This window comes from Xanthomonas nasturtii, assembly GCF_001660815.1.
Taxonomy (GTDB): domain Bacteria; phylum Pseudomonadota; class Gammaproteobacteria; order Xanthomonadales; family Xanthomonadaceae; genus Xanthomonas; species Xanthomonas nasturtii.
The window spans coordinates 1-50,041 of sequence record NZ_LYMI01000029.1; the positions used below are offsets into that span (position 1 = coordinate 1).

The following is a 50,041-nucleotide window of genomic DNA, read 5'->3' on the forward strand; positions in this document are numbered from 1 at the left end:
CAAAGACCTCGATAAGAAGCTCATGCGCTACATCCGCCAGTACAACAAAAACCCAAAACCGCTGAAATGGACCTTCGCTGATCCAACTCGACGCATCACATCCGATTCCTCGGATTCAGTGCACTAGCGGCGCTCAGAGATAGGCAAAAGCCGAATGAGTCGAGCGTGCGGTGCCCTCACCAGAATGTTGGTCGGCAGCTCACCGAAAGCGGTCACACCACATGCCACGTGGGCGTGTTGCTACGTCGCTGGTGTAGGACAACGAAAGCAATCGAATTAATCTGATTAGCAGCGCGCTACAAGCATTGCTCTCACTTGCACACCGACCAACTCGACTGGTCCTTGCCCGCTCACCGTCGCGGGACCTTGAGCGGCATGGATACCGCGCCAGAGCCTACAGGGACGTACTTGCAGCGTGTCACGCGATGGTGGGCGGGCAAGGGCCCTGCAACCAAGTTGCAGTGTTCTCGGGAGATCACCGTGTCGAAACAATCAACGCGGCCCAAACAAGCGCTGGTCGATCCGCAGCATCACAAAACGCAACGGCGTCCACGCCAGGCACAGCCCGGCAAGAATGCCCAAGGTGTCGGCCAACGCATCGTAGGGATCTGCGCTGCGATTGGTAGTCAACGCACCTTGTGCGATCTCGATCCCGATCCCCAGCAGCACCAACCCGAGTGCAGCGAACACCAGCGCGCGGCGCGTGGCGAACAACTGCACCGCTCCCCAGCACAACAACGCGAACGTCAGGAAATGCTCGGCCTTGTCGCTGTTGGACGGCAACTCCGGGAACTCCGGCGGTGGCCCCATGCACACGGCAATGACTACAACGATTGCCGCGATCCACAAGCCGACCCACAACCGCGGCCGCCGAAACGGCCGTAACGCCGAAGTCACAGCCGCCACGTGAGATCGCCAGCCAGGAACGCTGGTGCAAAATCCACATCGCGCGAGAAACCCATCACCTGGAAGCGCTCGCCCATCTCGCTGGGCAAGGTCAGTCGCTTGATCTGCTCGCGCAAGCGCATGCGCCCGACTTCATCGGTGCGCGTGTCGGCCTGCGCCAACAATGCGTCCATCCCGTTACCGAGTAGAAAGCTCGCCTGTGTGCAATAACCGGCCAGCTCGAAGCCCGCGCCGGTGCCGGCCTCGGCCAATGCAGTGAAGTCCACCGATGCGGTCAGATCCTGCAGGCCCGGCCAGCGATACAGATCTTCATGCACGCGATGCCGATAGAACGCCCGCAAGGTGCCGTCTTCGCGCTGCGCACGATAGAACTCGCCACGCGGGTAACCGTAATCGACGAACAGCATCGCACCGCGCTTCAGACCGCCGGCGACCGCCTGGATCCAGTACGGCAGCTGCGGCAACAACTCGGAGCGATAACCATCGGCGAACGGCTGCTCCAGGTAGCGCTCCAGATGCCGCACCGCTGCACTGAGCAACGCATCGGCCGGCTGCTCGCCGCGTGCGAACTGCTGCTGCGCATCCAGCACCACGGTTTCTTCATACACCTGCCCATCGCGCACTGCGAAGCGCGGCGTGGGCAAGGCGTCGATGACTTCGTTGGCGAACACCACGCCATCCCAATCGTCCGGGAACGGCGCATCCAGCCATTCCACCAGATCGAACACCGGCGGGATCAGACTGCGCCCCAGCCGCTCGCGCTGGCGCTCGCGCAGGTCCGCGCTGGGCTCCAGAATCGCGTAACGCTCGGGCAGCGCATCCAGCTCCAGCAGGCGCTTGAGCGTGACTTCGGCAAACGCGCCGCTGCCGCCGCCCACTTCCAGCACCCGCGCCTGCGGGCCGAGTTGCTGCAGCACCGGTGCCAGTGCACCGGAGACGGTCGCTGCGAACAGTGGCCCAAGTTCCGGCGAGGTGACGAAATCGCCGGCTTCGCCGAACTTGCTCGCACCGGCGCTGTAATACCCCAGACCTGGCGCATACAGCGCCAGCTCCATGAAGCGCGAAAATGGAATCGCACCGCCGGCGGCCTGGATTTCGGCGCGCAGATGCGCAACCAGCCGGTCGCTGTGCGCCAGCGCGTCCGGATCGGGTGTGGGAAGGTCGGCGTGCATGCGGGCACCGGTTGCGGGGACAATGCACAGGATAGCCGAGCCCCCTGCAACGCCGAGCGAGTACGCCATGACAGACAGTTCCAAGGTGGTATTGATCACCGGTGCAGCCCGCCGCATCGGCGCGCAGATCGCCACCACGCTGCACGCCGCCGGCTACCGCGTTGCCTTGCACGCACATCGCTCCGGCGAGGCATTGGACGCGCGCGTGGCCGAGCTGTGCGCACAGCGTGCCGGCAGCGCGCAGGCCCTGCACGCCGATCTGCGGCTGCCGCACGCGCCTGCGCAATTGGTGGCCGACTGCATTGCCGGCTTCGGCCGCCTGGACGGCGTGGTCAACAACGCCTCGGCGTTCTATCCCACCGCCGTGGGCGAGGCCACGCCTGGGCAATGGGACGAATTGTTTGCGGTCAACGCGCGCGCACCGTTCTTCATCGCTCAGGCAGCGGCCGCACAGTTGCGCCAGCGTCGCGGCGCCATCGTCAATCTCACCGACCTGCACGCGCAGCAACCGATGCGCAACCACCCGCTGTACGGTGCCTCCAAGAGCGCCCTGGAAATGCTCACGCGCTCGCTCGCACTGGAACTGGCGCCGCACGTGCGCGTCAACGCGGTCGCGCCTGGCGCCATCCTGTGGCCGGAACAAGGCAAGCCCTCCGAGGCCAAGCAGGCGCTGCTCGCACGCACGCCGCTGGCGCGCATCGGCATGCCGGAAGAAATTGCCGAAGCAGTGCGATGGCTGCTGGACGACGCCAGTTTCGTCACCGGCCACACCCTGCATGCGGACGGTGGCCGCCAGCTCAGTTGAGCGGCGCGTGTCGGCCACGCGCACTCCGCTGCGAAGCGTGGAGCTCTGGGCAACGCGCGTTGGCTTGTTCGCCACCGTGGCCCAGCGCGTCGCTGCCAGGCAGTGCCTGCGCATCTAGCGTAGTTGCGCGCAGCCCCGCTCCACCGCACAGCCACACCGCGCTACTGCGTGGCGCTCAACTCCGCCACAATGGCATCCAGCTCCACTGCCGTAAACGCGCTGCCGTACTGCGGATGCGCCTGCCACAGCGCGGCCAGTGTCTGCCCGCTCAGCGGGTCGATGAAGTCCGGCGCGATATCGGCCAGCGGCTTGAGCACGAATGCGTGCTTGAGCTCGGGCCGCGGGATGCGCAGATGCCCGGGACCTTCGATGATGCAATCGCCGAAGAACACCACATCCACATCCAGGGTGCGGTCGCTGAAACGCGGGCCGCTGCGGTCACGCCCATGCGCATCTTCCAGCGCATGCAGCCAGTGATCCAGCGCATCCAGGTCCAGATCGGTCTGCAGCACCACCGCGTTGTTGACGAAGTCCGGCCCATCGAAGCCCACCGCCGGCGTGCGATACGCAGGGGAGACGGCAAGCTGGCCAAAGCGCGCACGCAAGGCGTCAACGGCCAAGCGCAGGTAATGGGTCGGCTGGACGTTGCTGCCGAGGCTGAGAAGCACGGTGGTCATGCGTTATTCGCGCATGCGGCCGGCGTGGGCGTCAACTGTTGCCATCGCGCCGCACCTGCAGATGCCTGTGCGGCGCGCGCTAAAACCTGGGGTCAGGCCACTTCCAGCGCGTGCGCCACAGCGCGGAACACCCGGCGCATTTCCAGCGGTTTGCGCAGCACATGCACCGGCAGATCCGGCGGAAAGTGCGCACGTTGCAGCGGCGCGCCGACGTCTTCCAGCACGATCGCCGGGCCCTGATATCCCAGCTCCTGCATGCTCAGCAGCACGCTGACCGCCGAGAGCAGGATGATGTCGCTGTCGATGATCACCAGGTCCGGCATCGCGTGCTGCTGCACCAGCTGCAGCGCCGCGGCACCATCGCTGGCCAACTGCGGCTGGTAGCCCTGGCTGGAGAGCGCATTGCCCAGCAGCGACAGGCGCGTGGCCTCGCCATCCACCAGCAGAATGCGTTGCCCATGGCCCAGCGCGAGCGGCAGTTCGGTTTCGGTCACTGCCACCGACGCCGCGCGCATCGGCACGATCATGTCGAAGCGCGTGCCTTCGCCCAGGCGGCTGTCGACCACGATGCTGCCGCCGTAGCTTTCCACGATGCGCTTGCACGAGATCAGCCCCAGCCCGGTGCCATCGACCTTGGTGGTAAAGAACGGGCTGAACAAGCGTGCGCGGGTGTCCTCGCTCATGCCCACGCCGGTGTCGGCCACGCTCATGCGCACGCGTGTGCCGTCGTGACGGTCGGCCGACAGGATCAGGGTGCCGCCCGCAGGCATCGCCTGGATCGCGTTCAAGCCCAGATTGAGCAGGCACTGTTGCAACTCGGTGTAGTTGGCCTCGATGGTCAGGTCCAACGCGATCGTGTCCACCTGCAGGCGCACGCCATCGGGAAGGCTGCTTCTGAGCAGCATCTGCACCGCCTGGAACAGATTGGCGATGGACACCTGCTCGCGTGGCTTGTTGGACCCGCGCACGAACGAAAGCATCGACTCGGCCATTTCATGCCCGCGCCGGCCGCACTCGGCCACCACGTTGGCCAGCTGGCGCAGCTGCGGGTCGTCGCTGCGCCCGGCCAGCAGGTCGGGCACGATCAGCAACGGCTGCAGGATGTTGCGCAGGTCGTGGCTCAGGCCGGCAGCCAGCATCGCCAGGCTTTCCAGGCGTTGCGCCCGCATCAGCTCGTTTTCCACGCGCTGCCGTTCCAGGTCCGCACGCGCCTCGCGCACCGCGCGAATCACAGCACTCGGCAAGCGCTTGGGGTTGTGTTTGATGATGTAGTCGTTGGCGCCGTCCTGCAGTGCCTTGACTGCGGTCTCCTCGCCCATGGTGCCGGAGACGAAAATGAAGGGCGTGGCGCCACTCTGGCGCACCAGGCGCAGCGCCTGATGGCCGGAAAACCCGGGCATGCTCAGATCCGACAACACGATGTCCGGCTGGAACGTCTCCAGTGCGCCGCGCAGCGAGGGCGCGCTGTCCACGCGCTCGAACGCCGCATCGATGCCGGCATCCAGCAACTGATCGGACAACAGCTCGGCGTCTTCTGGCGAATCTTCCACCAGAAGGATCTTCAGCTGCTCCAGTTTGCCCCCCTCATGCGGCATGATTCAGTCCAGCTCCGGTGCCTGATTGATGACCGCCCAGAAGGTGCCGAGCGTCTTGACTGCGTTGAAGAACTGATCGACATCCACCGGCTTGACCACATAGGCGTTCACGCCCAGGTCCCAGCTGCGGGCCAGGTCGCTCTCTTCGCGCGAGGACGACAGGATCACCACCGGCAGGCGCTTGAGCGTCTCGTCGCTGCGCACCTGCTTGAGCACTTCCAGCCCGTCCAGGCGCGGCATCTTGATGTCCAGCAGCAATACTGCCGGCAAGCCCTCCTCGCGGTCGACGAACGCGCCGCGACGCAGCAGGTAATCCATGGTTTCCACGCCGTCCTCGACGTGCACGATGGGATTGGCCAGACGGGCTTCGCGCAAGGCGTCGACCGCCATCTCCGCATCGGCCGGGCTGTCTTCTGCCAGAAGAATGGTACGGATGGCGGTCATACGCTGAACTCTTGATTGGGCGCTTCAAGCGCAGGAGGTAACACGAAATAAAACGTGGCGCCTTCGTCGACGACGCCTTCGGCCCAGACCCGGCCACCGTGACGCGTCAACACGCGCCGCACGCTGGCCAGCCCGATGCCGGTACCAGCGTATTCGCTGGCCTTGTGCAAACGTTGGAACACACCGAACAATTTGGCGCTGTATTCCATGTCGAAACCGGCTCCGTTGTCGCGCACGCTGAACTGATGGCCGCCGTCGGCCATCGGCGTGTAAGTGACCTCCACTCTGGCCACCTCGCGCTTGGCGCTGTACTTGACCGCATTGCCGAGCAGGTTCATCCACAGCTGGCGCATCATGTTTTCGTCGGCCACCAGCACCGGCAGCGGCGCGATATGCCAGTCCACACGGTGGCCGGTGTTCTCGCTCTGCACGTTGGAATCCAGAATCGCGCGCGTTTCGGCCACCAGCGATTGCATGTCCACCGCCTGCAGGCGCAGCGCACTGCGGCCCAGGCGCGAATACACCAGCAGGTCGTCGATCAGCGAGGCCATGCGCCGCGCCGAGCTGCTGATCACTTCCATGTAATGGCGCGATTTCTCGTCGGCCGCATCGCCCAGATGGCGGGCCAGCTTGTCGGAGAATCCGGCCACGTGCCGCAACGGCGCGCGCAGATCGTGCGAGACCGAATAACTGAAGGCTTCCAGTTCGCGGTTGACCTCCGACACCTGCTCCACCTTGCCTTCCATCTGCCGGTTGAGCTCCTGGATGCGCAGCTGCGCGGCTTTCTGCAGGCTGATGTCGCTGACCGTCATCAGCACCACGTCTTCGTCGGTGGTGTCGGGCAGCGGCATGCGGCGTGCGTTGATCAACATGGTGCGCAGCACGCCATCGGCAGCGCGCTGCTCGTGTTCGTAATCCCACAGCTCGCGGCCACGCAACAACACATCGGCCAGCCGCTGATGGATCTGCGTATCGCGCCAGACGCCCTCGCCCACATCCTCCAGCGCCATCAATTCGTTGCCGCGCTCGTCCAGGCCATACAGCTCGGCGAAGGCGGGGTTATGCAACATGATGCGCTGGGTGGCATCCAGCAGCACGATCGGCTCGCGCACGGTCTGCAGCACCGAGCTGGCACGGCCATTGGCGCGCAGGTATTCCTGCTCGGCCGCCAGCCTGCGCCGGATCTGCCGCTGCAGCAGCCAGATCACCGTGCCCAGCAGCAACAGCTGCACCGCCAGCGCCGCCCAGCTCAGCACCGCGTAATGCATGCGCTCGGTCTCGGCGCGCGCATTGCGCAGCGCCAGCAGGCGGCCTTCGGCACCCTGCAGGTCGTCGATCAACACGCGGATCGGGTTGTTCAAGGTCATGTCGTTGATCAACGCACGGATCTGTTCCGGCGCAGTGGTCACCGCGATGCGCTCGGCCAGCAGCAGCCGGCGCTCGATGGTGCTCTGGATCCGCCCGATGCGCACCAGTTGCGCGGGGTTGTCCTTGGTCAGTTCGATCAACCGCTGCACCGCCGCCAGCGCCTCGCGCCGCCCGCGGCGCATGCGCTCATGCAGCGCCTCGCGTTCCACACCGTGCGAGCGCATCAGCGCCGCCGATTCGGTGTCGCGCATCGCCGCTTCCAGCCGCTGCGCGGTTTCCTGCACTTCCTGGCTATGCGACACCCACACTGCAGCCTGGTTGGCGTTGCGCGCCATCTGCTGCAGCAGCAACGCCGGCACCACCACAATCAGGAACACGGCAACCGCCAACAGAGGCAGGCGCCAGCGATCCCACTTGTCTGCTTGGACCGTTGTTTGCATTGCTAGATCGGTTTCCGCTCGCGGCAAGGGCCAAGGACAGATCGGCATTGTCTCCGATCATGCCCCGTACCAGATTAATGATTCAGACAAATCACGTCGAGTCGTGACATAGCTGAATGGGCATAGCATACGTGCAGTAAACGTGAAATCCGCGCGAGAAGAAAGTCCGTTCATCGGCCAGATCGCCTGCTATCCGTGTTTGCGTCGAAACGCTGGCCGCCTCAACGGACGCAGCCAAACAGGCCCGAAGGCTTGTCGCGACAGCCATCCTTTCTGGCCAAGACTGCCTCTTTTTTATCGCTATCGAAATCGCCCTAGGAATTTCGGCGAGAACAGCGCTGGCCATGCCACATCGCGATGCGACGCGGCTAAACACGGCTCGGCTGTCGCGCGCGTCTTCTTGCCTGAGCCACCTGCCTCGTTGCGCAGGAAAGGCAGCCATAAAAAAGGCGCACTCCGTGGAGTGCGCCTGGTGCCCGGGTCCCCCGCCTCGCCTCGGCGGCCCCGGCATTTACCGCGGCTGCGCTTACTTCTTCGCAGCGGTGACCTTCAGGCCGGTCGACTTGACGCTCTTGACGCCTTCGATGCCCTTGGCAACTGCCACGGCCTTGTCGTGTTCGGCCTGGGTGGCGACGGCGCCGGTCAGCGTCACGATGCCGTTCTTGGTCTCGACCTTCACGTCGGTACCGGAGACATTGTCGGTGGCCAGCAGGTCGGCTTTGACCTTGGTGGTGATCCAGGTGTCGGTGACCGGCTTCTTGGACTCGTTCATGCCGGCAGCGTGGTCCTTGTGATCGGCATGTTCCTGCGGTGCCGCAAATGCCTGCGACGCGCCAAGGGTCAGACCGAGCGACAGCGACAGAGCCAGCAACTTACGTGCATGCGTCATGGTGTTCATACCAAGCACCTCCTGTTGAATGTGGGCGCAGCTTGCAGTGGCGCTCGTAGAGCAGGCGTGACCGCCGCATGCAGGGGTTGTGAACCCTGCACACACGGGTATGTGCAATACCATGCGGGCTCCCTTCGTCGTTGCGATGAACCGTTTTCAATGCCTAAACCGTTCAATCTGGCTGTCGTCGGCTACGGCTATGTCGGCCGCACCTTCCATGCACCGCTGATCGCAAGCACCCCCGGCCTGCACTTGCACAGCGTGGTGTCGTCCAAGCCGCAGCAGCCGCATGCCGACGTCCCCGGTGCGAACGTGGTTGCCGACCTCGAGAGCGCGCTGGCAGACCCGGCACTGGATGCAGTGGTGCTCGCCACGCCGAACCAGACCCATGCGCCGTTTGCGCTGCGGGCGCTGGCTGCCGGCAAGCATGTGCTGGTGGACAAGCCGTTTGCGCTGGATGCGACGCAGGCCCAGCAGATGGTGGATGCCGCCAACGCGGCCGGACGCATCATCAGCGTGTTCCAGAACCGCCGTTGGGATGCGGACTTTCTCACCGTGCGCCGGCTGATCGAAGAAGGCCAGTTGGGCGAGGTGGTGGAGTTCCACTCGCACTTCGACCGTTATCGCCCGCAGGTGCGTGACCGTTGGCGCGAGAGCGATGTTCCCGGCGCCGGGCTCTGGTACGACCTGGGCCCGCATCTGCTCGATCAGGCGGTGCAGCTGTTCGGTCTGCCTCAGGCAATCGGCGCGGATCTGCAACGTCAGCGCGAGCAGGCACGCAGCGTCGATTATTTCCACGTCACCCTGCAGTACCCGCGCCTGCGCGTGATTCTGCATGCGGGGTCGCTGGTGGCCGACAGCAGCCTGCGCTTCGTCGTGCACGGCACGCGTGGCAGTTACCTCAAGCACGGCCTGGATACGCAGGAAGACCAGCTGCGCGCCGGCCGTCGCCCCGGCACGGTCGGCTGGGGCGTCGATCCATTACCGGGCACGCTCACTCGCGTTGATGACGAAGGCCGTGTCCACACCCATCAACCCGACAATCTGCCGGGCGACTATCGGCAGTGTTATGCCGCCTTCCGCGACGCGCTGGCCGGCACCGGCCCGGCGCCGGTCGGTGGCAGCGACGCGGTGCAGCTGATGCAGCTGCTGGACCTTGCGCAACGCAGCGCTGCGGACGGCCAGGTGCTGTGGCTGGACGCTGCACACAGGCGATAGCACCTCTGTGCAGGCACGTGCCTGGATACACGCACGCGTCTGGATACACATGATCGGTGTTGCGCGTCTGCTGTATATCGAAAGAAAACACCAATGCGCGCCGCAACAAAGACGCGCATTGGATTACTAGCGCATCGACGCGCTTATGCGTCCTTGCTGCCGATCGTCGGCGCTACCGAGGTCGTGGCCATCACTGCGTGGCCACCGAACTGGTTGCGCATCGCCGCCAGCAATTTGTCGGTGAACGAATCCTTGTCGCGCGAGCGCAACCGCTCCATCAGCGACAAGGTGATGACCGGCGCCGAGACTTCCAGGTCGATCGCTTCGGCCACCGTCCAGCGGCCTTCGCCCGAATCGGCCACGAACGGCGCGATGCCGGCCATGGTCGGGTTGTGCGTCAATGCATCGGCAGTCAGATCCAGCAACCACGAACGCACCACGCTGCCATCGCGCCAGATTTCGGCAACCTGGTGCAGGTCCAGCGCAAAATCGGTCTTGTGCTGCATCAGCGCGAAGCCTTCGGCATAGGCCTGCATCATTCCGTATTCGATGCCGTTGTGGACCATTTTGGTGAAGTGGCCGGCACCGCTCGGCCCCACCCGTCCCCAGCCTTTGTCCGGCGCCGGCGCGAGCGTTGCCAGCACCGGATGCAACGCGGTCACCGCCGCTTCGTCGCCACCCACCATCAAGCTATAGCCTTCCTGCAGACCCCAGATGCCGCCGCTGGTGCCGCAATCGACAAACGCAATGCCGCTGGCCTGCAGCAGCGCTGCGCGACGCTGCGAATCCTTGTAATACGAATTGCCGCCATCGATGACGATGTCGCCGGCCTGCAGCAACGGCAGCAGCTGCGCCAGGGTGTCATCGACGATCTTGCCGGCCGGCACCATCAACCACACCACGCGCGGGCTCGGCAGCGCCGATACCAGTGCCGCCAGCGCATCGGCGGTGACAATGCCCTTGGCCTGCGCGCTGCTGCGCGCGCTCGCGCCCGGATCGTAGCCATGCACACGATGCCCGCCGTTGACCAGGCGCTCGGCCATGTTGGCGCCCATGCGGCCCAGTCCCACCATACCCAGTTCCATAATCGCTCCTCATGATCTGATCAGTGCAGGGTGCCACGCTCGACGTACGCTGGCGTGGCGGAATTCTCAATGGATCGTTCCGCGGCGGTGCCGGCGCTGCACTGCTGCAGCTGCCAATCGATCCACCGCCAGTACAAGGTGGTGCGCAGATTGTGCAAGGTCAGGTCGATGGCATACGGCGTGCGCGGGTTACGGTCGAGCAGGCGCGCCACGTGATAGCCGATCGGCTTGGTGCCCTTGGGATGCACATAGACCAGAAACCCGCGATAGAACGGGTCGTCCAGCAACGTCTGCAATTGCTGCAGCTGGGTCTGCTGCTGCGGGTCGAGCGTGGCGCGTAGCATCGCATCGCCTTGGTAGAGCAGGCGCTCGAAGCGGCGCTTGCCGGGCCCTCTTAGTTGTTTGGCCAGCTCCCAGATCTGCCGGTTGCGCGCGTCGTAATACGCAAACCCACCGTGCCGGGCCAGCGCCCGCGCAGCTGCGTCGCTGACGTCCACCACCACGAAATTTTCGGCCTGGTTATGGATGTCATCCAGATAGGCCTTGTCGAACACGTGCGCAATGAAACCCGGTGCGCCCACAAACGCCTGCCGCCCAAGCTGCGAGGTCTTCACCGCCTTACCATCGGCGAAAAATTCGCCGGCATGCGCACCGAGCAGAATGCTGTCGGTGTGGTGCAAAGTCAGAAACGTGCCAATCGACACTTCGCCCGGCGTAAACGCCTGGTCGAAGCCGGCATCGCCGAACAATTCGCGCTGGGTGGCGAGCTGGGCCACCTGTCGGCCCACCCCGCACTCCGAACGCACCTGGCCGCGATAGAACGCATCCAGTGCCTGCGCATTGCTGCCGCGCGGCTGGTAGCCGCGCCCGAAACTGCGAAAACCGCTCCAGCCCTGCGCCGCTGCACCACGCCAGCCAAACCCGATCCACCCCAGCTGCAGCGCGGAAAACCGGTAGCGCGGGTTGTTCTGCAACTGCGTCACCGCACGGCGTGTGGCTGCGCCGACTTCGAAGGCATACGCGCATTGCGTGGCCGCATCGTCCAGCAAGGCGGCCAGCGCTGCGCCACGCTGTTGCGTCGTCCACTGCGCCGGAAGCGTCAGCTGCAGATCCCCGGCGGCCTGCGCCTGCGCGAGCGTACCGCGCGTGCATGGCGCACCGCGCTGGATCACCGGCGCATTTATCGGTGCGTCCACCGCAGCGCGATGGATGGTCCAGCCCAGCCGTCGCAGCAGCGCTTCCACGCAGTCTGCGCTGGCGGCCTTGGTCGTTTCGCTCGGCGCAGCAACCGCCACCTGCAGTAGCTGCGCGGCAAGCAGTGCGCTGGCACATACCAGCGCGCTCAATCGGCACCGCCCCGCGTGGCGCAGCATCGGCATCAACGTAAAGGTCGATCGCGGTGACGACGAACGGTCGTGCGCGTGGACAGAACTCATCGGTGACATGCGCAACGAACGGTTAGCACAACGCCGCATCCTCAGACGTAGAAAGCCCCGGCATGACCGGGGCTCGCTGGAATCAATTCGAACAAAGCACTCGCCAGACTCAGCGACGCTCGCAGACGCGCTCGACCTGCCGATTGCCGTTGGCCTGCTGACGATTGCCCTGGATGGTACGGCCAGCTGCACCGCCAGCCACTGCACCGGCCACGGTCGCCAGCTTCTTGCCGTTGCCGCCGCCGACCTGGTTTCCCAGCAGGCCACCGATCGCAGCACCCGCCAGGGTGCCGCCGATGCGGTTCGGGTCGGTCGAATTCTTCTGCACTTCGACATTGCGGCAGCGGACGCGGGTGCCATCGTTGAACCTGCGGCCTTCGTCTGCTTCCGAATAGCGCTGCTGGTGCGAATAGTTTTGGGCCTGGGCAAAGGTGCTCGTCGCCATCAAGCCGATCAGGGACATACCCAGCAGGGATGTGCGCATTTTCATCGTTGGTCTCCACGTTTCTCGCCCGCTCGGCGAGCCATGGGCGCACTCTGGCCGCCGGGTCGAGAACACAACGTGAAGCGCGCAACCGGCTATTCAGGTTTCGGGGCGGAGTGTGAACCGCGCCGTCACGGCTGCGTGGCGGGCTCGCTTTGCGGCAGCTTGGCCGGCGCTGGCGGCGGATCCTGCGCTTCGACCGGCAATGGGGCCACTGGCGGCTGTGCATCGGGTGCAGGCGCCGTCGTTGCAGCGGGTGCAGGCACTGCCGAGGTCGGGGGACTCGCTGCAGGGGTGGCAGGGGCAACAGCAGCCGGCACGGGTGCCGCTGCGTGTGCCGGTGCTGCACTCGCGGCAGCAGGCACTGCTTCGGTCACATTGGGCAGATACGAGTTCAGGCGTTCGAAGAAGCGCTTGTAGAAGGCCGCATCCTGCACCGTGGTGCTGGACACGCGCACCAGCGAATCGCCGCTGCTGCCGACCGGCAACGACAACGAGCCCAGCACGCCAACGCCCACACTGGCCGAGGTCGAGCTCTTCTTCAGCGCGTAGCGGTCCTGCAGCGCGCTGACGAACACCTGCGCCTTGCCGCCATCCTGGGTGGCGCAGGAAATGCGCAGGTTGAGCTGTTCGCTCTGGTCGGCTTCCTTGAGCTGGAAGTTCTTGCTGCCTTCCACCGCGGCGGCATCCGCACGCGTCACGGCGTAGCCCTGGCTCAACAGCACGCGCCGCGCCGCTTCGCAGGCTTGCGGCGAACTGGCGGCCACACTGCGCGAATAGGTGTCATCGGAGTTGAACGACTCGCGCATCAGCATGGTGTCGCCCTTGCTGCCGCCACAGCCAGCCAGGGTTGCCAGCGCGCCAAGCAATGCGCCGCGCGCAATCAGGGAATAACAAGACATAGGGAAATTCCGGCATCCAAAACCGGCACAGAGCATAGCGGCAACCCATGTGCGCGCGGCGTCGCGTTACCGGATCAGGGCAACGGCGGTTCATCCGCTGGCAGTTGCAGGTCCACCTGCAGGCGGCCGCCATCGGCGCCGATGCACCCGGCGCGCAGGTAGTGGTGCGCACGCACCGCCGCCAGCGCCACCGGGGCACGGCATGGCTCGCCCCACAGGCTCAATGCGAAGCCCTGCTGCTGCAGCCAGTGGGTGAGGCGGTCCCATCGCGGTTGTTCGGCGCGCAGCATCAGGTCCAGATCGGCCGGGCCCAGGGGCACCAGCGTCGGCGACGCCAGTCAGCGCGCGTAGCTGCCATGCACCATCACCGGCAAGCCCTGCGCGTGGACCGCCTGCAGCAACTGCGCGGCCTGCTGCAGATCCAGCTGGGCACGGCACTGCTGGAAGATCAGCGCGTATTCGTGGCTGCGGTCGCCGATGCGTAAGGCATGCCAGCGACCGGCCTCGTCCTGCAGCGGCACGCGCCGCTGCAGGCTGGGCGCTGCGGCGCGCAGACGCGCCAACAGCGGTGAAACAGGCAACAACGCGATGTCGTCGATGGATGTGTGCATGGTGAGCCCTGCGCGCCGCGTGTCAGCGTCGCGCGGCGTCGGCACGCGCGCGCACCTGTTCCAACGTCCACTCCTGTTGCGACACGCCGTTTTCCCACACCGTCACCAGCGCATCTTCGCTGTCGGCATGCATGCCCACCTCATCGAGCAAGGCGCTGCGATAACTGCCATCGTTGCGGTCACGCAGCAGGGTGAGCCGGCCACGCTTGCTCTGCTTGCCCTGGTCGGTGATCGGGTCCTTGTAGACATCGATCCACTGCCCGTCCACACGCACCGCCGAGCACTTCAACGCAAACTTCTGCGTGTCGCGGTCCACCTTCTGCAGCAACGCACCGCCCATGCCGAAGGCCACATTGTCGGCGGCATAGCCGGCAGCGGTGATGCGTTCCAGAATCGCGCGCAACGAGGTGGGGTTGATGCCGTCGCCCTGGATCACCCGCACATGATTGAGCACCTTGTACCCCTTGCCGTTGACCTGATGGCCGAACGCCTCGTCCAGCAGCACAAGGCATTGTTCGACCACATCCACCGGATCGCCGGAGTCCGGACGGATCACCACCGTTGCACCGGAGGCGATCACTTCTTCGCGCAAGGTGGTGCCCCAATGCTCGGCAATGGCGCGGTAGATGTCGTAGCTGTCCGACACCACCGCCACGATCGATCCCGGGCGCGCGAACTGCGTCAGCATGTTGCGATACGCATCCACTTCGCGCTCGCGGCCCCAGCTGGTGATGGTGCTGTGCTCGGCAGCGGGGATCGAATACCCGGCCACCGGCGTGTGGTAATGCGCACGGGCCAGCAGCAAGGCCGACAAAGTGTCGGTACCAAGAAAATTCACCAGATGCGCGGCACCGCCCAAGGCAGCCGAGCCAAGACTGGACACACCACGCGCGCCAAAATCGTGCAGCTTGAATGGCAGCTGCCCTGCCGGATCGTCGCTGGTGCGCTCCAGGGAGTCGCGCACGATCTGCTTCACCTGCCAGCTCACCGTGGCCACCGTCACCGGGTACCACACGCGCAGCAACAAGGTTTCCAGATACGACGGCACCCAGAACGCCTTGGCGTCGGTGGACTCGATCGTCATCAGCACGTTGTGGGTGGGAACCACCGCACCTTCGGGCACCGCGCGGATGCGAATCGGCAACTGCCCGCCCAGCCGGTCGACGATATCGCGCCAGCCGGCTTCGTTGAACGGCTCGCCGTGCGCGGCCAGCAGCGCCTTCGCATCGTCGATGTCGGCGTGCGTCACCGGCCGGCTGATCGCTTCTTTCAGGATCGATTGCAGGCCGAAGAACACGGTCTGCTCGTACACGCCACCGCGCGATTCGACGTAGAAAAACGAGGCATCGGTGCCGGGCGGATATTGCAGCCAGTGGCTGGCCTTGTAGCTATCGGTATCGAGCAGCAGGTTATCGAGGTAATGCATGACGGAAGCTCCTTCGCGTCGAATGAACCAGCGGTCTGTCCGCCGGCGGGAGGTCACGGTTCAAGCGGTTGCCGCGCGAGCTGCCTGTTGCATCACGGCAGCACGCAGCCGGTGCACTCTCAGCCGCGGCCCAGGAAAAATTCAAGAATATGCAGATGGTCTTCGTACAGCCGCGGGCCCATCGCCATCACTTCGGCGATCGGAATCCAGCGCGCTTTATCGGCATCGTCGCCACCGCGCACCGCAGGCAATGCGCCGGCAGGGAACTCGAAATGAAACGCATGGGTAATGGTGCGCCCGCGCTGGCTGCGCTCGGGGTGATCGAAGACCTGTTTGCCACGCAACGAGCCCTTCAGCACCGGCAGCGGCAGCTTGAGGCGGGTTTCCTCGCGCAGCTCGCGCAGGCAGCAATCCAGCAGGCCTTCCTCCTGGCCGACAAAACCGCCCGGCAGCGCCCACAAGCCCTTGCCCGGCTCGGCACGACGCCGCACCAGCAACACATGGCCCGAATGCACCACCACCGCATCGGTAGTGACGAAGGTGGGCCGATACGGCGCGTCTTTCCACGCGGCGCGGTACTGCTCGATGAAACGGTATTCGGCCACCAGCTGCGCATAGCTCGGCGAATTGCGCCGGAACGCTTCCAGCATGTCGTACACCGGCGCCGGCACATTGCCGCGCAACATCAACAGCCCGCCATGGAACCCGATATCGCCGGCCTCGAACAGATAACGGCGCAACTCGGTGGCAGACAGCGTGGCCGTGTGTTGCACATCTTCCAGCGGCCACTGCGGAAACTCACGCAGGTAGTCGCCGCTGGCATCCTTGTCCATGCCGATTAAGCCAATATTCGCATCCAGCGTGCCGCCATCGGCGTGCACCGCTTCGGCAACCTGGCGCTGCACCTCGGCGATCCACAGGCTTTCATTGTAGAGGTGGTCGCGCAGCGGCCGCACGAGCAGCCGCGCGGTTTCGTCCGGCAACGCAGACTCGATCATCACCGCGCGTTCGGCCACGGTCCAAGGATTACGAATGGTGCGGGGCGTGTCGGCCGAGCCGATCAGCACGATGAGCTTTTTCGCCTTGCCCAGCGCGTGGCGGGCGACGGCGGCGTGGCCGTTATGAAAGGGCTCGAAACGCCCGATAAACACGAGATAGTCGTACGGTGTTGCCATGAGAATCCCTCACGGTTGGCTAGCAGCCAGCGGTCTATCCGCTGGCTTGGTGCAAACGCTACGCCGATGCGCGATAACGTCAAGCCGGCGCCATGTCGCAATGACATTTCGGTCATGCAGTCCAATTAGACTCGTCGACTGGTCCCTGAGGAATCCGCCTGCATGCCACGCCTGTCCTTTCGCGCTGTGTCACGTTCCTTGCTCGCGGCACTCGCGCTGCTGTGCATCGCCCTGCCTGCATGGGCTGCACCCGCGCCTGCGCCCTTGCGGGTGATGTCGTTCAATGTGCGCGTGCCGGTGGACACCGACGGCGACAAGCGCTGGAGCGTGCGCCGCACGGCGATGGTGGCATCGATCGAACACGCACACCCGGACGTGTTCGGAACGCAGGAGTTGGTGCAGGAACAGGCGCAGTATCTGGCTGCACAGCTGCCTGATTACCGTTGGTTCGGCAAAGGCCGCGACGCCGACGGCAACGGCGAACACGTGGGCGTGTTCTACGACAGCCGCACGTTGTCGGTGGTGGAATCGGGCGACTTCTGGCTATCGGAAACGCCACAGGTGCCGGGCAGCAGCAGCTGGAACACCGACCTGCCGCGCATGGTCACCTGGGCCTTGTTCGAACGCCGCAGCGACAAGCGCCGCTTTTACCTGTTGAACACCCACTTGCCGCATCGCGATCAAGACGAAGCCGCACGCGAACAGGGCGCACGCCTGATCCTGTCGCGCATCGCAACGCTTCCTGCCGATGTTCCGGTGGTACTGACTGGCGACTTCAACAGCGATCCCGATCAGGGCACCTATCGCACATTGACCGCCGCGCTCGACGATGCGCGCACGCATGCCACAAAGCCGCAGGGCCCGGAAAAAACCTTCCAGGATTTCACCACGCAGCCAACCCGACGCATCGACTGGATCCTGTTCCGTGGCCTGACGCCTACGCGCTTCACCACCCTGGAGACGCGCCCGGGCGGCGTGCTTCCTTCCGATCATTATCCGGTGCTGGCCGAGTTTTCCTGGCCGCACTGACATCGCTACGGCTTTGTTCTGCCGGTCTGAAGCAGCGCCCCTGCGTGCGATTGTGATGGCGGGAAGGCCAGGACCCTGCAGCCAAGCCGCAGGTCATCCGCTCTGGGGAGTACCAAAAGAAAAAGCCACCGCATGCGGTGGCTTTTCTACGGGACGAACATCCCGATGCGATCAATCCGCCCAACGCCCCGGCGCGGTCGACTGCGGCAACACTTGCGCCGACAGAGGCTGGTCCTGCGCCAGCAGGCCCAGTGCGTCGGCCAGGATCGCCGCCGATTCATGCAGCAACGGATCCGGACGCTTTTCCGCGGCCTTTTCGCGGGCGGTGTCCTTGACGATATCGCGCTCGTTACCGGTCAGGCCGTCATCGCTGTCTTCGGCAAGCGGATCCAGCGGCAGACCGAGTTGCTTGCGCACCTGCTGGCGGTCCTTGCGCTGCTGGTCCTGCTTCTGGCGCTCGGCAACGCGCTCGGCTTCGTTCAGCGAGATGTACTTCTTGGCCTTTTCATCGCGGAACTGCTTGACGTCTTCTTCCCACCACTGGAATTCCTTGTCGGTAGCAATGCGTGCGGTGTGCAGCGCCTGCAACTTGGGTAGCAACGGCGCGAAGTTGCCGTATTGGGTGTGCGGCGCGGCGGCAATACGTGTCCACGGCAGCGCATTGTCGTAAGTGCTCTCGCCGAATTCGGTGGCATCCACGCTGGCCGGGAATGCAATATCCGGCACCACGCCCTTGTGCTGGGTACTGGAGCCGCTGACACGGAAGAACTGCGCGATCGTCAGCTTGACCTGCCCATAGCGCTGACCTTCTGCGGCCGGCCAGCGGTCCAGGTCGACGATGTTCTGCACGGTGCCCTTGCCGAAGCTGGTTTCACCGATCACCAGGCCGCGACCGTAGTCCTGGATCGCACCGGCAAAGATCTCCGATGCCGACGCCGAACCGCGGTTGATCAACACGCCCAGTGGACCGTCCCACGCCACCTTGGGATTGCTGTCGCCATTGACGGTGACACGGCCGCCGGATTCGCGCACCTGCACCACCGGCCCCTGCTCGATGAACAGCCCGGTGAGTTCGATCGCCTCATCCAGCGAACCACCACCGTTGTTGCGCAGGTCCAGCACCACGCCGTCGACCTTGTCGGTCTTGAAGCCGGCCAGCAGCTTGGCAACGTCGCGGGTCGCGGAGGCGTAATCGGTCGCGTTGCGACGACGGCCTTCGAAATCCTGGTAGAAGCCCGGCAGCTTGATGATGCCGATGCGACGTTCCGGCTCGCTGCCCTTGGCAGGCAGGGTGATGGTCTCGCCCTTGGCAGCCTGTTCGGCCAGACGCACCTTTTGCCGGGTCAGCGTCACCGTGCGATGCTTGCCATCGATGCCCGATTCGGCCGGGATGTACTCCAGGCGCACCTGGGTGTCCTTGCTGCCGCGGATCTTTGCCACCACATCGTCGATGCGCCAGCCGATCACATCTTCAATCGCGCCGTTCTTGGCCTGGCCTACGCCGACGATACGGTCACCCGGCTTGAGCGTGCCATCCACCGCTGCCGGACCGCCCGGGATCACCTCGCGGATCACCACCATGTCGTCCTGCTTCTGCAACTGCGCGCCGATGCCTTCCAGCGACAGCGACATCTGCTGGTTGAACGTCTCGGCAGTGCGCGGAGTGAAGTAATCGGTATGCGGGTCGACGGCGTTGGTATAGGCATTGACGAAGAACTGGAACACGTCCTCGCCCTTGAGCTGCTTGACCGAATCGGCCAGTGCCACGTACCGCTTGTCCAGCGTCTTGCGGATGTCTTCGGGCTTCTTGCCAGCCAGTTGCAGGCGCAGCCAGTCGTTCATCACCGACTGGCGCCACAACACATCCAACTGCTTGTCGTCTGCCGCCCACGGCACGTCCTTGCGGTCGTACTCGAACTTGTCGCTGCCGCTGAAATCGAAGTCCTGCTTGAGCAGGTCGCGTGCGTATTTGACGCGCTGGTCGACACGCTTCTTGTAGACCGAAAACACCTGGAACGCCGGCTCCAGATTGCCGCCGCGCAGTGCATCGCCCACGCCGGCCTGCAGTGGCGCAAAGCCGTCGATGTCGGCCTGGGTGAAGAACTGTTTGCCGCCATCCAGCGTTTCCAGATAGCGCTTGAACACGTCCTTGGACATCGCCTCGTCCAGCGTGCGCGGACGGTAGGCGTAGCGGCTATCGGACAGCAGGCCGTAGACGAGCTTGGTGGCCGTCGCCTGGTCGGGCGTGGCAGCGGCAGGCAACGCGGTATCGGCGCGCGCCAGCAATCCCATCGGAGTGGTCAACACCAGCGCCAACAGGCCGGCCTTCATGGACGCAGAAACGTTGTAGGTCATCGAATGGCTCTCGGCACAGGGCCGATGAAAGGAAAGCGGTGAACGGATCAGACAGCATGACAGTGCCGAAAGTTGCTGGCGTTGTCATCCGCTGGCTGAATCAGCCTAGCGCCGGGCCTGTATCGGATTGTGAACGAGACCGCACCCTGCCACCTGGCGCCTGACGGGCCAGAGACGACGCGGCCCCGCGCAATGCACGGGGCCGACTGGATTGTTCGACCTGGAACAGATCTGGAATGGCGGACGCAGCGTCATCCGTGTTCGACGAATTGGCTACTGACGGCACACGCAAACCGCTGCTCCGGCGTGCCAGCCAAGCAACCGGCGAGCGGGAATCGAACCAACCGCCACTCACGAACGCACCGTGGCGGCCATCCGACCGCCAACCGATCACTCAGGCAGCGACGCCAGCGCCGGCCGCCTGACGATCGGCGTGATACGACGAGCGCACCATCGGCCCGGAGGCGACATGGCTGAAGCCCAGCGCGTTGCCGTACTCCTCCAGCGCCTTGTATTCCTCCGGCGTCCAGTAGCGCATGACCGGATGATGGTGCGGGGTCGGCTGCAGGTATTGGCCGATGGTGATCATGTCCACATCGTGCGCACGCAGGTCGCGCAAGGTGGCCTGCACCTGCTCCATCGTCTCGCCCAGGCCCAGCATGATGCCGGACTTGGTGGCGATCGACGAGTGCTGCGCCTTGAAGCGCTGCAGCAGCGTCAGCGACCACTGGTAGTCGGCACCGGGGCGCACGTTCGGGTACAGGTCCGGCACGGTTTCGATATTGTGGTTGAACACGTCCGGCGGGCTCAGCGCCAGGATTTCCAGCGCGCGGTCCATACGGCCCTTGCCGCGGAAATCCGGGGTCAGGATCTCGATCCGGGTCTTGGGCGAACTGACCCGGATCGCCGAGATGCAGTCGACGAAATGCTGCGCACCACCGTCGCGCAGATCGTCGCGATCCACGCTGGTCACCACCACGTATTTCAGGCCCATGTCGGCCACCGTGGCGGCCAGGCTGGCCGGCTCGCTGGCATCGGGCGGCTTGGGCCGGCCGTGCGCCACATCGCAGAACGAACAGCGCCGCGTGCACACCTCGCCCAGGATCATGAAGGTCGCGGTGCCGTGGCTGAAGCACTCGTGGATGTTCGGGCAGCTGGCCTCTTCGCACACCGTGACCAGGCGGTTTTCGCGCAGTTTGGCCTTGAGGTTCTGCACCGCATTGCCGGAGGGAATCCGCACCCGGATCCACGACGGCTTGCGCAGCACCGGTGCATCGACGAACTGCACCGGCGAGCGATTGATCTTGTCGCCACCGATCTGCTTGACGCCGGTCTGCAGCGGCGCAGGCGCGGCGGTGTCGCCGGAGACGACCTGCAAGGGGATGGAACGGGCGATAGGTTGGGTCATGTCGGTACGGGCGCTCAGGCCGGAAGCGAAAGGTCGGGCAACGCGGAAACAGGCTGCAATACGAGACCGAACTGGCGCGCCAGCTGTTCGAGCAGCACCGCCTTGACGGCGTCCATCCCGGAGGGGCCGCCCAAGTCTAGCACCGAGGTCACCTGCAGGCCCTGGTAGCCGCACGGGTTGATGCGGTGGAACGGCTCCAGATCCATCGCCACATTGAACGAGAGCCCGTGGAAGGTGCAGCCGCGCCGCACCCGGATGCCCAGCGCGGCGATCTTGGCATCGCCCACATACACGCCGGGCGCACCATCGCGGCGCTCGGCCACGATATTCCATTCGTCCAGGGTATCGATCAGCGCCTGCTCGATCTTGCACACGTAGTCGCGCACACCGATCTTGAGCCGACGCAGATCCAGCAGCGGGTAGATCACCAGCTGGCCTGGGCCGTGGTAGGTCACCTGACCGCCGCGATCGACCTGCAGCACCGGAATCTCGCCCGGCGCCAGCACGTGCTCGGGTTTGCCTGCCTGGCCGAGCGTAAACACCGGGGCATGCTCGACCACCCAGACTTCGTCTGCGGTGTGCTCATCGCGCGCATCGGTGAAACGCTGCATTGCGCGCCACACCGGGCTGTAGTCCTGCCGGCCGAGATCGCGCACGTGCGCCGGCAAGCCAAGCTGCGATGTGACCACCGGCTCGGCCGCTACAGCGTCCACTTCACTTCCGGATGGTCGCGCAGCGCCTGATGCGCAGCGTCGAACTGCTCCCGGCTCTCGGCGCGAAAGCCGATCTTGACCGAGACATATTTGCCGCTGGAAGAATGCTTCCAGCTAACGGCTTCCTGCAGCAGCTCCACGCCAGTGGCGGCAAGCAGACGCGGAAGTTCGGTTTCCAGCCCGCGTTCGGCCGTGCCCATGGCGCTAAGCTCGAAGGTGCCGGGAAACTGAAAGCCGTGATCGGGGTTGTCGGTGCTGATGTCCATCGCCCCATTATCGGGCCGGAGATAGGCAAACCCAAGCCTTGCCACCGATCAGACCGCCCAGCATCCGCGCCAGCACCACCACACTTTCCGCAATGCGATGCGATTACCGTGATGGACCGAACACAGCTACGCGCGCGCGGCAATGCTGTAGCGAACCGAAGCGGCAGAGAACGCGCTCGCTGGCACGCACTTCACACGGCGCAGCAGCGCACGCAGGCACCTTTCTGAGCTCAGCCCTTCTTCCACTGCCCAGGCCCTCCATGCTTAGACCGCGCGCGTTGTCTGCTGCCCTGCTGCTTTCTCTTTCCGGGCTGTCGCTGCCGGCCCTGGCGGTGGATCAGTGCGATTCCAGCCGGCTGGGACGTACGCCGCCCGCGGTGAATTTCCGGGTCGATAACGACCTGTTCGGCGGCGAAGATCAGGATCAGGGCTATTCCAACGGTGCGGTGCTGACCCTGGTGTCGCCGAACCTGGTTGATTACACCGACGACCCGTGCCTGCCGCGCACCGCGCGCTGGGTCAACAGCTACCTGGAGCGACTGCATCCGGGCGAGTTCGACCAGCAGAACATGGTGTTCTCGATCGGCCAGGCCATCTTTACCCCGACCGATTACACCCGCCGCGACGTGATCCCGGACGACCGCCCGTATGCGGGCATCCTGCTGGCGAGCTTCGGCTACAACGCGCGCAACGACGCGCACCTGCGGACCACCCAGCTGCAGATCGGCGTGGTCGGCCCGTGGGCCTTTGCGCAGGAGGCGCAGGATGCGATCCACGATGCGCTCGGCGACGAGAAGTTCCAGGGTTGGGACAACCAGTTGCACAACGAGCCGCTGATCAATCTGGTGCACGAGCGCATGCGCCGCTGGCCGGCCGACGCCAGCGGCAATGCCGGCGGTTTCGGCTGGGACTTCATTTCGCACTGGGGCGGCGCGGTCGGCAACATGGCTACGCATCTGAATGCCGGCGGCGAAGCGCGCTTCGGCTGGAAACTGCCGGACGACTTCGGCAGCACGCCCACCCGCCCGGCAGGCGAAAACACTGCGCCAAGCCGCTTGGGACGCGCCAGCGGCTGGTCGGGGCATGTGTTTCTGACCACCGATGCGCGCTGGGTGATCCGCGACATCACCCTGGACGGCAACACCTTCCGCAGCAGCCACAGCGTGGACAAGCGCCCGTTCGTGGGCGACGTGGGCTACGGCCTGGCGGTGATGTACGGGCGCTGGAAATTTGCCATTGCCCGCTACCACCGCACCCGCGAATTCGAGACCCAGCGCGAGACGCCGGTGTATGGCAGCTTCACGATCAGTCGGATGCTCTGAGGGTTGGGATTGGGGAGTCGGGATTGGGGAGTCGTAGGAGCGGACTGCTGGCGACTCGCCACTGCTCCGGCTTTTACCAATCCCGAATGCCGAATCCCCAATTCCCGCAAAGAAAAAGCCGGCGAAAGCCGGCTTTTTCTTTGGATCACTCCGATTCCCACCACATCCAGAACGCATCCCAGAGGCGCTTGAAGAACCCGCCCTCTTCGACGGCGTTGATCGCCACCAGCGGTGCCTGGGCGATGATCTTGCCGTCCAGGCTGACCTTGACGGTGCCGATCTGCTGGCCCTGCTTGATCGGTGCCTGCAGATTCTTGGCCACTTCCATGCTCGGCTTGAGGTCGTTGTAGCGGCCGCGCTGCAGGCTGACCAGCAGCGGCTGCGCCACGCCAAGCTGCACTTCGTCCTGCTGGCCCTTCCATACTTTCTGCTTGGTTACGACCTTGCCGGGCGCGTACAGGCTGTGGGTTTCGAAGAAGCGGAAGCCCCAGTTGAGCAGCGCCAGGCTGTCGGTGGCGCGCTGTTCTTCGGAGCTGTCGCCCATGACCACGGCGATCAGGCGCTGGTCGCCACGCTTGGCCGAGCTGAGCAGGCAGTACCCGGCCTCGGAGGTATGGCCGGTCTTGATGCCGTCCACCGCCGGGTCGCGCCACAGCAGCCGGTTACGGTTGCTCTGCTTGATGCTGCCGACCTGGAATTCCTTGATCTTGTTGTAGGCGTAGGTCTCCGGGTAATCGCGCACCATCGCGCGGCCCAGCATGGCCAGATCGAAGGCGGTGGAGTGATGCCCCTCGGCACTCAGGCCGTGCGCATTGACGAAGTACGAATCCTTCATGCCGATCTTGGCGGCGTAGCTGTTCATCAGCGAGGCGAAGGCTTCTTCGCTGCCGGCGACATGCTCGGCCAGCGCAATCGCGGCATCGTTGCCGGACTGGATCGCCATGCCTTTTTCCATGTCTTCCAGACGCGCCGTCTGGTTGACCGGGAAGCCACTGTAGCTGCCGTCGGTGCCCGCGCCGCCTTCGCGCCAGGCGCGTTCGCTCATCATGACCTGGTCGTCGCGCTTGACCTTGCCGTTCTTGATTTCGGCAGCGACCACGTACGACGTCATCACCTTGGTGATGCTGGCCGGCGCCAGTTGCTGGTGGATGTTCTCACCGGCCAGCACCTGCCCGGTGGCGTAGTCCATCAGGATCCAGGACTTGGACACCGCCGGGGCGGGTGCCGGCGGCACCGGCAAGGCGGCCGGGGCCGCAGCCACGGCGGGAGTCGGCTGCGGCGCGGGTGTCTGGGCGCAGACCAGGCCGAAGGCGAACGTGGCCACGGCAGCGGCGGCGAAGCGGAATTTCATTGAAGAACGACTCCTGACGGGCCCGAAAGCTGGGCAATGCGAAATTGTAAGGCGCCACGGCGATCAGGGCGACGCGTTGCCGGATGTGCGCGCCTGCGCAGTTCAGCGATGCAGGTGTGCTGTCCGCACGCCTGTGGCGTCTGCGCAGCGCAGTTGAAGGCGCCGCGCACGTCGTGGGCGTTGCGGACTGCGGGTTGGACCGGCCGACCATGGCGCTCGGTCGTCAGCTGGATGCACGCGACGCACGGCGAGCAGAGCGCGCGGGCGCATGCCGATTGCGGTCTTTGCCGCACCCGCATTGGAGGTGGGCAATGGTTCGCCAGCCGATCCTGATCGCCCGGCCGTGTCCGGTACAGCCATGCAGCCGGCGCGCGCACGCGATGCGCTCACGCTTGATTGGCGAACCCAGACCCGCTCGCGCTTAATTGGCCACGACCTGCGGGCGGCCGAAGCCGAGGCCAGCGATGCGCTGGGCGATTTCCGAGGCATTGGCGTGGTCGCGTGCATTCACGCGCAGCCGCCACAGGGTGCGCCCGCCACTGACGATGTCGCTGACGCTGGCACCGGCAATGCCGGCCGAGGCCAGTTGCGACAGCGCGCGGTTGGCGTTTTCGCGGCTGGCGAAACTGGCGACCTGCAGCAGGATGTCGCCCAGTGCGGCCTCGGCCACGCTGGGCGCCTTGGCCGGCAGCGGCTCGGCCTTGAGCGGGCGCGCAACGGTGCTCTCGGAGGGTTTGACCGTCGCAACCGCCACCGGCACCGCCGCGGCAGGCACCGCAGCCGGGGTTGGCGAGGTCGGTCGCGGCGCCGCAGCAGCCGGCTTGCCGGTGGCCACGCGCACGCCCTGCGACTTCATCCAGGCATCGAAGTTGTCGGCATCGCCGGGCTGGCGCGAGTCAGCCACGCGGTAGCGCCAACGCTCGCCGGCCGCAGCGACCGGCGCGCTACCAGCCGATGCGGCGGCGGATGTGGCAACCGCGGTGCCGGCGCCAGCCGTTACCGCACGCGGCGGCACGGTGCGGGCGGGCAGACGCTGCACCAGGCCATCGATCTGGCTGGCGCTGGCAGCCGGCCGCGCGGCGGCAACGGCCGTATTCACCGGGGCCTGGCCACTGCGGCGCTTGGCGAGCAGGTTGCCGTTGTCGGCTTCGGTCAGGCCACGCACTTCGACGTTGCCGGTGCCCTTGCCGGTGATGCCCAGCTTGACCGCGGCGGCATAGCTCAGATCGATCACACGGCCGTCGTGGAACGGGCCGCGGTCGTTGACGCGCACCACCACCGAATCGCCGGTGTCGGTGTTGGTGACCAGCGCAAAGCTGGGCAGCGGCAGGGTCTTGTGCGCGGCGGTGAAGGCGTACATGTCGTAGACCTCCTTGTTGGAGGTCAGCCGGCCATGGAACTTGCTGCCGTAATACGAGGCGGTGCCGCGTTCGACATAGTCACCGGGGCTGTCCATCACCACGTAGCGCTTGCCCAGCACTTCATACGGCGAGCGATTGCCCACTGCAGAGCGCGGCTCGTTGGTGACCAGCGGTTCGGGAATGCAGGCCACGTTGGGCACGTGGTCCGGTGTGGTGTCCTTGACGCCGGGTTTGTACAGGCCGCCGGCGGTGTAGTCGCCGCGCGTGGACGGATCTTCCTTGGCGGCGGCGTACGGCGAGGTGGGCGGGCAGCCGGTGGCCACATAGGCCGGCCCCTTGCCTTCGACCTTGACGCTCTTGATCGCACCGCCGCCCTTGCCGGCGACGCTCTTCTTCGGTGCGCTGCTACAGGCCGCCAGGCCGAGCATCAGCGCCATCGGGATCAGCCACTTGGGGCCTGTCATGCTGTTCATGCCGGGGGGAGCTCCTTGCCGGCGATGGCCTCGGACAGCTGGAACACGGCCATCGCGTACATCTTGGAAATGTTGTATCGGGTGATCGCGTAAAAGTTCTGGAAGCCCAGCCAGTACTGCTTGCCGTTGGCATCGTCCAGGCTGATCGGGGTCGCGGTGCTGCCGGCCACTACCGGCGCATTAGGGTGATAGCCACGCGCGGACAGGTCGGCCAGCGTGTACACCGGCGACCAGTCGGTGGGATTGAATTCTTCGTGGCCGGCAGCCAGCGTGGCCGGCACGGCAACCTGCCCGCCGCGCACCCAGCCGCCCTTCTTGACAAAGTAATTGGCGATCGAGGCAAACACGTCGTTGTAGTCGGTAAACAGGTTGCGCTTGCCGTCGGCATCGCCATCGACGCCGAACTGGCGGTAGCTGGACGGCATGAACTGGCCCATGCCCATCGCGCCGGCGTAGCTGCCGATCAACGTGGTGACGTCGAGCTGTTCTTCCTTGCCCAGCGCGAACAGCTGGCCGAGTTCGTCGCGGAAAAACAGCTCGCGGCGCACCTCGCGCTCGAGCTTGGCCGGGTCGCCGCTGCGCGGGTAGCGGAACGCCAGCGTGTACAGCGCATCCAGCACGCGGTATTTGCCGGCGTTGGTGCCGTAGCTGGTTTCCACCCCGATGATGGCCACGATCACCTGCGCCGGCACACCGGTGGCCGCTTCGACCTTGCTCAGCTCGGCGCGGTGTTGCGCCAGGAAGTTGCGGCCGCCGTCGATGCGCGCCTGGGTGATGAACATCGGCCGGTAGTCGTTCCACGGTTTGACCCGTTCGGCCGGGCGCGACATGGCGGTGACGATGGCGTCCTTGAATTGCGCCTGGGCCAGCACCGCTTCGATCTGCGCGGCATCGATGCCGTACTTGGCCGAGGTGTCGCGCACGAAATTGGCGCGTGCGATCTCGAACGGCACCGGGGTCAGGTCCACCGGCGGCAGGGCCGGTGCTTCGGCGGCAGCGCTGGCAGGCACGGCAGTCGCAACCGGGCCGGCAGGCGGCTTGGCCGGCGGCGCGCTGGCGGCCGGCGGCGAGGACGGAGGGCTGGGCTGGGTCGCGCAGGCGACAAGGCCGAGGGTGAGCAGGCAGGTCAGGGTGCGTCGAATCATCGGCCGAGGGTAACAGAGATCAGATGAACTTCTGACAATAAGACCATGAAACGCAAAGACTTTAGTCAAAGTCAAGGTCTGCCGCATCAGCTGGGCCAATTTGGTGGCTGAGGATTCGGGATTCGGGCTTCGGGATTCGGCGCCGCAGCTGGCAGCAGCACGAATCCGGCCACGTGGTGCAGTAGCGCGATGCCCGCCGCTGGCATGTTGGCGCTGCGCAGAGCCCTCAGTGCTCGACGATCACTGCAATCGGCTGATCGCGGGCGCAGTCGCCGCGCGGGTGTCAGTGACGCGAAGGCGGCCGTCGCCTCCTTGGAGGGAGCCGCAGCCAGCTAGCCGGCCTTGCAACGCCTGGAACAATCACAGCCAGCCGCCGGCGGCTGGCGCGACTGCGCAGCCGTGGCAGCAGACCAGGCGCGGCCCCTGGAATCGGCCGCGCCTGTCGCCTCACAGCGCCGGAAAGCGCGGCGCGCCCGAGCAGGTCGGTATCGCGCCGCCCAGCTGCACCTGCGTCGTAGTGACGCCGGTACCGGTCGGTGTCAGCGCGCTGTTGCTCAGCCCGATCTGCGCGTTGCTCGCAGTGACCGAGGTGTTGCCGGTCGCCACGTTGGCCAGCACCAGGTCCAGCGGTGTCTGTGCGTCATAGCCCTTCAGGATCCAGCCCTTGCCGCCAGCATCGTTTGCGCTGCGTAGCCCGTCGACCACGATCTGGCTGAAGATCGGCTTGGTGCCGCTGGTTGCGGCGGCATAGAACGGGTTGATCACCAACGGGCTGGTGACGCCATACAGGCAGGTGTTGCGATAGGTGACCAGACTGACCGGGCCGCCCTTGGCCAGGCTGGTCTTGATGCGCAGGCCGCTGTTGTCGGTGCTGCGGTTGCCACCAGCGTCGGTGGACACCAGCGCGTTGTTGTCGACCAGCACGTTGCTGACGCCGGACATCACTTCGCTGCCGATGGAAATGCCGTGCGTGCCGTAGCAGCGGCTGTTGCGCACGGTGATGTTGGCCGACTTGGAGGCGATGGTCTTGATGGCCACGCAATCGTCGCCGCCCATCACATCGTTGTCGTGGAGGGTGGCATTGACCACGCTGTCCAGATCCAGGCCATCGGTGTTGGGACTGGTGGCGGGCGACTTCACCCGCACGCCCCAGATGGTCAGGCCATTGACGATGTGCGTGAAGAAGTGGAAATACGCGGCATTGACCAGATTGACGTTGTAGAGCGTGAACGCCGTGGAGTTCCGCACCTTGATCAGGTCGGGGCTGTTCTGTACCTGGCCGGCCGCCTTGGCGTTCTCGCCGAACTCCCACCAGGTGGTGCCCTTGCCGAGCATGACTTGATCGCCACGCCCGTCGATGGTGCCCTGCCGCCCGTCGGTGCGGATGCCCATCACGCCCGAATTCGCACCTTTGACGCTGATCAACGGCAGGCAGCCGCCGCTCTTGGAGCCGGCGCTTCCGCAGCCGCTGCCGTAATCGGCCGGGTTGCGCGAGCCGTACAAGGTGACGCCTTGATCGATGACCAGGGTGACGCCAGTGGGAATCGTCAGCGGGCCGGTCAGAAAGGCGTTGCCGCTGCCGCTGGTCAGCAACACCGCGCCGTTCTTGCACGCGCTCAGTGCCGCCTGGATGGTCTCGGTATCGGGCGGCGCACTTTCCAGTGCGGCATCGAACAGGTGGCCGTTCGGTGTCTGGCTGGCCTTCAACGCGGGCTGGCAGAGGGAGGGAATTGCCGGTTGCGCGACAGCGCGCGTATCGCCGGTGGCGAACGTGACGGCACCGGCCTGCGCGGCGAGCAGCAGACAGACACCGCCGATGGCGGCGGTTAGCGGTTTCATGGACGAGGTCACCCGAAAGAGGAATGGCGCGCGCTGCTGGAGCGACGCGACGCGGCCACCAACGCTGCGGCGGCCTGGCGGACTCTACGAAGCGCTGTGCCCGCATGCAGCAGGTGCGCGAACCCGGCAGCGCGCGAACGAAGCAGGCCTACGCCGGTGTCGCGTCGTTGCAATGCACTGCGCAAAAACACGATGTGCCTGAAAACGTGTCAGCGTTTGACATACGCCTGTCGCATCGATCGACGCTGCGACATTGCATGCGCGCCGGGTACGCGCGCACGGCATTGGCACAACGATGCGACACTCCCGCATCAATACCCATGCACCGGGCGATGCGTCTTGACCGCCATCACCAGGCCCAGCCCGGCCAGCAACGACACTGCCGAGGTGCCGCCGTAACTCATCAGCGGCATCGGCACGCCGACCACCGGCAGCAGGCCGGAAATCATGCCGCCGTTGACCAGCACGTAGACGAAGAACGCCAGGCCGGTGGCGCCGGCGACCAGGCGCGAATAGGTATCGCGCGCCTGCGAGGCGATCCACAGGCAGCGGCCGATCACGATGAGATACAAGGTCAGCACGGTGGCCACGCCGATCCAGCCGAATTCTTCGCTGAGCACCGAGAACGCAAAGTCGGTGGTCTGCTCGGGAATGAAGTTCAGATGCGACTGCGAGCCCAACCCCCAGCCCTTGCCGTTCAGGCCGCCAGAACCAATCGCGATCTTGGACTGGATGATGTTCCAGCCGGCGCCGAGCGCGTCGTTTTCGGGGTTGAGGAACATCATGATGCGGTCCTTCTGGTACGGGCGCAGCAGCCAGAACCAGGCCACCGGCGCAGCCGCCGAAACACCGCCCAGGCCCACCGCAACCCACCACCACGGCAGGCCGGCCAGCAGCAGCACGAATACGCCGCTGGCGGCGATCAGCACGCCGGTGCCGAAGTCCGGCTGCAGCATGATCAGCGCGGTGGGCACGCCGATGATCATGCAGGTGACCAATACGGTGGAGATGCGCGGCGGTAGCGGCATGCGATGCAGATACCAGGCCGCCATCATCGGCAGGCTGATCTTGAGCAGCTCGGCCGGCTGCAGATAGAACACTTTCAGGTCCAGCCATTGCCGGCCGTATTTGCCGGTGCCCAGCGCGAACACCGCCAGCAACGGCAGCATCGACAAGCCATATACCCACGGCGTCCAGGCGCGCAGGCGCAGCACCGACATGCGCGAAATGCCCCACATCGCGGCCACGCCGATGACGAAGCGCACGCCTTGCGCCATCACCAGATGATCGCCATTGGCGCTGCCGCCGGCGCTCTTGAGCACCGACAGGCCGATCACCATCAGCCCACCCAATGCCAGACACAGCACCCAGTCCAGGCTGCGCGTAAAGCGCGCGGCCATGTCCACCAACCAGCGCAGGATGTCGCTCAATGGTCGGTCTCCTGCACCGCATCGGGCACATCCGGCACCACCGGCTGCGCGGGCGTGGTGGGGTCCAGCGCAACGGCAGTCTGGCCGATCACCACCGGCAGCTCGTCCAGCGTGGCGGCGGCCGCGTCGCCAGCGGCACGCGCGTCGGTGACGCCGGCTTCGAACTGGTTGACGCCGACGGCCGTCATGCCGAGCTCGCTGTCCAGCGGCTCCAGCCCGGCAGGCATCTTGCCCAGCAACCAGGCGTCGAAGATCTTGCGCGCGATCGGCGCTGCCGAGCTGGTACCGAAGCCGCCGCCCTCCACCGCCACCGCCACCGCGATGACCGGGTGGTCGGCCGGCGCGAAACCGACGAACAGGCCGCGATGGCGCAGATGCATCGGCAGGCTGCGCGGATCCACGGCGGCCACGCCCTTGCGGCTGACCACCTGCGCGGTGCCGGTCTTGCCGGCCATCTGGTAGGGCGCCCCGGGTGTGATGGCATAACCGGTACCGCCCGGGCGCATGGTGTCCATCATGCCATCGCGCACCACCTGCAGATGCGCCGGACTCGGGCTGACCGGCTTGCCCGGCGGCTGGATCATCGGCTGCCAGGGGTGATCGAAGCCGGTGCGTTGTTCCAGCACCAGATGCGGACGCAGCAGCAGGCCGCTGGCGATTGCCGACACGCCGCGCACCAGCTGCAGCGGGGTCACCTTCCAGTCGCCCTGGCCAATGGCGATGTTGACGGTGTCGCCGGGGTACCAGCGCTCCTTGCGGGTCTTGTACTTGTAGGCAGGCGACGGCAGGATGCCGCCGATTTCGCCCAGCAGGTCCACGCCGGTGGGCGCGCCAAAGCCGTACCCACCCATATAGTGGTCGAAGCGCTCGACGCCCATGTCCACCGCCAGGCGGTAGTAGTAGGTATTGACCGACTGGGCGATGGATTTGCGCAGATCGGTCCAGCCGTGGCCGCCGCGGTGCGAATCGCCCCAGCCGCGGCTGACCCCGGGCAGATAGAACATGCCGGTGGACAACACCCGGTCTTCCGGCCGGCGCAGGCCGCTGTCCAGGCCGGCCAGCGCGATCAGCGGCTTGAGCGTGGAGCCCGGCGCCACGCCACCGAGCACCAGCCGGTTGAACTGCGGCCGCGACGGGTTGTCGTTGAGCATCTTGAAGTCGGTATGCGAGATGCCGTTGACGAACAGGTTGGGGTCGTAGCTGGGCAGGCTGACCATGCCCAGGATCTCGCCGGTGCGCGGGTCCATGGCAATGGCCGCGCCTTCGTGCTCGCCGAACGCGGCCACCATCGCGCGCTGCAGGTCGGCGTCCACCGACAGGCGCAGGTCTGCACCCGATTGCGGCGCGACCCGGCCGACGGTACGGATCGCGCGCCCCTGCACGTTGGTCTCGACCTGCTCGTAGCCCACCTGCCCGCGCAGATCCTGCTCGTAATAGCGCTCCAGGCCGGACTTGCCCATATGCGTGAGCGCGGCATTGCCTTCGCCCAGTACCGCGAGGTCTTTTTCGTCGATACGGCCGACATAGCCGATGATGTGCGCGAACAACGGGCCGTATGGATAACGGCGGGTGAGATACGGCTCCAGCTCCACGCCGGGGAAGCGCCAGCGCTCCACCGCAAAGCGCGCCATCTCTTCATCGCTCATGCGCAGCTTCAGCGTCACCGGCAGGAAGCTGCGGCGTGCGCGCCGCTCGCGATTGAAGCGCTCCAGATCCTCCGGCGCGATCGGGATCACCTTGCCCAGCGCGGCCAGCATGGCGTCCATGTCGGCGACCTTGTCCGGGGTCACGTCCAGCCGGAACGCCGGCACGTTCTCGGCCAGCAGCCGGCCGGTGCGGTCGTAGATCATGCCGCGCCCGGGCACCACCGGTTTGGGCTTGATGCGGTTGGCTTCCGAGCGGGTGGCGTAGACCTCGTGGTCGAGCACCTGCAGCTTGAAATACCAGCCGCCCAGCCCGACCAGGCAGATCACCACCATCACAAAGCCCAGTACCGCGCGACGGCGGAACTGTTCGGCCTCGGCGTGCGGGTTCTTGGGCTGGCGCCGACCGTGCATGGGCTACTTCTTGCTCCGCTTGCCCAGGCGTACCGCATCCAGCAGCACGAACAACGGCAGCCACAGCGCCATGCCCAGCAGCGGCGCCCACCAGTAACTCCACGGCAGGGTCGGTTCGCCCACGGCCAGATGCACGGCCGAGGACACGATGCGGTCGTTGAGCAGCAGCCCGCCGATCGCCAGCGCCTGCTGCGACACCGGGAAGAAGCGCATCCGCGCGCGGAAGCGCTGCAGGATGAAGGTCATGATCACCAGCCGCAGCGCCTGCTCGCCAAGCAGCCCGCCGTACAGCAGGTCGGCCAGCACGCCAGCCACGAAGGCGATCCCCAGGCCGACCCGATCCGGATCTTCGATCACCCAGTACGCCAGCACCAGCGCCACCCAGTACGGACGCAGCGGCTGCACCACCGCCGGCAGCGGCAGCAGACCCAGCACCAGCGCAATGACGATGCTGGCCGGCAGGATCCAGGTGTTGCGCATGCGGGTCATTGGTCCGTCTCCGGTGGAGCCGGGACCGGGGACCGGGGACCCGGGACGCGGGGAGAGGCAGTTGACGTGGATGCCGGCGCAGGATCGTTTTGCACAGCGTTCCCGGCTGCCGGCACCTGCGGCCTGGAACGTGCGCCCGATGTCGGTGAGACCGCGGCATTGCCCTGCCCGCTCGCCGGGCCCACGCCCGGCGCAGAAGCGTTGGACGTTGACGCCGGGGCGGCATCGGCTTGCCGAGCGCCTTGCATAGACGTGCCGCCGGAACGTGCAGCGACGGAGCGCGGCGCAGGCTCACCATGTGCCGCAAGCCCACCGCCCCCCGCACCGTCAAGGCCGTTGCCGCTGCTGTTACCGGGTCCCCGGTCCCCGGTCCCCGGTCCCGCCTCCCCGGCCACAGGCACCACGCGCAGCGGTTTACCGGCCCGCAACAACAACACATCGCGGCCACGATCGAGCTTGGCCGCCGGGGTGAGTTCGCCGACCAGGAAGGCGTGGGTGTCGTCGGGATGCAACTCGGACACCTTGCCGACCGGGAAGCCGGTCGGGAAGCGGCCGCCCAGGCCGGAGGTGACGATTTCATCGCCCACCTGCACGCCGGCGCTGAGCGGGATGTCGCGCAATTCCAGGCGGTCGCCGCGGCCGTAGACGATCAGGCGCACGCCGTTGCGCGCCACACTGACCGGCACCGCATGGTCCGGGTCGGTGAGCAGCAACACGGTCGAATGCAGCGGGGTCACTTCGATCACCTGCCCCATCAGCCCGCCGGCATCGATCACCGCCTGGCCCATCAGCACGCCATCGCGGCTGCCGGCATCCAGCAGCAGGCGCTGGCGGGTCGGGTCCAGGTCGATGTCCAGGATCGGCGCCAGCTGCACGTCCAGGCCGCGGCGCTCGGCCACGTTGAGCAGCTCACGCAGCTGCGCGTTGTCCAGCGCGGCGGTCTGCAGCCGGGTCAGGCGCGCGTTGGCGACCAACAGCTGATTGCGCAGGTCGCGGGTTTCTTCCACCAGTTGCGCATGGGTGGCGGCGTTGTCGCGCACCTGCGACCCGATCCGCCCCGGCAACCCGGCCACCGCCCAGATCGGCTGGATCAGCAGATTGGCCTGCAGCCGCACCTGGCTCAGCCAGCTGCCACGGCTATCGAGCGCGATCAATGTGATCGCCAGCACCAGATAGACCAGCAGCCGCAGCGTGGAGGTGACTTCGCCCGGACGGGAGGCGACGGGAGGACCGGCGTAGGAGGGCACGTTCAGGGCCGGGAATGGAGATTCGGGATTAGGGATTCGGGGAGCACTTGGCTGGCCCCGAGACGAATGCGGCTAACACGTGAATCAGCGGAATTGCGCGGCAATCCCGCCGGGCCGTAGGCAGGAACCGCCTTTGCGAATCCCCAATGCCGACTCCCGAATCCCGAACGCCTCACTCCGGCGCGAAGAACTCGTTGCCGTGCATGTCCACCAGCTCCAGCGCACGGCCACCGCCGCGGGCCACGCAGGTGAGCGGGTCGTCGGCCACCTGCACGTGCAGGCCGGTTTCTTCGGAGATCAGCCGGTCCAGGTCGCGCAGCAGCGCGCCGCCACCGGTGAGCACGATGCCGCGTTCGGCGACGTCGGCACACAGTTCCGGCGGGGTCTGTTCCAGCGCCAGCTTGACCGCGGAGACAATGCCCGACAACGGCTCGTGCAGCGCTTCCAGCACTTCGTTGGAGTTGATCTTGATCATCTTCGGCACGCCCTCGGCGAGGTTACGGCCGGAGATTTCCATCTCCTGCACCTCGTCCTGCGGGTAGGCACAACCGATCTGCAGCTTGATGCGCTCGGCAGTGGCTTCGCCGATCAGCATGCCGTGATTGCGGCGCACGTAATTGGTGATCGACTCATCGAAGCGGTCGCCGCCCACACGTACCGACTGCGAGTAGACGATGCCGTTGAGCGAAATGACCGCCACTTCGGTGGTGCCGCCGCCGATGTCGATGACCATCGAGCCGCGTGCCTCGGTCACCGGCATGCCGGCACCGATGGCAGCGGCCATCGGTTCTTCGATCAGGTACACATCGCGCGCACCGGCCTCTTCCGCAGATTCCTTGATCGCGCGGCGCTCCACCTGGGTGGAACCGGCCGGCACGCACACCAGCACGCGCGGGCTCGGGCGCAGGAAGCGCGACTTGTGCACCTTCTTGATGAAGTGCTTCAGCATCGCTTCGGTGTAGGTGAAATCGGCGATGACGCCGTCTTTCATCGGGCGAATGGTGGTGATGTGACCAGGCGTGCGGCCGAGCATCTGCTTGGCTTCTGCGCCGACCGCCGCCACCGAACGCGTACCGCCGATCGCGCGGTCCTGACGCACCGCAACCACCGATGGCTCGTTCAGCACGATGCCCTGCCCGCGCACGTAAATCAGCGTATTGGCCGTGCCCAGATCGATGGACAGGTCGTTGGAGAACATGCCGCGCAGTTTCTTGAACATCGAGGGAGTTGGTCCTGGGTAAGTCGTGTGCCCACCGCCAGACTGGCGAAATTTTGGGCAGAAAACGAAGTCCGTTAGCCTAGCAATCCCCCCCGGTGCGGGCAAGGAAAAATCGGTTATTGCGGCCCGGTTTTCATGTGGCGGTCACGCCGGGCATGGCACGCGGTTGTGGCCCTGATCGGTCGCAGCCGTTACCCTTTGCGCCGCGGCGTTGGCGCCGTCCCGCCGCCATGCCGGCAACTGGCGGGTATTTCCTTACGCAAAGGCCTGACTCGATGTCCGCACTGATCTGTGGTTCCCTCGCCTACGACACCATCATGGTGTTTCCGGACCAGTTCAAGAACCACATCCTGCCGGACAAGGTGCACATCCTGAATGTGTCGTTCCTGGTACCGCGCATGCGCCGCGAGTTCGGCGGCTGCGCCGGCAACATCGCCTACAACCTGCATCTGCTCGGTGGCGCGCCGATTCCGATGGGCACCGTGGGCCAGGATTTCGGCCCGTACCGCGAACATTTCGAAACCCTTGGCATCGACCTGTCGCGGGTGAAGATCATCGACGACCTGTTCACCCCGCAGGCCTTCATCACCACCGACCACGACAACAACCAGATCACCGCCTTCCATCCGGGCGCGATGATGCGCAGCTACGAAAACCATGTGAAGGATGTGCCTGGCGTGACCCTGGGCCTGGTCGGCCCGGACGGGCGCGAAGGCATGATCCAGAACGCGGAAGAGTTCGCTGCCGGCGGCATCCCCTTCATCTTCGACCCGGGCCAGGCCATGCCGCTGTTCAACGGCCCGGAGCTGCGCCAGTTTATCGAGCAGGCCCAGTACGTGGTGGTCAACGACTACGAGTCCAACCTGCTGCAGGAACGTACCGGCTGGGACGAGAAGGACATCGTCTCGCGCGTGCAGGCCTACATCACCACGCAGGGCCCGAAGGGCGCGCTGGTGCATACGCCGGAGAAGACCTACGACATCCCGCCGGCGCACGAGCGCCGCGTGGTCGACCCCACCGGTTGCGGCGACGCGTTCCGCGCCGGCCTGATCTACGGCATCCAGGGCGGCTACGACTGGCTGACCATCGGCCGCATGGGCAACCTGATGGGCGCGCTGAAGGTCGAACACCCCGGCACCCAGAACCAGCGCTTCGACTTCGCCGAATTCAACGACCAGTTCAAGCAGCAGTTCGGCTACGCGCTTTAACGGGCGCTTTGCCCTTCTCCCACCGGGACAGTGTCCGACGGGAGAGGGGCTTTAACGCCCTCGTGTATCAATATCCCTTCTCCCACCGGGAGAAGGTGCCCCGCAGGGGCGGATGAGGGTACGGGCGAAGCCTCGCGCAGTTCGAGAACTCGGGCGCTATGCGCGCCGTACCCTCCCCCCAACCCCTCTCCCGGCGGGAGAGGAGCCTTAACGCCCTCGTGTATCAATATCCCTTCTCCCACCGGGAGAAGGTGCCCCGCAGGGGCGGATGAGGGTACGGGCGGAGCCTCGCGCAGTTCAAGAACTCGGGCGCTATGCGCGCCGTATCCTCAGCCCAGCCCTGCTCCCGTGGGGAGAACGGCTCTAAACCAGTGCGACGTCAGCTATCCACCTGGGACTGCCACCGCCATAGCAATTCGCTGCAATCGCGCAGGCGCCAGTCGGCCAGACCGGGCCAGGGGTCGCCGGGGGTGTTGACCAGCACGGTGACGGCACCGGCGGCACGGCCGCAGGCCAGGTCGTTGAGGTGGTCGCCAACCATCAGCAGCGCGGCGGCGCTCACCGACCAGCGCTGCTGGAAATACTGCAACCCATCGGGCGCGGGTTTGGGCGCGGCCTCGTTGCGGCCGACGATGTCGTCCCTAGCGAAGGCATCGCCCAGGCCGATCGCCTGCAACGTGATCTGCGCCAGGCTGCGCGCATTGCGGGTCAGCAACCCGAGGCGGCAGCCGTCGGCCTGCAATGCGCGCACCATGTCTTGCGCACCTGGCGCCGGCTGCGCTGCTTCCGCCAGCACGCGCTCGTGCTCCAGCAGCCACGCTTGCTTGGCCTGCGCCTGCTCGGTGGGCAATGCTGCTAGGTGATGCAGAATGTCGGCGTCGGGCGGTATCTCCAGCGCGCGGCGGATCAGCGCGAAGTCGTGCACGGGCTGGGTCAGCGTGCCATCCATGTCGAACACCCAATGCCGATAAGCCGATAGCGGCAAGCGGGCCGCGCGCGCGCCATCCATGGCCTATTTCCAACCCGGCATCTGCGTGGTCTCCAGACCGCCCACCTCGAACTCTGCGGTACGCGTGCCGCCGGCCTTGACCGGGAACGCGATGCTGATGCGCTTGGCGTTGCGTACCACCTTCCACAATGCCTTGTCGTCATCGATGAACATGGCGATGGCTTCGTCGGTGTCCGGGCGGTGTGCGGCCATCGCACGCGCTGCGCCGCCGTCGGCCGCAACCTGCACCTTGCAGCCGCCGTAGCAATTGAAATCGCCGGCCTTGAGCACGAGGTAGCTGTGGCGCTTCCATTGCGGGTGATCGCGGAACACCAGGCTGACCGGCTTTGGCCCGCTGCCATCCACGTCCACCCGCTCCTTGGCATCGATCATCGCCGAGCGCTGGGTGCCGCCCTTTGCCGGCACCTGGGAGTACTGCCACAGCGCCTGCATGCGGCGCAGCTCGCGCGCCTGCTCGCCCTTGGCCTTGATGTCGGCATAGCCGGGCTCGATGCGCGTGGCGGCCGCCGTGCCGGCATAGCCTTCGAGCAAGGCGGCGCCGTGCGCGCGCGCCATGTCCCAGTTCTGCGCCTTGACCGCCTCGTCGTATTGCTTGGCGAGGGCGTCGGCTTCGTTTTCCTTGACCTGCGCCTGTGCGGCTTCCTGCGCCTGACGTTGCGCCTGCCGGTCGGTACAGCCACTCACAACCGCGATGCACAAGGCCGCGCTCAGCAGATACTTCATCGTCGACTCCGAAAGACGTGGAAAACAGCCGCAACGATACCAGCCTGGCGTTGCAGGCCGCATGCATGACAGGCGGCGTTCGCGCCATGTACGCAGACAGCAAACAGGGAGCACAAGGCTCCCCGTCTGTTGCACTTATCGCCGGGCTCACGGCGCGGCGTTGCGCCGCGATTTACTGCTGCGTCGGCGCAGGAGTAGGCGCAGGTGTCGCTGCAGGTGCAGGCGCTGCCGCCTTGGCCTTGGCGATCATCTCGGCCACCGATGCTGTGGTGATCGGGTGGTAGCTGGGCTTGGCTTTTTCGAAGGCCTGTTCGGCAAACGCAATGCCGTCCGGGGTCTTCAGCAGTTCGGCGTAGATCGGCAGCACCAGCTTGCGGCGGCCGACGCGCTCGATGAACTCGCCTGCGGCAGCGCGCGCGTCGGTGTAGCCGCTACGGATCGCCAGCGGGTACCAGCGCATGGCGATTTCGCCATTCGGCGTGCCGGTGAAGTGATACGCATCATCCAGCTGCTTGAGCTGCTCGGGCTTGAGCGTGGCGCCCATGCCGCTGAGGAAGTGCACCCATTCCTGCGTGCCCCACTCGCCGGTGACCTGCTTGCTGGGCAGCGTGCCGCTGCCGCTCCAGGCAATGCGTGCGGTGTCCACGATCGAAAAGCTGCGCGAGCGCGCCTTGGCCGCAAACGCCGGAATACCCGGCTGTTTCAGCCACGCATCCACTTCCGCCGCGCTCACCGTGTTGGGATGCTTGGCCAGCAGGTTCTTCTGCAGGTAATCGACGAACTGGTCGGTGGTGGCGCTCTGGAACGCGTGATCGTCGAACCAGCCGCGCAGGAACGGGTCGAACACCTCGCGGCCGAAGCGCTGTTCCAGGAACTGCAGGAACCACGCGCCCTTGACGTAGGCCACCTGGCTCAAGGCGTCGTCGGGGTCGCGCTGCGCCAACGGCGGCAACTCCAGCACCTGGTCGGCCGGCGGCATGTCCTTCACTTCGGCCAGCAGATCGCCCTGGTCGATCTCGCGCTCCATCTCGGCCATCTCCGCGCCGTACAGCGCCTCGGTGATGCGCGCCTGCACGTAGGTGGTAAAGCCTTCGTTGAGCCAGATGTCCTTCCAGCTGGCGTTGGTCACCAGGTTGCCGGACCAGCTATGCGCCAGTTCGTGCGCCACCAACGACACCAACGACTTGTCGCCGACGATCACGGTGGGCGTGGCGAAGGTCAGGCGCGGGTTCTCCATGCCACCGAACGGGAACGACGGCGGCAGCACCAGCATGTCGTAACGGCCCCAGCGATACGGGCCATAGAGTTTTTCCGCAGCACCGATCATCTTTTCGGTGTCTTCGAATTCCTTGGCGGCCTTGTCGGCCATCGCCGGCTCGGCCCACACGCCCGAGCGTGCGGAGATCGGCTTGAACACCACATCGCCGGCCGCAATCGCCAACAAATAAGAGGGAATCGGCTCGGGCATCTTGAAGCTGTAATCGCCGTCGCGCGCCGCCTTGGGGTCGTTGTCGGCGCTCATCAGCACCATCACGTCCGGGCGCGAGGTGACATGCGCGCTATAGGTGAAGCGCACGCTCGGGGTGTCCTGCAACGGCACCCAGCTGCGCGCGTGGATCGCCTGCGACTGGCTGAACATGAAAGGCAACTGCTTGCCTTCGGTCATCGACGGCTCCAGCCACTGCAGGCCCGAGGCGGTGGGTGCGGTGTGATAGGTGATCACGATCTTGGACGGCTGAGTCGGCGTCTCGATGGTGAGCTTGCTGCCGAAGGTCTTGTCGGCCGGCGCCAGCGCGAACTGCAGCGGTGCCAACGCGCCCTTGCCGTCGTCGGCCTGCACCTGCGCAATGCTCAGCTCGCGCGTGTCCAGCACCAGCTGCTTGGCGGCCTTGTCCTTCCAGTCCAGCGTGTAGGTGGCGGTGCCGCCGATCTGTTTGGCGTCGAAATCCAGCTTCAGGTCCAGCGCCAGATCCTTGATGACCACCAGCTGCGGCTGGGCGTAAGAGCTTTCGTCGTGGTTGCGGGCGTCTGCTTTCACGAGGGCCTTGGCAGTGGCGGCCGGCGCAGTGGTTGCGGCCGGCGGCGTGGAGTCATTGGAACAGCCGGCCAGCGCGATGGACACGGCCAGGGACAGCGACAGGAACGGGAAGCGCATCGACGGCACCGCAGCGAGGGAATTGGGCATTTTAGCGCCCCGGGCCGTTGCCTGCCCGTGCGGCTGATGGTGAGCACTTGCCGGCCGGTCAATCCGGGCGCCGGCTGAGGACACTGGGCCTGTCACTGGCCGGGACGGCGCGAACCTGATGCGGCAACCGCAGATGGCGTGACGTATGCCGCCCGTGCGCAGCATGCAGGCACCTGCGGACCGGCCGCCAGGTGATTGCCGGATCGTCTAGACCACCGGATGGCTGCGTGGGTTGTCATGCCCGTCGCGCACCAAACGGCGGCCGCCGGAAAACTTGGCGCGATACATCGCCGCATCGGCGCGGCGATACAGCTCGGTGGCATCCAGGCCCTGCTCGCACACCGCGCTGCCGGCGCTCACATGCAGCGGCGCCTCGTCGGCATCTTCGCGTTCGAGCATCGACAGCCATTGATTGAGCTTGAGCGTGGCCTCGTCTTCGCTGGCGTGTACGCCGATCAGGAATTCATCGCCGCCCCAGCGCCCGACCCAGTCCTGCGCGCCCAGCCAGCCGTAGGCCGATTCCACCAGCCGCACCAGCACACGGTCGCCGGCCAGATGCCCGAAGCGGTCGTTGATCGTCTTGAGGTTATCCATGTCCAGCACGAACAACACGAACGGCCAGCCTTCGCACTGCGCGGAGGTAACCGAATCCAGCATCGCCTGCTCGCAGCCGCGCCGGTTCAACGCCTCGGTGAGCGAATCGAACAAGGCGTGCTTTTTGAGATCGCGCATGCCGGCGTCGATACCGCGCAGGCTGCGATTGATACCGCGCAGAAGACGCCCCAACTCGTCATCGCCATGCTCGGGCAGCGTGGGCAGGCGTTGATCGGCGTAATACGCATCCAGCGCGTCGGCGGCGATGCGCAGCGGTGCGAGCAGGCGATACAGCGCCGATAACGTCAGCGCGGTGCCGGCCAGCGTGGCCAGCAATGCCACGATCACCACCGACCACAGCGGGCGTCCGCCCAACTCGCTTTGCGATGCCAGCCAGACGATCAGCAACAGCAGCGGCAGATGAATGCCGACAAAGGTCACCGCCAGCAGCTTGGCGCTGAAGGAGCGAGGAAACACGCGTGACAGCCCTGCGTACAAGCGCATGCACGTCTCCAGCGAAAGATGGCCTAGTGTCGCCGACCATTCGTGGAGCCAACGCGACGAGAGTCTCAAAAGTTTGTCGGCAGACGCAGGTGCGCAGGTGGCGATGGCGATGGCGCGGCAAGCGAACACAAGCGCAATGTGTGTGCGGAGATCTCCGGCGCGCTGCACGCCGGCGCAGACGCGCAAATCACCCCGCGCCGGATCAATCTCAGATCTTGTAGCCGGAATGGATCGCCACGATGCCGCCGGTGAGGTTCTTGAAGTGGCAACGCGCAAACCCGGCCTCGCCCATCATGCCCTTGAGCGATTCCTGCGGCGGATGCTTGCGGATGCTTTCGGCCAGGTACTGGTAGCTGTCGGCATCGCGCGCGAACAACTGGCCCAGCCTGGGCAGGATCTTGAACGAGTGGAAGTCGTAGATCGGCTTGAACCAATCGGCGGTGACTTCGGAAAATTCAAGCACGCGCGCCTGTCCGCCCACCTTCAGCACGCGGTACATCTCGCGCAGCGCGGCGTCCTTGTCGGTGACGTTGCGCAGGCCGAAGGAGATGGTCACCAGGTCGAAGCTCTGGTCCGGGAACGGCAGTGCTTCAGCGTTGCATTGCACATAGTCGAACCCGGACACCAAGCCGCGGTTGGTGAGCCGGTCGCGGCCCACCGACAGCATGCCGGCGTTGATGTCGCCCAGCACCACCGCGCCCTCGTTGCCGACGCGCTCCTTGAGCAGCACGGCGATGTCGCCGGTGCCGCCGGCCAGGTCCAGCACGCGGTCGCCCGGCTTCACCTGCGCGGTCGCCACGAAGTAGCGTTTCCATGCGCGGTGCACGCCCAGACTCATCAGATCGTTCATCAGGTCGTAGTTGCGCGCGACCGAGGTGAACACTTCGCCGACCAGCTTCTGCTTGTCCTTGGCAGCGACATCGCGAAAGCCGAAATGGGTGGTACCGGAGGTATAGGGGGATTCGCTCATGGGCGGATTATCGCACTGCTGACACCACCGTGACCGCAACCGGACCACAATCGCGATCTCAACTGCAACTGGCCCCTGCGAGCATTCAGTGCGCGACAAGTACGTCCAGCGCGACTGGCAACCCCACGAGAAACCCACCCTGCCGGGGTCGGCCTCCACGCCGCTGCACCCCACCCGGCGGCGCATCCAGTACGGGCTGGTGGGCGTGGTGGTGGCGCTCACCGGTGGGCTGAGCAACGCGCTGGTCACCGCCAACCTGACCTATCTGCAAGGCACCCTGGGCGCCTCCACCACCGCAATGGCCTGGCTGCCGGCCGCCTACGTGATGACCAACATGTCGGCCAACCTGTTGCTGGTGAAGTTTCGCCAGCAGTTCGGGTTGCGCCGGTTCACCGAAATTTTTCTGGCGCTGTACGCGCTCATTGCCTTTGCGCACCTGTTCGTGCACAGCCTGAGCTCGGCGATCACCGTGCGTGCTGCGCATGGGCTGGTGGGCGCGGCGCTCAGTTCGCTGGGCCTGTATTACGTGATCCAGGCATTCCCGAACAAATACCGGCTCAAGGCGGTGGTTTTGGGCCTGGGCATGACCCAGCTGGCGTTGCCGCTGGCGCGGGTGTTTTCCACCGACCTGCTGGAATTTGGCGAGTGGCAGGGCCTGTACCTGTTCGAGTGCGGGCTGGCGGTATTCGCGCTGGCCTGCGTGCTGGCGCTCAAGCTGCCGCCAAGCGACCGCTATCGCGTGTTCGAGCCATTGGATTTCCTCACCTTCAGCCTGTTTGCCGCCGGCGCGGCCGGCCTGGCTGCGGTGCTCTCGCTCGGACGCTTGTTGTGGTGGACCAGCACGCCATGGCTGGGCGTGGTGCTGGCGGCCTCCATCGTGCTGCTGTGCACGGCCGCATGGATCGAGCACAACCGCCGCAACCCGATGATCAACACGCGCTGGCTGGCCAGCGGCGACATGCTGCGGCTGGGCCTGGCGATCCTGTTGATCCGGCTGGTGCTGTCCGAGCAGAGCACCGGCGCGATCGGCTTCTTCCAGACCCTGGGCCTGGCCAACACGCAGCTGCAGACCTTGTTCGCGCTGATGCTGATGGGCGCGGTGGTGGGCGTGGCCGCCAGCGCGTGGCTGATCAACCCGGCACGGGTGGCCGAACATCTGATCATCGCCGTGGCGGCCATCTGCACCGGTTGCTTCATGGACGCCGACGCCACCAGCCTCACCCGGCCGGAGCAGATGTACCTCAGCCAGTTCCTGCTCGCCTTCGGCAGCACGTTTTTCATTGGCCCGGCGATGGTGGCCGGGCTTGGCCGGGTGATTGCGCAGCCCGGCAACCTGATCAGTTTCATCGTGCTGTTCGGCATGGCACAGAACATGGGCGGCCTGCTCGGCAGCGCCCTGCTCGGCACGGTGCAGGTAGTGCGCGAGAAATACCATTCCAGCCAGTTGGTCGAGCATCTGGTACTGACCGACCCGCAGGTGGCCGCACGCGTGCAGGCCTATGCCAGCGTGTACGGCCGCAGCATCGGCGACCCGGCGCTACGTCAGGCCCAAGGCATACGCACGCTGGGCGGCATCGCCACGCGCGAAGCCAACGTCCTGGCCTATAACGACGTGTTCCTGTTGATCGGTTGCATCGCCATCGCCACCGGCGTGTGGATCCTGTCCGTGCTGGTGTGGCGCCGCTATCTGCGCCCACCGGTGTCGCCCCCTGCTCCTGCCCCCACTGCGCGCCCATGAATACACCAGCAGAGTCTTCCCCGCTTGCCGACCGCCAACGTCGTCGCCGTCGCATCGCCGGTGTGGTCGGCTTCGGCGGGCTCGCACTGATCGGCGTATTGCTGGTGCTGTATGCATGGCGGCTGCCGCCGTTCGTCAGTGCGATCGAACGCACCGAAAATGCGTTGGTGCATGGGCAGATCACGGTGATTGCCCCGCAGGTGAGCGGCTATGTCACCGAAGTGCCGGTGCAGGATTTTGCACACGTCACGCGCGGCCAGTTGCTGGCACGCATCGACGACCGCATCTACGCCCAGCAATTCGAACAGGCCAAGGCGCAGGTGCAGACTGCGCAGGCCAATCTTGCCAACTGGGACCAGCAACGGCATAGCGCCGAGGCAACGATCGCCGAGCAGCGTGCGGCGCTGAGCAGCAACCAGGCCCAGCGCGACCGCACCCGTTCGGCCTATGCACGCACGCAACAGCTGGCCAGCCAGCAACTCGTATCCGAGCAGGATCGCGACACCGCCTTCGCCGCACGCGCGCAGGCCGATGCCGGCGTGGCACAGGCACGCGCCGCACTGCAGGCTGCCGAAGAAAACGCACGCAGCGTCACCGTCAACCGCGCCGCGCTGGAAGCGGCGGTGGCCAATGCGCAGGCCGCCGTGCAGCTGGCGCAGATCAACCTGGACAACACGCGCATCCTGGCCCCGCGCGACGGCCAGCTCGGCCAGCTTGGCGTGCGCCAGGGCGCCTATGTCACCAACGGCACGCAGCTGATGTCGCTGGTACCGGACACGCTGTGGGTCGTGGCCAATTTCAAGGAAACCCAGATGGCGGAGATTCGCGTGGGCCAGCGCGCCAGCTTCACCGTGGACGCGCTGGACAACGCGCGCCTGCACGGCCGCGTGCAGGAGATTTCGCCGGCCGCCGGTTCGGAATTCAGCGTGCTGCCGGCCGATAACGCCACCGGCAATTTCGTCAAGATTGCCCAGCGCATTCCACTGCGCATCAGCGTCGACCCGGACCAGCCGCTGGCACCGCGGTTGCGGCCAGGCATGTCGGTGGTGGTGGCGGTCGATACCGATAGCGCCGCCGACTGAGCGCTGTTGCCGCCATGCGGTCGGCGAATCATCAGGCAGACGTGGACGGTATCGAGAGCCCGGGTCTGGTTCCGGGCGATGCGTCCATGCGCCAATCGCGCTGACCTCGCAAGTGGCGCTCGTCTGCCTGCCGCTCGCAGACGATGCCGTTATCATGCGTCGATGCCCTCCCCACCGACGCTTCCTTTGCACTGGCAGCAGTTGCGCTTTGCGCAGCTGAGCACGACGCAGTTGTATGCGCTGCTGCGGCTGCGCACGGACGTGTTCGTGGTGGAGCAGCACTGCGCCTACCCGGAGCTGGATGGCAAGGATATCGATCCCGGTGTGCTGCACGTGCTGGGCAGCAGCGACACCGCCGAGCTGGCTGCCTACCTGCGCGTGCTGCCGCCGGGGCTGAGCTATCCCGAACCCAGCATCGGCCGCGTGGTCATCGCTGCCGCGTATCGCGGTACCGGACTGGCGCACACGCTGTTGCGCGAAGGTATCCGCATGCTGCACGCACACTGGCCCGCTAGCGCCATCCAACTCGGCGCGCAGGCGCATCTGCAATCGTTCTACGCAGCACATGGGTTTGCGCCCGCATCCGCGCCGTATCTGGAAGACGGTATCCCCCATCTCGACATGCTGCGCCCTGCCGGCGCGGCCCCTTTGGAGCTTGCATGATCACCACCCCCGACTACCGCGCCCTGCTCGACACCGCCATTGCCGAGGCCCGCCAAGGGCTGGCCGAAGGCGGCATCCCGATCGGTGCCGCGCTGTATCACAACGACGGGCGCCTGCTCGGCTGCGGCCACAACCGCCGCGTGCAGGAAAACGATCCGTCCGTGCATGGCGAAACCGATGCCTTCCGCAAGGCCGGCCGTCAGCGCCGTTACAAGGACACCATCATGGTCACCACGCTGGCGCCGTGCTGGTACTGCAGCGGACTGGTGCGTCAGTTCAATATCGGCACGGTGGTGGTGGGCGAATCGGTCACCTTCCAGGGCGGCATCGCCTGGTTGCGCGAGCATGGCGTCAACGTGATCGATCTGCAGAGCCAGGAATGCATCGATCTGCTGGGTGGCTATATTTCCGCCAATCCGGATGTGTGGAACGAGGATATCGGCGAGGATTGAGATCAGCGCTAATGCAGTTACGCAGCCGTACGCTGTGACAGGCAACGAGTAATACCACTTCGCGATTGGCGCTGCTGTTTAGCCTGAGTCACAGTGCAGATCTACCCCAAGGCAGTCTCGGCCACAGTGCATGCTGCAAACAAAACGACCCGCCAATGGCGGGTCGTTTTGATCCGTGCGCACGTTGCCGTGCAACGCCGTCAGAGGATATAGCGGCTCAGGTCCGGGTCCTGCACCAGCTCGCCCAACTGTGCGTCTACGTAGGCCGCGTCCACAGTGACGCTCTGCCCATCGCGGTCCGGCGCCTCGTAGCTCAACACGTCGAGCAGACGCTCCAGCACCGTGTGCAGGCGACGCGCGCCGATATTTTCCTGGCGTTCGTTCACCTGCGCTGCGATCTCGGCAAGACGATCCACCGCATCGGAGGCGAACGTCAGCGACACGCCCTCGGTCTGCAACAAGGCCTCGTACTGCTTGATCAACGCCGCCTTGGGCTCGGTGAGGATGCGCACGAAGTCGGCCTTGGTCAGCGCGGTCAATTCCACCCGGATTGGGAAGCGGCCCTGCAATTCGGGAATCAGATCGCTGGGCTTGGCCAGATGGAACGCGCCCGATGCAATGAACAGGATGTGGTCGGTCTTGACCGTGCCGTACTTGGTCGACACGTTGGAGCCTTCCACCAGCGGCAGCAAATCGCGCTGCACGCCTTCGCGGCTGACATCGCCACCGTTGGAGCCGGCTTCGCCGCGCTTTGCCACCTTGTCGATCTCATCGATGAACACGATGCCGTGCTGTTCGCAGGCCTCGATCGCCGCGGTGCGCACGTCGTCTTCGTTGACCAGCTTGCCGGCCTCTTCTTCGATCAACAGCGGGCGCGCGGCCTTGATGGTGAGCTTGCGTTTCTGCGACTTGCCGCCACCGATGTTGGCGAACATCTGCCGCAACTGCTGCCCCATTTCTTCCATGCCCGGCGGGGTCATGATGTCCATGCTGGCATTGACGGCCACTTCCAGTTCGATTTCGCGCTCGTCCAGCTCACCGTTGCGCAACATGCGGCGGAACTTGATGCGGGTTTCGTTGTCCTGCGACGACGGCTCGTTACGTGCCGCTTCCGGGTCGAAACCAATACCGGCAGCGCGGCGCGGCAGCAGCGCATCCAGGATGCGGTCTTCGGCGCGTTCTTCGGCCTGGTTGCGCACACGCACCTTGGCCTGCTCGCGATACAGCTTGACCGAGGTGTCGGCCAGATCGCGAATGATCTGCTCCACGTCCTTGCCGACATAGCCCACCTCGGTAAAGCGCGTGGCTTCGACCTTGACGAACGGCGCATTGGCCAGCGTTGCAAGCCGCCGCGCGATTTCGGTCTTGCCGACACCGGTGGGGCCGATCATCAGGATGTTCTTGGGCATCACTTCGTTGCGCAGTTCTTCGGGCAACTGCATGCGGCGCCAGCGGTTACGCAGCGCGATGGCAACCGCGCGCTTGGCGTCGTGCTGGCCAACGATATGACGGTCGAGCTCCTGCACGATTTCGCGCGGAGTCATGGTGGCGGTATCGATAGTAGGCATTGGGGAATCGAGAATTGGGGAAGGGGAATCGCAGGAGCAAAATCAAGAGCCTATGTCGTTGGAGTGGAGACGAAACCGCTGTAGCGATTCGCGCTTCCCCACTCCCGATTCAGAGCTCTTCAACCACCACATTGCGATTGGTGTAGATGCAGATATCGCCGGCGATATTGATTGCTTCAACGGCAATCGTCTTGGCATCCAGCTCGGTGTGCGCGAGCAGCGCGCGTGCAGCGGACAAGGCGTACGAGCCGCCGGAACCGATCGCGATGATGCCGTCTTCCGGCTCGATCACATCGCCGGTGCCGCTGATGATCAGCGAGGTTTCCTTGTCGGCCACCGCAAGCAATGCTTCGAGCTTGCCCAGGCGGCGCTCGGTGCGCCAATCCTTGGCCAGTTCCACTGCGGCGCGGGTCAATTGCCCGTGCTTGTCGAGCTTGGCTTCGAACAACTCGAACAAGGTAAACGCATCGGCGGCTGCACCGGCGAAACCGGCCAGCACCTGACCCTCGCGCCCGAGCCGGCGCACCTTGCGCGCATTGCCCTTCATGACCGTATGGCCAAGGGTGACCTGGCCATCGCCAGCGACGGCGACATGCCCACCACGTCGAACCGAAATGATGGTGGTGGCGTGAACGATATTGGGATTCTGGCTGGGGTCCATGGGTCCTCCGGGGGTTTCCAAAGAGGTGGGGACGCCCCTGCCGGGTTCAAGCGCGCTGCGGCGAAGCGATGTACAGACACGACGCTGAGAAGCGACGCGACGCGACGCATACGCTGCAGCGTCCCCGGACGCGCACAAAGCACTCGATCCGAAAGCAAGCCATCTAGCCCCTCTCCCATCGGGAGAGCAACTGTCTTGATCAACTGGCGGCGCTAGCCGCCAGTTGATCTCGCATCTTGGCGTTGAGGATGACCAATAATTTGCGCATCGCCGCCACGAGGGCGACCTTGCCCGCTTTGCCCTGCGTGCGTAGCCGCTGGTAAAACTCGCGCAGGGCCGGGTTGAAG

At 65.5% G+C, this 50,041-nt stretch carries 42 protein-coding genes and 2 pseudogenes; 9 read left to right on the plus strand and 35 right to left on the minus strand.

All coding sequences use genetic code 11. The annotated features are described in order from the left end of the window. Positions 1-492: 492 nt before the first annotated feature. Together A7D16_RS11875 and A7D16_RS11880 are read right to left on the minus strand one after the other, a co-directional pair. Complete coding sequence (locus A7D16_RS11875) at positions 493-906, minus strand: VanZ family protein (RefSeq protein WP_064632965.1); 414 nt, start codon at positions 904-906, stop codon at positions 493-495. Next, positions 894-2,147 carry a class I SAM-dependent methyltransferase gene (locus tag A7D16_RS11880; protein ID WP_193395462.1) on the minus strand — a complete coding sequence of 418 codons (1,254 nt, stop codon included), beginning with the start codon at positions 2,145-2,147 and terminating at the stop codon, positions 894-896. Before A7D16_RS11880 ends, A7D16_RS11875 begins: the two co-directional genes overlap by 13 nt. Between A7D16_RS11880 and A7D16_RS11885 the strand changes: the two genes are divergently transcribed. Further along, positions 2,146-2,883, plus strand: coding sequence for a pteridine reductase (locus A7D16_RS11885; RefSeq protein ID WP_064632970.1), 738 nt, complete (start codon positions 2,146-2,148; stop codon positions 2,881-2,883). The genes A7D16_RS11880 and A7D16_RS11885 overlap by 2 nt on opposite strands. A 161-nt stretch (positions 2,884-3,044) precedes the next feature. Here A7D16_RS11885 and folK read toward each other — a convergent pair whose 3' ends face one another. The 5 genes from folK to A7D16_RS11910 all read right to left on the minus strand — a co-directional run bounded on the left by folK (position 3,045) and on the right by A7D16_RS11910 (position 8,305). Then, positions 3,045-3,560 carry a 2-amino-4-hydroxy-6-hydroxymethyldihydropteridine diphosphokinase gene (gene folK / locus A7D16_RS11890; protein ID WP_064632972.1) on the minus strand — a complete coding sequence of 172 codons (516 nt, stop codon included), beginning with the start codon at positions 3,558-3,560 and terminating at the stop codon, positions 3,045-3,047. Positions 3,561-3,652: 92 nt separating this feature from the next. Further along, a complete protein-coding gene (locus A7D16_RS11895; RefSeq protein ID WP_064632974.1) occupies positions 3,653-5,155 on the minus strand; it encodes an ATP-binding response regulator in 1,503 nt (500 codons plus the stop codon). Positions 5,156-5,158: 3 nt separating this feature from the next. Beyond that, positions 5,159-5,599 carry a response regulator gene (locus A7D16_RS11900; RefSeq protein WP_064632977.1) on the minus strand — a complete coding sequence of 147 codons (441 nt, stop codon included), beginning with the start codon at positions 5,597-5,599 and terminating at the stop codon, positions 5,159-5,161. Beyond that, complete coding sequence (locus A7D16_RS11905) at positions 5,596-7,407, minus strand: sensor histidine kinase (protein WP_064632980.1); 1,812 nt, start codon at positions 7,405-7,407, stop codon at positions 5,596-5,598. Before A7D16_RS11905 ends, A7D16_RS11900 begins: the two co-directional genes overlap by 4 nt. 526 nt (positions 7,408-7,933) lie before the next feature. Further along, a complete protein-coding gene (locus tag A7D16_RS11910) occupies positions 7,934-8,305 on the minus strand; it encodes a BON domain-containing protein (RefSeq protein WP_064632982.1) in 372 nt (123 codons plus the stop codon). Positions 8,306-8,455: 150 nt separating this feature from the next. Here A7D16_RS11910 and A7D16_RS11915 point away from each other — a divergent pair, with 150 nt between their 5' ends. After that, positions 8,456-9,514 (plus strand): oxidoreductase, encoded by a 1,059-nt coding sequence (locus A7D16_RS11915; protein ID WP_064632984.1) that lies wholly within the window; start codon positions 8,456-8,458, stop codon positions 9,512-9,514. A gap of 143 nt (positions 9,515-9,657) precedes the next feature. Here A7D16_RS11915 and gnd read toward each other — a convergent pair whose 3' ends face one another. From gnd to A7D16_RS11950, 7 genes and pseudogenes are all read right to left on the minus strand, one after another. Beyond that, positions 9,658-10,599 carry a phosphogluconate dehydrogenase (NAD(+)-dependent, decarboxylating) gene (gnd, locus tag A7D16_RS11920; protein WP_064632986.1) on the minus strand — a complete coding sequence of 314 codons (942 nt, stop codon included), beginning with the start codon at positions 10,597-10,599 and terminating at the stop codon, positions 9,658-9,660. A 20-nt stretch (positions 10,600-10,619) separates the two neighbouring features. Next, positions 10,620-11,972 (minus strand): hypothetical protein, encoded by a 1,353-nt coding sequence (locus A7D16_RS11925; RefSeq protein ID WP_374053776.1) that lies wholly within the window; start codon positions 11,970-11,972, stop codon positions 10,620-10,622. Positions 11,973-12,144: 172 nt separating this feature from the next. Further along, positions 12,145-12,525 carry a glycine zipper 2TM domain-containing protein gene (locus A7D16_RS11930; RefSeq protein WP_064632991.1) on the minus strand — a complete coding sequence of 127 codons (381 nt, stop codon included), beginning with the start codon at positions 12,523-12,525 and terminating at the stop codon, positions 12,145-12,147. Between the two features lie 125 nt (positions 12,526-12,650). After that, positions 12,651-13,421 (minus strand): DUF2242 domain-containing protein, encoded by a 771-nt coding sequence (locus A7D16_RS11935; RefSeq protein ID WP_064632993.1) that lies wholly within the window; start codon positions 13,419-13,421, stop codon positions 12,651-12,653. Positions 13,422-13,495: 74 nt separating this feature from the next. Continuing rightward, positions 13,496-13,912, minus strand: a pseudogene (locus A7D16_RS11940) (DNA methyltransferase); the annotation flags it as partial. 142 nt (positions 13,913-14,054) lie between these two features. Then, positions 14,055-15,458, minus strand: a complete 1,404-nt coding sequence (locus tag A7D16_RS11945) for a nicotinate phosphoribosyltransferase (protein ID WP_064632995.1) — start codon at positions 15,456-15,458, stop codon at positions 14,055-14,057. A gap of 119 nt (positions 15,459-15,577) precedes the next feature. Further along, positions 15,578-16,633: a bifunctional nicotinamide-nucleotide adenylyltransferase/Nudix hydroxylase gene (locus tag A7D16_RS11950; protein WP_064632998.1), complete on the minus strand. Its 1,056-nt coding sequence runs from the start codon at positions 16,631-16,633 to the stop codon at positions 15,578-15,580. A 162-nt stretch (positions 16,634-16,795) separates the two neighbouring features. Between A7D16_RS11950 and A7D16_RS11955 the strand changes: the two genes are divergently transcribed. Then, complete coding sequence (locus tag A7D16_RS11955) at positions 16,796-17,662, plus strand: endonuclease/exonuclease/phosphatase family protein (RefSeq protein ID WP_064633000.1); 867 nt, start codon at positions 16,796-16,798, stop codon at positions 17,660-17,662. Positions 17,663-17,833: 171 nt separating this feature from the next. Here the strand turns inward: A7D16_RS11955 and A7D16_RS11960 are convergent, their stop codons facing one another. The 4 genes from A7D16_RS11960 to A7D16_RS11975 form a co-directional block, all read right to left on the minus strand. Next, positions 17,834-19,993: a carboxy terminal-processing peptidase gene (locus A7D16_RS11960; RefSeq protein ID WP_193395463.1), complete on the minus strand. Its 2,160-nt coding sequence runs from the start codon at positions 19,991-19,993 to the stop codon at positions 17,834-17,836. Positions 19,994-20,411: 418 nt separating this feature from the next. Next, positions 20,412-21,425 carry a lipoyl synthase gene (gene lipA / locus A7D16_RS11965; RefSeq protein WP_064633004.1) on the minus strand — a complete coding sequence of 338 codons (1,014 nt, stop codon included), beginning with the start codon at positions 21,423-21,425 and terminating at the stop codon, positions 20,412-20,414. 14 nt (positions 21,426-21,439) lie between these two features. Continuing rightward, entirely contained in the window at positions 21,440-22,138 is a 699-nt protein-coding gene (gene lipB, locus A7D16_RS11970; protein ID WP_064633006.1) for a lipoyl(octanoyl) transferase LipB, read from the minus strand. Continuing rightward, positions 22,126-22,404, minus strand: a complete 279-nt coding sequence (locus A7D16_RS11975; protein ID WP_064633008.1) for a YbeD family protein — start codon at positions 22,402-22,404, stop codon at positions 22,126-22,128. Before A7D16_RS11975 ends, lipB begins: the two co-directional genes overlap by 13 nt. 260 nt (positions 22,405-22,664) lie before the next feature. Here A7D16_RS11975 and A7D16_RS11980 point away from each other — a divergent pair, with 260 nt between their 5' ends. Further along, complete coding sequence (locus tag A7D16_RS11980) at positions 22,665-23,726, plus strand: lipid A deacylase LpxR family protein (RefSeq protein ID WP_064633010.1); 1,062 nt, start codon at positions 22,665-22,667, stop codon at positions 23,724-23,726. 145 nt (positions 23,727-23,871) lie between these two features. Here A7D16_RS11980 and A7D16_RS11985 read toward each other — a convergent pair whose 3' ends face one another. The 9 genes from A7D16_RS11985 to A7D16_RS12025 all read right to left on the minus strand — a co-directional run bounded on the left by A7D16_RS11985 (position 23,872) and on the right by A7D16_RS12025 (position 36,337). Next, on the minus strand, positions 23,872-25,077 hold the full coding sequence (locus tag A7D16_RS11985; RefSeq protein WP_064633012.1) for a D-alanyl-D-alanine carboxypeptidase family protein: 1,206 nt from the start codon (positions 25,075-25,077) through the stop codon (positions 23,872-23,874). A gap of 421 nt (positions 25,078-25,498) precedes the next feature. Further along, positions 25,499-26,911, minus strand: coding sequence for a septal ring lytic transglycosylase RlpA family protein (locus tag A7D16_RS11990; protein ID WP_064633014.1), 1,413 nt, complete (start codon positions 26,909-26,911; stop codon positions 25,499-25,501). Further along, positions 26,908-28,056 carry a lytic murein transglycosylase B gene (gene mltB, locus A7D16_RS11995; protein WP_064633016.1) on the minus strand — a complete coding sequence of 383 codons (1,149 nt, stop codon included), beginning with the start codon at positions 28,054-28,056 and terminating at the stop codon, positions 26,908-26,910. Before mltB ends, A7D16_RS11990 begins: the two co-directional genes overlap by 4 nt. Positions 28,057-28,503: 447 nt before the next feature. Then, the gene (locus A7D16_RS12000) at positions 28,504-29,895 is read right to left on the minus strand and encodes a glycoside hydrolase family 28 protein (RefSeq protein ID WP_064633018.1); all 1,392 of its coding nucleotides are present in this window, start codon (positions 29,893-29,895) and stop codon (positions 28,504-28,506) included. Positions 29,896-30,206: 311 nt separating this feature from the next. After that, positions 30,207-31,325, minus strand: coding sequence for a rod shape-determining protein RodA (gene rodA / locus A7D16_RS12005; protein ID WP_064633021.1), 1,119 nt, complete (start codon positions 31,323-31,325; stop codon positions 30,207-30,209). Further along, entirely contained in the window at positions 31,322-33,382 is a 2,061-nt protein-coding gene (mrdA, locus tag A7D16_RS12010) for a penicillin-binding protein 2 (protein WP_064633022.1), read from the minus strand. Before mrdA ends, rodA begins: the two co-directional genes overlap by 4 nt. Positions 33,383-33,385: 3 nt before the next feature. Beyond that, positions 33,386-33,871 carry a rod shape-determining protein MreD gene (mreD, locus tag A7D16_RS12015; protein ID WP_064633024.1) on the minus strand — a complete coding sequence of 162 codons (486 nt, stop codon included), beginning with the start codon at positions 33,869-33,871 and terminating at the stop codon, positions 33,386-33,388. Further along, on the minus strand, positions 33,868-35,118 hold the full coding sequence (mreC, locus tag A7D16_RS12020) for a rod shape-determining protein MreC (RefSeq protein WP_064633026.1): 1,251 nt from the start codon (positions 35,116-35,118) through the stop codon (positions 33,868-33,870). The genes mreD and mreC overlap by 4 nt, the downstream gene beginning before the upstream one ends. Before the next feature lie 172 nt (positions 35,119-35,290). Further along, positions 35,291-36,337: a rod shape-determining protein gene (locus A7D16_RS12025; protein WP_003482734.1), complete on the minus strand. Its 1,047-nt coding sequence runs from the start codon at positions 36,335-36,337 to the stop codon at positions 35,291-35,293. A 275-nt stretch (positions 36,338-36,612) separates the two neighbouring features. On the opposite strand from A7D16_RS12025, the gene A7D16_RS12030 reads away from it, so the two are divergent. Continuing rightward, positions 36,613-37,545: a carbohydrate kinase family protein gene (locus tag A7D16_RS12030; protein WP_008573357.1), complete on the plus strand. Its 933-nt coding sequence runs from the start codon at positions 36,613-36,615 to the stop codon at positions 37,543-37,545. A 379-nt stretch (positions 37,546-37,924) separates the two neighbouring features. On the opposite strand, the gene A7D16_RS12035 is transcribed toward A7D16_RS12030, so the two are convergent. From A7D16_RS12035 to ubiE, 5 genes are all read right to left on the minus strand, one after another. After that, on the minus strand, positions 37,925-38,554 hold the full coding sequence (locus tag A7D16_RS12035) for an HAD family hydrolase (protein ID WP_064633028.1): 630 nt from the start codon (positions 38,552-38,554) through the stop codon (positions 37,925-37,927). A gap of 3 nt (positions 38,555-38,557) precedes the next feature. Then, positions 38,558-39,277 carry a hypothetical protein gene (locus A7D16_RS12040; RefSeq protein WP_064633031.1) on the minus strand — a complete coding sequence of 240 codons (720 nt, stop codon included), beginning with the start codon at positions 39,275-39,277 and terminating at the stop codon, positions 38,558-38,560. A gap of 172 nt (positions 39,278-39,449) precedes the next feature. After that, on the minus strand, positions 39,450-41,432 hold the full coding sequence (locus A7D16_RS12045) for a M1 family metallopeptidase (RefSeq protein WP_193395464.1): 1,983 nt from the start codon (positions 41,430-41,432) through the stop codon (positions 39,450-39,452). Positions 41,433-41,669: 237 nt separating this feature from the next. Then, positions 41,670-42,560, minus strand: a complete 891-nt coding sequence (locus A7D16_RS12050; protein ID WP_064633034.1) for a GGDEF domain-containing protein — start codon at positions 42,558-42,560, stop codon at positions 41,670-41,672. 208 nt (positions 42,561-42,768) lie between these two features. Next, on the minus strand, positions 42,769-43,530 hold the full coding sequence (ubiE, locus tag A7D16_RS12055; protein WP_003482754.1) for a bifunctional demethylmenaquinone methyltransferase/2-methoxy-6-polyprenyl-1,4-benzoquinol methylase UbiE: 762 nt from the start codon (positions 43,528-43,530) through the stop codon (positions 42,769-42,771). A gap of 88 nt (positions 43,531-43,618) precedes the next feature. Here ubiE and A7D16_RS12060 point away from each other — a divergent pair, with 88 nt between their 5' ends. The 4 genes from A7D16_RS12060 to A7D16_RS12075 all read left to right on the plus strand — a co-directional run bounded on the left by A7D16_RS12060 (position 43,619) and on the right by A7D16_RS12075 (position 47,465). Then, positions 43,619-45,268, plus strand: coding sequence for an MFS transporter (locus tag A7D16_RS12060; protein ID WP_064633036.1), 1,650 nt, complete (start codon positions 43,619-43,621; stop codon positions 45,266-45,268). Continuing rightward, complete coding sequence (locus tag A7D16_RS12065) at positions 45,265-46,350, plus strand: HlyD family secretion protein (protein WP_064633038.1); 1,086 nt, start codon at positions 45,265-45,267, stop codon at positions 46,348-46,350. The genes A7D16_RS12060 and A7D16_RS12065 overlap by 4 nt, the downstream gene beginning before the upstream one ends. A 162-nt stretch (positions 46,351-46,512) precedes the next feature. After that, complete coding sequence (locus A7D16_RS12070; protein ID WP_064633040.1) at positions 46,513-47,013, plus strand: GNAT family N-acetyltransferase; 501 nt, start codon at positions 46,513-46,515, stop codon at positions 47,011-47,013. Beyond that, positions 47,010-47,465 (plus strand): nucleoside deaminase, encoded by a 456-nt coding sequence (locus tag A7D16_RS12075; RefSeq protein WP_003482760.1) that lies wholly within the window; start codon positions 47,010-47,012, stop codon positions 47,463-47,465. Before A7D16_RS12070 ends, A7D16_RS12075 begins: the two co-directional genes overlap by 4 nt. 200 nt (positions 47,466-47,665) lie before the next feature. Here the strand turns inward: A7D16_RS12075 and hslU are convergent, their stop codons facing one another. From hslU to A7D16_RS22525, 3 genes and pseudogenes are all read right to left on the minus strand, one after another. Continuing rightward, positions 47,666-49,033: an ATP-dependent protease ATPase subunit HslU gene (gene hslU, locus A7D16_RS12080; RefSeq protein WP_064633042.1), complete on the minus strand. Its 1,368-nt coding sequence runs from the start codon at positions 49,031-49,033 to the stop codon at positions 47,666-47,668. A gap of 109 nt (positions 49,034-49,142) precedes the next feature. Then, positions 49,143-49,694, minus strand: coding sequence for an ATP-dependent protease subunit HslV (gene hslV, locus A7D16_RS12085; protein WP_047697213.1), 552 nt, complete (start codon positions 49,692-49,694; stop codon positions 49,143-49,145). A 199-nt stretch (positions 49,695-49,893) separates the two neighbouring features. Continuing rightward, a pseudogene (locus A7D16_RS22525) lies at positions 49,894-50,041 on the minus strand (IS110 family transposase); the annotation flags it as partial.

What these genes read in the sequence shown, in the direction of transcription:
- ubiE (WP_003482754.1), bottom strand. Translation starts at nt 43,530, where the DNA reads ATGAGCGAATCCCCCTATACCTCCGGTACCACCCATTTCGGCTTTCGC.
- mrdA (WP_064633022.1), bottom strand. Translation starts at nt 33,382, where the DNA reads ATGCACGGTCGGCGCCAGCCCAAGAACCCGCACGCCGAGGCCGAACAG.
- A7D16_RS11915 (WP_064632984.1), top strand. Translation starts at nt 8,456, where the DNA reads ATGCCTAAACCGTTCAATCTGGCTGTCGTCGGCTACGGCTATGTCGGC.
- A7D16_RS11935 (WP_064632993.1), bottom strand. Translation starts at nt 13,421, where the DNA reads ATGTCTTGTTATTCCCTGATTGCGCGCGGCGCATTGCTTGGCGCGCTG.
- A7D16_RS11955 (WP_064633000.1), top strand. Translation starts at nt 16,796, where the DNA reads ATGCCACGCCTGTCCTTTCGCGCTGTGTCACGTTCCTTGCTCGCGGCA.
- A7D16_RS11960 (WP_193395463.1), bottom strand. Translation starts at nt 19,993, where the DNA reads ATGAAGGCCGGCCTGTTGGCGCTGGTGTTGACCACTCCGATGGGATTG.
- A7D16_RS11905 (WP_064632980.1), bottom strand. Translation starts at nt 7,407, where the DNA reads ATGCAAACAACGGTCCAAGCAGACAAGTGGGATCGCTGGCGCCTGCCT.
- hslU (WP_064633042.1), bottom strand. Translation starts at nt 49,033, where the DNA reads ATGCCTACTATCGATACCGCCACCATGACTCCGCGCGAAATCGTGCAG.
- A7D16_RS12075 (WP_003482760.1), top strand. Translation starts at nt 47,010, where the DNA reads ATGATCACCACCCCCGACTACCGCGCCCTGCTCGACACCGCCATTGCC.
- A7D16_RS12035 (WP_064633028.1), bottom strand. Translation starts at nt 38,554, where the DNA reads ATGGATGGCGCGCGCGCGGCCCGCTTGCCGCTATCGGCTTATCGGCAT.
- A7D16_RS12050 (WP_064633034.1), bottom strand. Translation starts at nt 42,560, where the DNA reads ATGCGCTTGTACGCAGGGCTGTCACGCGTGTTTCCTCGCTCCTTCAGC.
- A7D16_RS11985 (WP_064633012.1), bottom strand. Translation starts at nt 25,077, where the DNA reads ATGAAATTCCGCTTCGCCGCCGCTGCCGTGGCCACGTTCGCCTTCGGC.
- A7D16_RS12070 (WP_064633040.1), top strand. Translation starts at nt 46,513, where the DNA reads ATGCCCTCCCCACCGACGCTTCCTTTGCACTGGCAGCAGTTGCGCTTT.
- A7D16_RS11885 (WP_064632970.1), top strand. Translation starts at nt 2,146, where the DNA reads ATGACAGACAGTTCCAAGGTGGTATTGATCACCGGTGCAGCCCGCCGC.
- A7D16_RS11930 (WP_064632991.1), bottom strand. Translation starts at nt 12,525, where the DNA reads ATGAAAATGCGCACATCCCTGCTGGGTATGTCCCTGATCGGCTTGATG.
- A7D16_RS12065 (WP_064633038.1), top strand. Translation starts at nt 45,265, where the DNA reads ATGAATACACCAGCAGAGTCTTCCCCGCTTGCCGACCGCCAACGTCGT.
- folK (WP_064632972.1), bottom strand. Translation starts at nt 3,560, where the DNA reads ATGACCACCGTGCTTCTCAGCCTCGGCAGCAACGTCCAGCCGACCCAT.
- A7D16_RS11975 (WP_064633008.1), bottom strand. Translation starts at nt 22,404, where the DNA reads ATGGACATCAGCACCGACAACCCCGATCACGGCTTTCAGTTTCCCGGC.
- A7D16_RS11895 (WP_064632974.1), bottom strand. Translation starts at nt 5,155, where the DNA reads ATGCCGCATGAGGGGGGCAAACTGGAGCAGCTGAAGATCCTTCTGGTG.
- gnd (WP_064632986.1), bottom strand. Translation starts at nt 10,599, where the DNA reads ATGGAACTGGGTATGGTGGGACTGGGCCGCATGGGCGCCAACATGGCC.
- A7D16_RS11950 (WP_064632998.1), bottom strand. Translation starts at nt 16,633, where the DNA reads ATGGCAACACCGTACGACTATCTCGTGTTTATCGGGCGTTTCGAGCCC.
- A7D16_RS11880 (WP_193395462.1), bottom strand. Translation starts at nt 2,147, where the DNA reads ATGGCGTACTCGCTCGGCGTTGCAGGGGGCTCGGCTATCCTGTGCATT.
- hslV (WP_047697213.1), bottom strand. Translation starts at nt 49,694, where the DNA reads ATGGACCCCAGCCAGAATCCCAATATCGTTCACGCCACCACCATCATT.
- A7D16_RS12040 (WP_064633031.1), bottom strand. Translation starts at nt 39,277, where the DNA reads ATGAAGTATCTGCTGAGCGCGGCCTTGTGCATCGCGGTTGTGAGTGGC.
- A7D16_RS12030 (WP_008573357.1), top strand. Translation starts at nt 36,613, where the DNA reads ATGTCCGCACTGATCTGTGGTTCCCTCGCCTACGACACCATCATGGTG.
- A7D16_RS11910 (WP_064632982.1), bottom strand. Translation starts at nt 8,305, where the DNA reads ATGAACACCATGACGCATGCACGTAAGTTGCTGGCTCTGTCGCTGTCG.
- A7D16_RS11990 (WP_064633014.1), bottom strand. Translation starts at nt 26,911, where the DNA reads ATGAACAGCATGACAGGCCCCAAGTGGCTGATCCCGATGGCGCTGATG.
- lipA (WP_064633004.1), bottom strand. Translation starts at nt 21,425, where the DNA reads ATGACCCAACCTATCGCCCGTTCCATCCCCTTGCAGGTCGTCTCCGGC.
- mreD (WP_064633024.1), bottom strand. Translation starts at nt 33,871, where the DNA reads ATGACCCGCATGCGCAACACCTGGATCCTGCCGGCCAGCATCGTCATT.
- A7D16_RS11925 (WP_374053776.1), bottom strand. Translation starts at nt 11,972, where the DNA reads ATGCTGCGCCACGCGGGGCGGTGCCGATTGAGCGCGCTGGTATGTGCC.
- A7D16_RS12000 (WP_064633018.1), bottom strand. Translation starts at nt 29,895, where the DNA reads ATGAAACCGCTAACCGCCGCCATCGGCGGTGTCTGTCTGCTGCTCGCC.
- A7D16_RS11945 (WP_064632995.1), bottom strand. Translation starts at nt 15,458, where the DNA reads ATGCATTACCTCGATAACCTGCTGCTCGATACCGATAGCTACAAGGCC.
- A7D16_RS11980 (WP_064633010.1), top strand. Translation starts at nt 22,665, where the DNA reads ATGCTTAGACCGCGCGCGTTGTCTGCTGCCCTGCTGCTTTCTCTTTCC.
- mltB (WP_064633016.1), bottom strand. Translation starts at nt 28,056, where the DNA reads ATGATTCGACGCACCCTGACCTGCCTGCTCACCCTCGGCCTTGTCGCC.
- A7D16_RS12025 (WP_003482734.1), bottom strand. Translation starts at nt 36,337, where the DNA reads ATGTTCAAGAAACTGCGCGGCATGTTCTCCAACGACCTGTCCATCGAT.
- A7D16_RS12045 (WP_193395464.1), bottom strand. Translation starts at nt 41,432, where the DNA reads ATGCGCTTCCCGTTCCTGTCGCTGTCCCTGGCCGTGTCCATCGCGCTG.
- A7D16_RS11900 (WP_064632977.1), bottom strand. Translation starts at nt 5,599, where the DNA reads ATGACCGCCATCCGTACCATTCTTCTGGCAGAAGACAGCCCGGCCGAT.